We start from the raw sequence: 46,807 nt of genomic DNA, 5'->3' as shown, positions 1-46,807 counted from the left end.
GCGCGCGCGAGCAGCACGGCAAGCGTCCGCACGACGCCCCGCAGGCGCCGAAATCGAACGGTCATACGACGAAACCCGAGCGCGGCCATCGGCCGGAGCGCGGCCAGTTTCGCGATCACGACGATCGGCCCGTAGTCGGCATGGGCGATCACACGCCGAGCTTTCTACTGCGTCCGGTGAAATTGAAGCCGCGGGTCGTCGAAGAGGCGGAGTAAGTCAGCCGGCCGCGTTGGCGCGGCGGGCTTCTTCGATCTGCGCTTCGCTGGCCGGCGCCAGCGCGACGGATTCGCCGCAGCCGCAGGCGCCCGTCTGGTTCGGGTTGTTGAAGGTAAAGCCCGAGCCGATCCTATCCGTCTGGAAATCCATCTCGGTGCCGAAGAGGAACATCAAGGCCTTCGGATCGATGATGATCTTGACGCCCTTGTCTTCGATCACTTCGTCATAGGGGCCGATCTCCGCGGCATAGTCGAGCGTATAGGACATGCCGGCGCAGCCGCCGTTCTTGACACCGATGCGCAGCCCGGCGATCGGCCGGTTGCCGATCAACGTACGGACCCGATCAGCCGCCGCTTCGGTCAAAGTCATAATCGGAAACTTGGCTTTCGCCATCGTCATCTCCTTGGCGCTCCAGCATCATATAGGAATGCGGGTGCCTCTTCGCATCAATAGAAGTCGAGCGCGATCCGTGCCTGGGTCGACATCCGGCTTTGGTCCCAGGGCGGATCGAAGACCATGTTGACTTCGACCGAGGAGACGCCGCCGACCGCGCCGACCGCGCTCTCGACCGATTGGATCAGTTCGCCCGCGACAGGGCAGCCCGGCGCCGTCAGCGTCATGTCGATCAGCACTTTGCGGCTGTCGTCGAAGACGGCGCAGTAGATCAGCCCCAACTCATAGATGTCGCAAGGGATCTCCGGGTCGTAAACGGTCTTGAGCGCGGCGACCGTCTCTTCGGTCAGTCGGGCGCGCTCTTCCTGCGTAATGGCCGGCGCGAAGAACCATTGCGGCTCGTTCGGCGAAGTCGGTTCGATGGCCGCGGTTCCGGCGGGTGCGGGCTGCACGGCCGGGCTCTGCGCTTCGGTAATCATATCCTCAGGCAAAGAGACCCTCCGCCTTCTGTAGCGATTCGATGAACTTATCGACCTCTTCGAATGTATTGTACATGGCGAAGGAGGCGCGGCATGTCGAGGTCACCCCGAAGCGCGTCAGCAGCGGCTGCGCGCAATGCGTCCCGGCTCGGACGGCCACGCCATCGCGGTCGATAATGGTCGCGACATCGTGCGGATGCGCGCCCCGGAGATTGAAGGCAAGAATTGCGCCCTTGCCGTTGGCGCGGCCGAAGACGCGCACCGAATTCAGCCGCGAAATCCGCTCATGCGCATAATGGCTCAGCGCCGTCTCATGGGTATGGATCCGCGCCCGGCCGATGTCGCGCATATAGTCGAGCGCCGCGCCGAGGCCGACCGCCTGGACGATCGGCGGCGTACCGGCCTCGAAGCGATGCGGCGGATCGTTGTAGGTCACGCGATCCTTGGTGACCTCGTTGATCATCTCGCCGCCGCCAAGGAAGGGCGGCAGTTTCTCCAGCCATTCCTTCTTGCCGTAGAGCGCGCCGACGCCGGTCGGCCCATAAAGCTTGTGGCCGGTGATGGCATAGAAATCGACATCGAGGTCGCGCACATCGACATCGAGATGCACGGCGCCCTGGGCGCCGTCGACCAGCACCGGAATGCCGCGGGCGTGCGCGATCGTCACGATCTCCTTGATCGGCGTCACGGTGCCCAGCACGTTCGAAAGATGCGTGATAGCGACGATCTTGGTCTTCGGCGTCAGCGCTTTTTCGAACGCATCGAGCGAGAAATTGCCCTCGTCATCGACATCGACCCATTTCAGCACCGCGCCCTTGCGCTCGCGCAGGAAATGCCAGGGCACGATATTGGCGTGATGCTCCATGATCGAGAGGACGATCTCATCGCCCTCGCCGATGAAACGCTGACCGAACGACGAGGCGACAAGATTGATCGCCTCCGTCGCCGACTTGGTGAAGACGATTTCGTCGATGCTTCCGGCGTTGAGGAAGGCGCGCACGCTCTCGCGCGCCGCCTCATAGGCCTCGGTCGCGGCGTTGGCGAGATAATGCAGGCCGCGGTGGACGTTGGAATATTCGTTATAGGTCGCGTGGACCATGCGATCGACGACCTGCCGCGGCTTTTGCGCCGAGGCAGCATTGTCGAGATAGACGAGCGTCTTGCCGTAGGGCTTGAGATCGAGGATCGGAAAGTCCCGGCGGATCTTGGCGACATCGAGCGGCGCGGCGACATGTTCGTTCATGCCTCGGCCCTCCCGGCAAGCCAGGCGGCAACATCGGTGCGATAATCCGCGATGAGGTCTTCATCACCGATCTCGTCAATGAGCTCGGCGGCGAAAGCTTCCAAGAGCAGCGCCTCGGCCTCTTTCGCCGGCAGGCCGCGCGATTGCAGATAGAAAAGCTGATCTTCGCCGAGACCGCCGATCGTCGCGCCGTGGCCGCAGGCCACATCGTCGGCAAAAATCTCAAGCTCCGGCCGGCTGTTCATCGTCGCCGCGTCGCTGAGCAGCAACGCCTTGGCGAGCATGCGCCCGTCGGTCTTCTGGGCGATGCGGTCGACGACGATCTTGCCCTGGAAGACGCCGGTTGCTTCCTCATCAAGGATATAGCGGAAATTCTGCCGACCTTCGCAACCCGTCGCCGCATGGCGGACGAAGAGCGTGGTGTCGGCGTGTTCGCGCCCGCGCAACAGCGAGACGCCGCGCAGCGAAGCTTTCGCATCGGCGCCTTCGAATCGCTTGTAGATCTGCCGGCGCACAAGCCCAGCCCCCGTAATAAGCGCGAAGCTGTCGAACTGCGCCCTGGCGCCGAGCTTCGCCAGGAACGTTTCGAGACGCAGGCTGTTCGGCTCTGTGCCGGTGAGCGACAGGCTATGCGCGACATGAGCATCATCCCCAACTTCGACGATCAGCACATTATTGGTCTGGCCGGTGCGGCCCCCCTGCCCCAAGCTGATTTCATTGAACCGGAACCTTGCCCCGGCGCCGACGCGCACGAGCGAGCGCGAAAACCGCGCCGCGGGCTCGGACGCTACGGTCGCATAGACGATATGGAAAGGGGCTTCGTGCTTCGTGCCCGGTGCGACGTCGATGACGAGACCGTCCTGCATCAAGGCCGCATTGAGCGAGACCATCGCGTCGTCGGCCTCGGCCCAGGCGGCGGCAAGGCCTTCGATCAGCGCCGGCGTGCCTTGCGCCAGCGCCGCCGCGACCGACATCACTTTGATGCCGGCCGGCAATGGCCCTGACAATTCCGGGACAAAGATGCCATCGACCAGCACCAGCCGCGGCGATGGCAATTTACCGGCCTCGGCGGACAGCTTGGCAATCTGCTGATCCGTCGGGATCGGCGCGAGCGGCAGCGCCCGGCGCATCAGATTGCGCAAGTCGGTATAGTGCCAAGCTTCGATGCGGCGGTTGGGCAGGCCGGCGCGGGCAAAGGCCGCGAAAGCCTGCGCCCGCTGTTCGGCAACGGCCGGATTGCCCGGCAGGTTGGCCTTCGCCTCGCGGAACGCTTCGGCCAGCGCGTTTTCCGCAGCCGTCGGCGTGGGAATGACTGGAATGCTCATGGCCTATGCCACTTCTGCTTCGACGTAGTCGCGGTAGCCGTTCTTCTCGAGTTCGAGCGCCAGCTCCTTGCCGCCGCTGCGCACGATGCGCCCGCCCGCCATCACATGCACTTTGTCCGGCACGATATATTCGAGCAGGCGCTGATAATGGGTGATGACGAGGAAGCTACGCCCCTTGGTTCGCAAAGCGTTGACGCCATCGGCGACGATCCTGAGGGCGTCGATATCGAGGCCCGAATCCGTCTCGTCGAGAATGGCAAAGCGCGGCTCGAGAAACGCCATTTGGAAAATATCCATGCGCTTCTTCTCGCCGCCGGAGAAGCCGACATTGACGGCGCGCTTCAACAGGTCGGACTTGATGTCGAGCTTCGCCGCCGCGGCATTCACCCGCTTCATGAAATCGGGAATCGAAAGCTCGGGCTCGCCGCGCTGCTTGCGAATGGCGTTGAGCGTCGCCTTCAAGAAGGTCATCGTCGTGACGCCGGGAATCTCGACCGGATATTGAAAGGCGAGAAATACGCCCCTGGCAGCGCGCTCGTCGGGCGAGAGGTCGAGGATGTTCTCGCCGTCGAGCAGCACTTCGCCCGAAGTGACTTCATAATCCGGCTTGCCGGCGATGACATAAGAGAGCGTCGACTTGCCAGAGCCGTTCGGCCCCATGATCGCGGCAACTTCGCCGTCGGCGACGGTGAGATTGAAGTCCTTGAGGATTTCGCGGTCGCCGATCGACACGCTCAAATTTCTGACGTCCAACATGATTGTGATCCTTGCAACGAGAGGCGCGGGCTGATCAGCCGACGCTGCCTTCAAGCGAAACCGCGATCAGCTTCTGCGCTTCGACGGCGAATTCCATCGGCAATTGCTGCAGCACGTCGCGGACGAAGCCGTTGACGATCAGCGCCGTCGCCTCTTCGGCGTCGAGCCCGCGCTGCATGCAATAGAAGAGCTGATCTTCGGAGATTTTCGAGGTCGTCGCCTCGTGCTCGAACTGCGTCGAGTGATTATGTGCCTCGATATAGGGCACCGTATGCGCGCCGCAGTCATTGCCGATGAGCAGCGAGTCGCAATTGGTGAAATTGCGCGCGCCCGTCGCCTTGCGGTGCGACGATACCTGACCGCGATAGGTGTTCTGCGAAGCCCCGGCGGCAATGCCCTTCGAGATCACTCGGCTTGTCGTGTTCTTGCCGAGGTGGATCATCTTGGTGCCGGAATCGACCTGCTGATGGCCGTTCGAGATGGCGATCGAATAGAATTCGCCGCGCGAATTGTCGCCGCGCAGGATGCAGGACGGATATTTCCAGGTGATCGCCGAACCGGTCTCGACCTGTGTCCAGGAAATCTTCGAGTTCGCGCCGCGGCAATCGCCGCGCTTGGTGACGAAATTATAGACGCCGCCCTTGCCTGCGGCATCGCCAGGATACCAGTTCTGGACCGTTGAATATTTGATCTCGGCATCATCGAGTGCAATCAGTTCGACGACCGCCGCATGCAACTGGTTCTCGTCGCGCTTCGGCGCCGTGCAGCCTTCCAGATAGGAGACGTACGCGCCCTTGTCGGCGATGATCAGCGTGCGCTCGAACTGGCCGGTGTTCTTCTCGTTGATCCGGAAATAGGTCGAAAGCTCCATCGGGCAGCGCACGCCCGGCGGCACATAGACGAACGACCCGTCGGAGAAGACGGCCGAGTTCAGCGTCGCGAAGAAATTGTCGGTCGGCGGCACGACGGAGCCGAGGTACTTGCGCACCAGCTCCGGATGCGTTCGCACGGCTTCCGAGATCGAGCAGAAGATCACGCCGGCCTTGGCCAGCTCTTCCTTGAAGGTCGTGATGACCGAGACCGAATCGAACACCGCATCGACCGCGACGCGGCTCGACGCCTCGGCTGCGCCTTCGACGCCGGCGAGGATCGCCCGCTCGTTCAGCGGAATACCGAGCTTCTCGTAGACCTTAAGCAGCTCGGGATCGACCTCGTCGAGCGACTTCGGCCCCGCGGCGGTCTTCGGCGCGGCGTAATAATAGAGCTCTTGATAAGGGATCGGCTCGTAAGCGACCCGCGCCCAGCGCGGCTCCTGCATCGTCAGCCAGCGGCGGTAGGCTTCGAGCCGCCACTCGGTCAGCCATTCCGGCTCATTCTTCTTGGCCGAAATGAAACGGACGATGTCTTCGTTGAGCCCCTTCGGCGCCTTTTCCGATTCGATCTCGGAGAAGAAGCCATACTTATATTCACTCACGTCGATCGACTTGACGCGATCGATCGTTTCCTGCACCGCAGCCATTCTTCTCTCCTCACCTCGGCGGTTTCAAGGACCGCTGGTTCAGACTTCAATTACGCGGCGGGCTTCACCCGCTTTGACCGGATCGTTTCGACCGCCTTGGCGAAGGCGATCCGAAACATGTCCACATCGTCCTCCTTGGAACTCCAACCGAAGCTCACCCGGATCGCCCCTTCCGCCAAGGCGGACGGCACGCTCATCGCCTCAAGTACATGCGAGCGCTTGACCTTGCCCGAAGAACAGGCGGACCCGGACGAGACCGCGACGCCTTCGAGATCGAGCGCCATCAGCAAAACCTCCGCCCCCACGCCGGGCACCGCGAAATTCGCGGTATTCGGCAGGCGAGCGACGCCAGCGCCAAAGAACACAACATCGGGCGCACTCACCAGCACATCCCGCTCCAGCCTATCGCGCAGCTTGGCCGATCGGGCAATCTCAATCGCCCCAGCCTCGGCCAGACTCTCCGTCGCAGCGGCAAAACCGGCGATCGCCGCGACATTTTCGGTCCCGGCGCGCAGCCCGCGTTCCTGGCCGCCGCCCCGAACGATCGTATCCGCAATATGATGCCGGCCGGCGGCAAAACAAAGGGCGCCTGCGCCTTGCGGCCCCCCGATTTTGTGGGCCGAAAGCACCAGAATATCCGCGCCGAGCGCAGCGAAGTCACAGGCCGCTTTGCCTGCCGCCTGGACGGCATCGCAGACGAGCGCGCCGCCGGCGGCCTGGACGCGCCCCGCAGCCGCGGCGACCGGCTGCAGCACGCCCGTCTCGTTATTGGCGGCCTGGAGCGCCAGCAGGACCCGACGCCCCGCATGGCGCGCCAAAGCCGTATCGAGCGCGGCGAGATCGAGGACGCCATCGGGCGTCAGCGGCAGTTTTTCGACGGCCGCCGCAGGGAAGCGATGGCCTTGCAGGACGCCGGCATGTTCCCCCGCCGAGACCAGGAGCACATCGAAGGGCGCCTTGTTGCCGTCAAGCTCAAGCCCGGGCGTGAGCGCCAGATTGAGCGCTTCCGTGGCACCCGAGGTAAAATAGACATTCTTGGGCTGGGTTTTGACGAAGCGGGCGAGGCTTTCCCGCGCCGCCTCGATCAGGGCCCGGGCGTGCCGGCCTTCGCGATGCACCGAAGAGGCATTACCGCCCTGCCCCAAGGCGGCCACCATCGCCTCGCGCGCGGCCGGCCGCAACGGAGTCGTAGCATTATGGTCGAGATAGGCGCGTGCCCGCGTCAAAGATCAACCCTTCCGTCTGGCTCGACGCGAATCGAAAAAGCCCGCAGCCAAGTCAAAATATCAAGCCAAAATAATTGCAATCCGTACGGCCGGACGTGTAGATGAAGCCCCTGATTTGCCGACAGGCCCAGATAGCAGGCCCGGCAAGGTGCCGAAACGGTTAGAACAATTCTAACTCCAGACTATGTGGTCGGTGGCTCGTTCGTCAAGCAAACCCACGGAAAGGCTCGATTGTGCCGGCTGCATGCCGCGCCTGAGCCAGTGCCGCCAGAAGCTTTAGGAGACGGAATGCCCGAGGTTATTTTCAACGGCCCTGCGGGGCGTCTTGAGGGTCGCTTTCATCCCTCGACGCAGCGCGGCGCGCCCATTGCGATCATTCTGCATCCGCATCCGCAATTCGGCGGGACGATGAACAACCAGATCGTCTACAATCTCTATTATGCTTTCGCCGAACGCGGCTTCTCTGTGCTGCGCTTCAATTTTCGCGGCGTCGGCCGCAGCCAGGGCGCTTTCGATCACGGCCAGGGCGAACTCTCCGATGCCGCCGCGGCGCTCGACTGGGCGCAGACGATCAATCCGGATGCACGCGCCTGCTGGATCGCCGGCGTCTCCTTCGGCGCCTGGATCGGCATGCAGCTTTTGATGCGCCGGCCGGAGGTGGAAGGCTTCATTTCGGTGGCCCCGCCGGCCAACCGGTTCGATTTTTCGTTTCTCGCGCCCTGCCCGTCGTCGGGCCTCTTCGTCCACGGCGATCAGGACCGCGTCGCGCCGCTCAAGGAAGTCACCGGCCTCATCGAAAAGCTGAAGACGCAGCGCGGCATCACGATCGAACATGCGGTGATCCCGGGCGCCAACCATTTCTTCGAGAATTGCGTCGAACCCTTGATCGAGGAAGTCTCGATCTATCTCGACCGGCGCCTCGGCAATCCGCCGAAACTGCCGACGCCGACGCGGGCGGAACCCGGCGACCGGCCGAGCTAAAGCATCGGACCGCAGCCCCGGGCGCCGTCGCGCTAAGCCTCGAAATTGACGATCAGCGTCGTGCCTTGCTTGGATGGCGATGCCTCAAGCTGGCCGGCGAGCTGGACGGCCATTGCCCGCATGATGACAAAGCCGCTGCTCGCGGCCTCGGCCGGGTCGACAGGATAGGGAAGCCCGCGGCCGTTGTCGGCAATCGTCAGCTGACAGCGTCCGGCGGCCGTGCGGCGCAGATTGACGGCAATGGTGCCAGCCTGGTTCTCACGGAAGCCGTGTCTCAGCGCATTGCCCACAGCCTCGCCGACCAGCACCGACAATGCGAGCAGCTTATCAGGATCCTTGATATCGACGTCGTCCGCTGTCGTGCAGCGAATGTCGTGCGATGCGGCAAGGCCCACCTGGAAGTCGGCGCAGAGCAGACGCAGATATTCCGCCATGCCCTGCCCGCCCAGGGCGTATTCGCTCAGCCGACGGTTGATCTGGCTCAGCTCGACGACCCTCTGGCGCGCATCGTCGATGATCCGCGCAGCGGAACCGGGGTCCGAGCGTAGCTTTATCTTTTGCAAGGTCAGAAGACTCGCGACGGCCTGCATATTCGTCGTCATGCGACGCTGGAGCGAGGCGAGCCGCTCTTTTTCGAGGCTCAATTGCGCGATCGTCTCGGCATATTGCAGCCGCAGGCGCATGCGCTCGCTTCGCGCCGCTTGGACAGCGAAAACGGACGCCGCGGCGACGACGGCATAACTCAAGAAGGGCAGCGCGACCCTCGCATCGAATAGGCCCAAGCAGCTCCCAAGAAAGTGGCTCCCCAGAAGGTGGCGCCCTGGCAAATGCGGCCCGGGCCAGGCGAAATGAAAGACGCACGCCGCTGAAACGACAGCGGCCAAAGCGCCTGGGCCCGCCCCACCATAGAGTGTCGCCAAGACGACCGCCGGCAGATAAAATAACAGCGGAAACGGGTAAAGCACCGGCTGCAAGGCAATCTGTAGCAAGGCCGCAGCGGTCGTTATGATGAGGGCTGCGAGATAGCCGCGGCCAAGCGCTATCCTTTTCTTACTCAGGCCGCCGCTTAAGAGATCGACAATCGGCATTCCAGTCCTCAATTCGCTCGGACCGGCGCGCTTAGGCTTTCGCCGCGTTGCCGTCATTTAACTTTGACATAAGCGCAATCCCTCGGGCGGGAGGGCTTGCTTCCGGCGCGATTTCACCGCTTTTTATGCGGCTTCGTCGCCTCTTCATGCAGCGTTTTGGACGCTGGCGGCGTTGGATCGGGGATATGTGATGAATGCCGTGAGTCAGAGTGCGATGACGATTGCCTGCGCCAAATGTCCTTTGCGGTCGCTGCCGATCTTTGGCGAACGGACTCTGCTCGATGCGAGCACCGTGCAGGCCTTCAAGATCGGCGAACTCACCGTAGCGCCCGGCGGTACGATCCTGCTCGAGCACGCGCGCGCGAGCCATTTGTTCACCGTCCTGTCCGGCTGGGCTTTTCGCTATAAGACCTTCGAGGACGGCCGCCGGCAGATCATCAATTACGCACTGCCGGGAGATTTCCTCGGTCTGCAAGCCTCGATGTCGGAAGTCATGGGGCACGGAATCGAAGCGCTGACCGATTCCGTGCTCTGCGTTTTCCCGCGCGATAAGCTTTGGAGCTTCTTCGCTGCCGACGCGCAGCTTGCCTATGACATCACCTGGCTTGCTGCGAGCCAGGAGCGCACGCTCGATGAGCAGATCGTCTCGCTCGGCCGCCGCACCGCGCTCGAGCGCGTCGCTTACCTTCTGTGGCATCTGTTCGACAAAGCGCGCGAGCTCGGCATGACGAAGCGCAACCGGCTTGATCTGCCGATGCGGCAAAGCCACCTCGCCGACACGCTCGGCCTCTCGGTCGTTCACACCAACAAGACGCTGCAGAAGCTGCGCAAGGAGGGCTCGATCGAGCTCGACGAACGGACCTTGCGCGTCGTCGACGAAGAAGCCTTGAAGAACTTGGCGCGGGTCGATGAAGTTGAAAACATCCCTCGCCCGCTGATCTAGAGCATCGGAGCGAAACGTGCGAACCGGTTCGGATCAATCCAATGCGATTGAAAAGGCGAGGAGCGCAGGACGATTCAATATGACCATCAGCGCTCCAGCGGCGTTCATACTTCTGGCACCGGAATATCGAACGTGTTGAGCGTGATCGAAACGAGCGCATAAAGCCCGACGAGATAGGATAATTCGGCGGCGCCATGCGGGCTGAAGGCTTGCAACGCCGTCCGGTAGGTCAATTCCGGCAACGTGCCGCCATTGACCAAAGCACTGGCGAAATCATAGGCGATTGCTTCCTCGCGCGTGAGATCGACCGGCCGCTCACCGGCGACGATTGTCGCGATTTTCTCGTCCGACAGGCCGCGCATTTCGCCGACGAGCACATGCGCGTAAAGCTCATAGGCCGATTTGAAATGCGCCCCGGTGACGAGAATGGCAATCTCGCGGACATTGCGCGGCAGCGACGGCTTGTCGGCAAGTGCGCGGACAAGGTCCCAGCTCGCTTTGCCGAATCTGGGCTCGGTCAGCCATGCCGTCCACGGCCCGATCAAGGCGCCGTCGTCGCGGATCGCGGTGAAGCCCTTAAAATTCGTCTCGATGCCCTGCTTCATATCCTCATAAAGCGGGCGCTGCTCGGGGGTGAGCTCGGCGGGCGGAATGGGGGTCAAGCGCGGCATGGCAGCTCCTTGCAAATCGCGGCCAAACGGCCGCTCGCACGATGCACACCAATCTTATTGTTTATGTGGCACTCAATCGGCGCCGGCGATGATTCCGCCGGGCATCGGTTCGGCGACGCCGGTCGTTGTCGGAAACGTGATCGGCAGATTTTTCAGCCGGCGAACGGCGAGATAGGCGAAAGCCTGGGCTTCCATGGCATCGGCCGACCAGCCGAGCCTTTCGGCGAGGATCATTCCGCACGGCAGATGCTGCATCAATTGCCAGCGTAAAGTGAGATTATGCGCGCCTCCGCCGCTGAGCACGACGAGCTTCGGCTGCTTCGGCAAATGCTCGATCGCCCGGGCGATACTCGAGGCGGTAAACGCGGTGAGCGTCGCGATCGCATCGGGCAATGGCAAAGCCGCGACGCGCGTGCTCGAGAAGGCATTGCGGTCGAGCGATTTCGGCGGCGGCAGAGCGAAATAATCATGCGCCAGCAGGTCCGCCAAAGCGGCGTGATCGATCTTGCCGGCGGCCGCCAACGCGCCGCCTGCGTCCATCTTTTCTCCGGCACCCGAAAACATCATGTCGTCGATAAGCGCATTCCCCGGCCCCGTGTCGAAGGCAATGGGCGGCCCGTCATCGACATAGGTGAGATTGGCGACGCCGCCGATGTTGAGCACGGCAATGGGGCCGCCAAGTCCCTCGGCGAGAACCAAGGCTTGATGATAGACGGGCACCAGCGGCGCGCCCTGCCCGCCCGCTGCCACGTCCGCGGCGCGAAAGTCATAGGCGACCGGGCGGCCGATCGCGCGCGCGAGGCCGGCGCCGTCGCCGATCTGCACGGTGAAGCGCGCGTCCGGGCGATGGATCACGGTCTGGCCATGAAATCCGATAATGTCGATCGACGCCGCATCGATCGTTTCGGCGGCGAGAAAATCGCGGATCGCTTCGGCATGACGCGCGGTGACGCGCGCCTCGGCTTGCGCCAGGACACCCGGCCGCGCCGCGCGCGCGGCAGGATCGGGGGGCAGCTTTTCCGCCTCCGCCAAAGCGGCGCGCAGAAGCGCGCGATCCTGCTCGTCATAGGCGAAGGAACGCGCCGGCCCGGGCGAGACATGCATCGCACCGTCGGTATCGATGATCGCGACATCGATGCCGTCGAGCGAAGTGCCGCTCATCAATCCCAGCGCGCGCGCCACCGCTCTCTCCCTTCCGCCGATTGAGTCGTCCATTATGGCAATCCACCGCAAAAAAGCGATGGGCCAAGGCCAAAGGCGAAAAATACTTGCGTCGGGCGAGCGATCGCCCAGTATTTCAGTCTGCGGCACACCGCCGGGTCCCGCTCTCATCGAGCAATAAGAAAAAATATTGGGGCGTTGGCATGAAGAAGGATCTCAGTCTCGTTTCCTTTGTCGGGCAGAAAGGCGGCGTCGGCAAAAGCAGCCTGGCGCGGCTTCTCAGCGTCGCGGCGGCGCGGTCGGGCCGCAAGGTTCTGCTCGCCGATTTCGACCTCGAACAATTGACCTGCGTCGAATGGAACGCCGCGCGGCTGCGCCGCAACGTCGAGCCGGAGCTTGACGTGCGGCCCTTCAAGAGCCTGAAAAAGCTCCGCAAAACCGAGGAGAGCTTCGATCTCATCATCGCCGACACGCGCGGCCTCGCCGATGATCTGACGAAAGAGGTCGCGGAGGAAAGCTCGGTCGTCTTCCTGCCGACCGGCACCTCAGTCGACGATCTGCGCCCTACGCTGGGGCTCGCCCGCCGTCTCGCCCGCCAAGGCGCCGATGGCAAGATCGCTTTCATCCTGTCGAAGACCGGCCGCTCCGACCGGCAGATCGCCCAGGCGCAACAAAAGATCGAGACGGAAGGCTTTCCGCTTCTCCCCGCGGCCTGGGGCTTGCGCGATGGCCTGCAATCGGAATTCGACACCGGCGGCACCGGCCTCGAAGCCGCGAACCATTACCTGCGCGAGATCGCCGAAAGTGCCAGCGCCGCCATGCTGAGGCGGGTGTTCGGAGAGACGGCCGGCTCTTGACGCGGCGGCGGTGCGGATTAGGTTCGCCCGCGCTATTCAAACCCGCAGGTCTCCGTGTCCGACGCTTTTCGCCCGACGTCCGAATTTCTCCGCGTGCTCATGCAGCGCGGCTTTCTGCATCAATGCTCCGACCTCGCGGGTCTCGACGAAAAGGCAAGCAGCGGCGATCTCGTCGCTTATATCGGCTTCGACTGCACGGCGCCGTCGCTGCATGTCGGCTCGCTCGTCCAAATCATGATGCTGCGCTGGCTGCAGAAGACCGGCGGCCAGCCAATCGCGCTGATGGGCGGCGGCACGACGCGCGTCGGCGATCCGTCGGGCAAGGATGAAAGCCGCAAGCTTTTGACCGAAGCGGCAATCGAAGCGAACAAGGCCGGGATCAAGCAGATCTTCGCAAAGTTCCTGACCTTCGGCCAAGGCCGGCACGATGCGATCATGGCCGACAATGCCGACTGGCTGCTCGGCCTCAACTATATCGATTTCCTACGCGACGTCGGCCGGCATTTTTCCGTCAATCGCATGCTGGCGATGGATTCGGTCAAGCTGCGGCTCGAACGCGAACACGAGCTCTCCTTTCTCGAATTCAACTACATGTGCCTGCAAGCCTATGATTTCGTCGAGCTCAACCGGCGCTATGGCGTCACGCTGCAGATGGGCGGCTCCGACCAATGGGGCAATATCGTCACCGGCATCGATCTCGGCCGCCGGCTCGGCACGCCGCAGCTCTACGCACTGACCTCGCCGCTGCTTGCGACCGCATCGGGCGCGAAAATGGGCAAGACGGCGCAGGGCGCGGTTTGGCTCGATGCCGCCATGCTGTCCGTCTACGATTATTGGCAATATTGGCGCAATTGCGAGGACGGCGACGTCGCCCGATTCCTGAAGCTTTTCACCGAACTGCCGCTCGATGAGATCGCGCGCCTCGCGGCGCTGCGCGACGCCGAGATCAACGAAGCCAAGAAAGTCCTCGCGACCGAAGCGACCGCCATGGTGCATGGGCGCGAAGCCGCGGAGCAAGCCGCCGAAACCGCACGTCAGACGTTTGAAGACGGACTCGCGGCCGCGAGTCTGCCAAGCGTCCATGTTGCGCGGCTTGAAGACGGGCTTGGCGTGCTCTCCGCCTTTGTCCAGGCCGGCCTCGTCGGCTCGACCGGCGAGGCGCGCCGGCAGATCAAAGGCGGCGGCCTCAAGGTCAACGATGCGACCATCATCGACGAACGCGCGACGCTTGGCCCCGGCGACCTCGTCAACGGCGCGATCAAGCTCTCGCTCGGCAAGAAGAAGCACGTTCTGCTGAAGCCGGCCGAGTGATCTTCGCGAGTGATCTTCGCGAGTGATCTCGATTATTGGCCGCCGTCTTCGCCCGGCGGCGCCGGTGTCTCCGGCGAATTATCCGGATTCGTCAGATCGATCGAGCCGAAAATCTTCCGCAAGATACCCGGCGCAATCGAGAACGGATTGATGTTCAGCGTCGGTTTCCGCGGCGACCCGGTAATGTGATAATTGACCGCGAAAAGGCCTTCGTGCGCGCCGCCGGCAAGCAGGCCGAAGAACGGGATCTTGGTGAAAAAGTTATTCACGTCGTAAGCCGGAACGAACGTGCCTTGCAGATCGACGCGGCTCGCGGCGAAATCGAGCCAGCCATTGGCGGTGACGCCGATCTGCGAGCCGTAGATGATGCCGTCGCTGATGTCGAGGCGGCTTTCGGCACGCTGGAAATTGACCTGCAATTTGCGGAACGGCACCGCGTCCGGGTCGAACTGCGGCGTGCCGCTTTGCTCGCTGTTGCGCGGCACTTCCTCGGTTACGAGGCGCCGCAAGGCGGGTTCGTCGGCGAGAATAAAATCGCGCACGATCAGCGAGCCGGCCATCGCGTCATTGCCGAGGCGCATCGCGACATTGAGCGTGCCGCCCTTCATGTGTTTGTAGAGATCGATGAAGGCAAGCAGACCGCCGGCGTTGTCGGTCGTCAGATCCAATTGCGGCGACGGCGTACCGGCATGGTCGAGATGGCCGACGATCGTCGTCTGATGGCCAAAGCGGCCGGTGAGCGCGAATTGTTTCAGCGCGTCGCCGTTTTTGACGAGATGCAGATCAACATTGCTCATCGACACTTTGTTGAAGCCGACCAGGTTCTGCGCCTTCATCGCGACATCGATGTTGAGGTTGGATGTCGTCTTGGCCAGCATCACATGGGCGACGGGCTTCGTCTTCGCTTTATGCGGGGGGCCTTCTTCGCCGTCGAGTTCCTCGGCGTGGGTCAAAGTCAGCGTCTTCAAGAACGGCCGCCCGTCGAAAGACGCGGCATGGATCGCAACCTTCACCGTATCGCCGGTTTTTGCGAGTTCGACATGCGCGTCGTCGCCCGGCGAGAGCCGCACTTCTGTGAGCCGCGCCGAAAACTGCGTCGCATCGTCCGGCGCACCGATCTTGACCGAGCCTTTGATGACCGCGCCGCCGGCTTCGACGAGGAGCTGATCAAGCGTGGTCGTATGGTCGTCGTTGACCGACAGATTGAAGCTCGACTTGCCCGGCCGCCCGGCCGGCTTGGTGATGCCCAGTCCGTCGATTTCCGCCTTGCTCAGATCGACGTCGATTTGCGCCTTGAGCGGCCCCGTCGCACCGAGCGGCGCGGTGATATGCATGCCGACCGGGCCCGAGAGACCGGGCAAAACCGCAAGACCCTGCTTTGCCCGCGCGGCATCGTCCATCGTTATCCCGATGACGGCCTTGCTGATCGTGGCGCCGACCGGCCGGGTCACGTCGATGTCGGCCAATCCGCCGAGGCAATGGCCTTTGCCCCAGGCGTGCAGCCCATCGTCGTTGACCGTGATCCTGAGTGCGCCGTCGTCGAGGTTCTGATCGCCGAGCAGTTTTTCGGCAGAAAATTGCGTCGCCATGGCATCGACGTTGAGCTTGAAGTCCTTTTTCGGATCCGCGCCCGGGCCGAGCCGCAGCGCGATACCAAGCAGGCCGTCGATGTGACCCTTCAACCGACTGCTATCGACCGGCAGGGAAACGAAAGGCTTCAACGCGTCGTAATTGAGCAAGGCGCCGACCGCGGGCACATCGCCGCTGACATGCGCCGAGAGTTCCGCCGGCGTCGGCCGGATCTCGGCATGTGCGATATGGAAACTGCCTTGCGAAAGGTTGAGCGTGCCCGAGTCGCCGACCCGCATGCTGCCGCTCGTCGCGGTGAAGGTCGAGGTGCGCCCGGTGATATGGCCGACGCCGGCGACATGTTCGAGCGGCGGCACGCCCTTGAGGAAAGTGAGAGAACCTTCAGAAACCGAAAAATCGATGGCGAGCGCCGGATCGGGCGGCGGATATTGATGATGCATATGCTCGATCATCTGCGCATCGACATTCATCCGCAGCGTGCCATGTTCGATCGTGCCGCCCTTCACATGGGCGAGGAACCAGGCGCGAATGTCGGCGGCCATGAAGGACGGCCAGAGCCGCATGACGACGGTCGCCGGCGTCGGCGCCAGCGAAGCGCCGAGGCTCATATGCGGCCCGTTTTTCCAATCGACGACGCCGGCCATGGCGAAGCCATTGTTCGGTCCGCTGAAGGCGAAACGGTCGATATTGAAGACCTTGTCCTCGAGCGCGAGACGGCCCTGGAAATCGATATGGTCGAAGAAAATCTTGTCTTCGCCGGGCCGCTCGGTGCCGAAGACGCCGCGTTGCGAATTGGTGAAATCAATCAGCCAGGGATCGCCCTCTTGGATGGGCGGCGTGATCGCGCCGCGGACCGCGAGATCGGTTTCGCCGGTGCGCACGCGCGTGTTATCGATGATGATCTGCCGCGCCGCACCATCCCAATGAAAGGCCGCGTCGATGGAATCGACCAGACGCGGCTCGTCGTTGGGATCATCGAAGCGCAGATAGCCGGGATCGAAATGGACATTGCCGTCGACATCGGTCAATTGCCCCTTGGCATCGAGTGCAACGGTCAGCCGGCTCGAGACCGGCATGTCGAAATCCGCGCCGATATCGCGGGCGCCGCCGACGAGCGAGATTTCGTCGATCGAAATATTCTTGAAGCCGAAGTCGAGCCGGCGGTCGGCGCCGGGTTTGCCCGCGGCCCGGGCCGAAACCGACCAGGGCCCGTTCGGCCCCTGCGCTGACAGGTCGAAATTGGTGCCGCCGTCGGCCTTGGCGAGCGAAAGCTGCAGGCCCTCGTAAAGCTTGGTCTGTTTGTTAAGCTCGTCTTCGATGACGAAGCGGCCTTGCGAGATCGCCACGCGATCGATCGCCGTCACGGGGCTGTTCGGCCGCGTCGCGATGTCCATGAGAAGCCGCATGGCCGCCGCAATGCGTTTGACCGCCAGCGAGCGCTGGCGGGCCGCGCCCGCAGGCCCCGTGACTGGCCCGGGAAGGAGCGTATCGGCGGGCGTCTTCGCCATGGCGGCGCTGAGCCCGAATAATGGCAGGTTTTGCCTTTGGCCATTGCCGGCGGAAACGGCGAGCGAGCCGTCGGCCAGCAAGACGAGGCGCACTTCGATGCCGAAGACTTCGAGCCGCTTCGGCACGACTTTGCCGTAAAGCAGCGGGACGAGATCGACGGAAATTTCGGCCCGCGGCGCCGAGATGATCGTCGTGCCGGAACGGCTCGTCAGCGTCAGATTGTCGATCGCGAGCGTCGGCCCCAACCCATGTGTCGTCACCGAAACACGGCCGAGCTTGAACGCGTAAGCAGGCCCGATCCGGGCATTGAGCGCTTCTGTGATGCGCGTGCCGAGGCCGGCGATGGCGATCGGCCCCTTGGCCGCATAAAGCGCCACAAATCCGGTAATCAGTGCAACGATCAAGACAAGGCCGGCGGCCGAGCCGACGAGGCGCCGCGTTAGCCAGGTCAGAAGTGTGAATTGCGGCCGCAGCGGCCGGCGCAGGACGGCGGCCGTACGCCGCATGTCCCGCTCGGCCAGAGACTCTCCGGTCCGCCGCAGGTTGCCGCCCCTATCGTCGCTGTGATCGACCAAATCGCAGTGGCCTTTCGGCAACAGGCTAAACTGGAATGCCGACTCGTACCCGAATATACGGGACTTGTCGAAAACCCACGCGGTTTCGACGCGGCCGGCTCGCGCAAGCGTTTGCTGTTTAATGAGACGAAAGGAAGGCGGAGATGGGCAGGAAACCGGGCCCTGGCGATAAAGCGCCTGATTTCGAATTGCCTGATGATTCAGGTGGTTCGAAGAGCCTCCGCGATTTCGCCGGTAAAGCGCTGGTGCTTTACTTCTACCCCAAGGACAATACCGCGGGCTGCACCCAGGAGGCGATCGATTTCAATGGCCTCAGAAAAGCGTTCGCCAAAGCCGGCGCGGCGATCCTTGGCGTTTCGCCCGATTCGACCGCGAGCCACGCCAAATTCAAAAGCAAGCACAAGCTTGCTCTCGACCTCATCTCCGACGAATCCCGGGCCATGCTCGAAGCCTATGGCGTTTGGACGGAGAAGAGCCTCTACGGCCGTAAATATATGGGCGTCGAACGCACGACCTTCCTGATCGCGCCGGACGGCAGGATCGCCGATGTGTGGCACAAGGTCAAAGTTGCCGGACACGCCGCAGCGGTGCTCGCCGCCGTCGAAGCCCTCGCATGAGCCGTCCGCTTTAGGGGATGTTAACCTTAACGGTGTCTTATTGGAGCGTTCTCCCGCTCTGCCCGAGTCCGTTGCATGCATGTCCGTCACGCTCACATTGGCAAGACGCCGCATGGCAATCGGCTGATTCTGAGCTTCGCCTATCGCTCGCATGCACGCACCTTCGCCCTGCCGCACCTTGCTGCGTTGATCGTGTTTGTGCTGGTCCCCATCATCGCCATCATCTACCTCGCGGCGACCTGCTATTTCATTTTTCATGATGACGTCCTCGCCGGCCTGATGCAGCGCCAGGCCGACATGCAATACGCTTATGAGGACCGCATCGCCGCCTTGCGCCGCGATGTCGAGAACGCCAACCAGCGGGCCGATACCGAGACCAGTGATTTCACTGCGCGGCTCCATGCCCTTGCGCAACGCCAGGACCAGGTCGAAAGCCGCACGGCCCTCATCGCGGCCTTCGCCGATCGTGAGCGGCAAATCGGATTGCCGCCTGTCGCCGGCGATGCAGCGCCGGCCAATGCGGAGATCGCGCCTGCGGCAGCCGCGCCGCCGAGTGCCGCCGAAGTCTCTGTGCCGCCCCATGACGGCAAGCCGCATCCGGACGGTTTTGACCTCCGATTGCAGGACGGCCCGCATCCGGCCCTGCCCTTCAGCACCAGCGATGCCGCGCCGGCTGGCGCAACCGATGCGTGGGCGCCAGACGATATCATGCGCGCGCTGTCGGCGCGCTACGACCATGCCGACGCCGCCGATCTCACCTTGCTCAATACGCTCGAAGCCCCGGCTGACCGGCTGACCCATCGCGTACGCGAGACGCTGGCGGCGCTCGGCCTTTCGGCGCATCGTTTCCGCATGCCCGCACGCGGCACCGCGCACGCCGACGAAGATGGCGGCGTCGGCGGCCCGTTCGTACCTCTGCCCGCAGTCGCAGATGGCTCGCCTTTCGCCGCCGCCGCCATGCGGTTGCAGAGCGCGCTCGCAACAGCGGAGGATCTCAAATCTGTTCTGCCGCACGTGCCGCTGAAGGCGCCACTGCCCGGGGCGCTCGCGATTACCTCGCCGTTCGGTCCGCGCATCGATCCCTTTCTCGGCCGCGCCGCCCTTCATACGGGCGTTGACCTGCGCGGCGTCTACGGCGATGCGGTCCATGCGACCGCGCCGGGACGCGTGACTTTCGCGGGCTTTATGGGCGGCTACGGCAATCTCGTCGAAGTCGACAATGGCGACGGGCTTGCGACCCGCTATGCGCATCTTTCAAGCATCGATGTCGTCCAAGGCGAAACCGTCGCAGCGGGAACCGTCGTCGGCCATATCGGCGATACCGGCCGCGCCACGGGTCCGCACCTGCATTACGAAGTACGCATCGACGGCCAGCCGGTCGATCCCGAGCGCTTCCTGCGTGCCGGTGCGGTGCTCCAATCCGCCATGGCGCTTTAGCTGCCAAGCCGCGTCAAAGCTGCGCAGCAATGGCTTTGATTCCCCGACGAAATCGCGACCGAATTTCGAGCGGAACTCCGCGTTCGGTCCGCGATTGACCTCCGCCAATAGCGCTAGGAGGAACGAACGATGAAATACCTTATTCTCGCAGCAGCCTTATCGCTGGTTTCGCCCGGCATCAGCTTGGCGCAAACGAGCGCGCCGAGTTCAAACCCAGCCGCTCATTCGCCCCCCGCGACATCGCCGAATCAGCCGGTGGGCTCAAGCATGACGGAGCAGGGACAAGCCAAGCCTTGTGCGTCGCAAGCGAGCGGCACCAGCGACCGCGGCGGCGGCAGTGAGAAAACCTCGACGGCCTCGGGTGGCTCGGAGAGCAATCCCAACGGTAAGGTCGGCTCGGGGGCGTGCTAGTCGCGATACAATGATCTCCTTGCCGGGCTTCGGCCCGGCAAGGCGGTACAGTTCGCCGAAAAGATTCAATTCACCAAGCTGACGTACTCGCCGCCGCTGCGCGCCAGCCGCCCGGCGAGTTCAAGTTCCAGCAGAATTGCGCGCGTCTCGCGCATCGACAGATTGGCGACACGCGCCAGCTCGTCGATCGACACCGGCGAAGGCCCGAGCAGAGCCATCAGCCGCGCTTGCGGCGTGGCGTGATCTTTCCCTGTCAAGGCGACAACGCGACCGGATTCCGCTGCATCGGCCGCGCCGTTCGGCGCGGGCGCGACGTCAGGCAGATCGAGTTCGTCCCATAAAGGCGCCTCCGGCACGGGAGCCGAATTGTCGGAAAAAAGATTTGTCCGGTCGGCAATCTGCCGTGCCAGGGCTTCGACCACGTCTTCGGCCGACGTGCAGAGGGTTGCTCCGTTGCGGATCAGATCATTGGTGCCCTCGGCGCGCGGATCGAGCGGCGAACCGGGAACGGCAAAAACTTCGCGCCCCTGCTCGGCGGCAAAACGTGCCGTAATGAGTGAGCCGGAGCGCCGCGCCGCCTCGACGATGACGACGCCATTGGCGAGGCCGGAAATAATCCGATTGCGGCGCGGAAAATCGCGCCCGCGCGCCTCCCAGCCGAACGGCATTTCGCTCACCGCCGCACCACACGCCAGCAACGACTCGAGAACCGCTTGATGCTCGGCGGGATAGATGCGGTCATGGCCGCCGGCGAGCACCGCGACCGTGCCGGCCTCGCGACTTGTCTGGTGGGCGCGCAAATCAATGCCTCGCGCCAGACCCGAAACGATGACAAAACCCGCCTCGGCAAGGCCGCGGGTAAGCCGTTCGGCAAAGGCAAGACCGGCGGCCGAGGCATTGCGCGAACCGACGATCGCCACGGCCGGACGCTGCAGCACCGGCACATGTCCACGCAGCGCAATCAGCGGCGGTGCCGTGTCGATACGGCTCAATCGTGCCGGATAATCCGTCTCACCCACGGCGACCAAGACCGCGCCGCATCGCGCCGCAGCCTCCAATTCGCGTTCGATGTCTTCGATCGCGGCAATCTTCACCGGCCGGCCGCGCGGCATGAGCCGAGGCAACGCCGCAAGCGCGGCGCCGGCGCTGCCATAACGATTGATCAGCGCCCAGAACGTGCGAGGGCCGATGTTTTCGCTGCGCCACAGCCGCAGCCAATCAAACCGTTGTGCGTCGGAAAGCTTCGTCCTTGTCGCCCCGCCCGCGGTCATGCCTTGTCGCCGAGCGGCTTGGAGGCGCCGATCTTCGATTCGGTTCCGGCCAGAAGCCGCGCGATATTGGCACGGTGCAGAGACCAGAGCAGGACCGCCAGAAGACCGTACAGAATGGCGACATCGCGGCGTCCATCGATCAACAGCGCCACCGGCGTCGCAGCACTGGCAACGAGCGCGCCCGCCGAGGAATAGCGTGTCGCCGCGGCGACGCCGAGCCACAGCGCAATGAAGATCAGGGCGACGTGCCAATCGAGGCCGATCAAGCAGCCGAGAAAGGTCGCGACGCCTTTGCCGCCCCGGAAACCGAGCCAAACCGGAAAGACATGGCCGAGGAAGGCGCCGGCGGCGGCGAAAAGCGGCGGCAACCCGGGCGCAAACGCCGACACGATGAGGACCGCAGCAAGCCCCTTGAGCGCGTCGAGCAGCAAAGTGGCGGCGGCGAGATCCTTTCGTCCGGTCCGCAGAACGTTGGTCGCGCCGATATTGCCCGAGCCGATGCTGCGCAGATCGGCGGTTCCCGCGAGCCGCGTCAGCAAAAGACCGAAGGGGATCGAGCCGCAGGCATAGCCGACGATAAGCGCAAACACGGAACTCAGCACGACGATCCACCCCAAAGAAAGGCGCCAAATTAGCCGGACCCTGCACTCCCAGCAACTGCGCGAGAAGTCCGGCGCCTAGACGGTCGGACGCTCAAATTGATCGGCGCTCTTAAGTCTTTCTCATCGCATCGGATCTGTCCGAAAACCGCTTCGCACTTTTCGGTCCGATGTCTAGACGTGCTCGACGTTGAGAATGCCGGGGATCGCCTTCAAGGCCGCGGCGACCTGCGCATTCGCCGGATACCGGCCGGGCAATTTCATCTCCACCTCCCCAGCCGCCGTCGTCAGGACGAGCGACACTTCGCCCTCGCCGCGTCCCGCAAGTCCGCGCGCGATCGACGGCAAAGGTGCCGGATCGCGGAGGAAGACGCGAAGGCCCTTCTGGCGCCGGCTTGCCGCCTGGTCCAGCGGCTCGACCGAAATGATCCGCGCCCGCACGTCCTCTCCCTCGACGCTGGCCTGGAGCGCGACGAGAACCGCGGCGCCTTTTTCCAGCAGGTCGCGGTACTGATTGAGCCCCTCCTGGAACAGGATGGCCTCATACTGGCCCGACTGATCCGACAATTGCACGATGCCCATTTTATTGCCGGCCTTCGTGCGCCGTTCCTGCCGGTCGAGCACAACGGCAGCGAGACGGTCGGCCGAGGCGCCCTGTTTCACCGCGCGGGCAAAATCGCTCCAGCGCCGCACGCGCAGCCGCTCTAAAACCGCACTGTAAGCATCAAGCGGATGGCCGGAAAGAAAGAAGCCGACGGATTCGAACTCGCGGCGCAGCCGCTCCGCCAACGACCAGCTTTCGGTTTTGATTCCGACCAGCGGATCGACGCGATCGGTGTCGAAGAGGCCCGATTGCCCCGCCGCCCTTTCATCAGCGCGTCGATGCGCCAAAGCCAAGATCGGCTCGATCGCGGCGGCGACGCGGGCGCGGTCCGGCGCGAGCGCATCGAAAGCACCGGCGGCGGCGAGACATTCCAGCATGCGCTTGTTCAGATCGCGCGCGGAAATCCGCTCGGCGAAATCGGCGAGATCAGCGAAGGATCGGCCGCCGCGCGCCGCGACCAAAGCCGCCGCCTGGCCGTCGCCGACGCCCTTGACGGCGGAGAGCGCATAGAGAATCGACTGGCTGCCGTCCGCCTGGGTCGCCACTTCGAAATCGACGCCGGAGCGATTGACCGAGGGTGGCTCGACTTTGATACCGAGGCGGCGCGCCTCGTTGCAAAATTCCGCCAGCTTGTCGGTCGAGCCCTTGTCGAGCGTCATCGACGCGGCCAGAAACTCAACCGGATAATTGGCTTTCAAATAAGCCGTCTGATAGGTCAAGAGCGCGTAGGGCGCCGAATGCGATTTGTTAAATCCATATTCGGCGAATTTTGCGCAGGCGTCGAAGATCTTATCGGCATCGGCTTTGGAAAGGCCGCGTTCGACCGCGCCGGAGACAAAGCGGCCGCGCTGGGCGTCCATCTCCGCCTTGATCTTCTTGCCCATCGCCCGGCGCAGGATATCGGCCTGGCCGAGGCTATAGCCGGCGAGATCGCGGGCGATCTGCTGGACCTGTTCCTGATAGGTGATGACGCCGAAGGTCTCCCTGAGGATCGGCTCCAGCTTCGGATGGAGATATTCGACCGGCTCGTCGCCGAGCTTGCGGGCGCAATAGACCGGAATATTCGCCATCGGCCCAGGCCGGTAGAGCGCCACGAGGGCGATCAGATCCTCGAACCGGTCGGCGCGCATCTCGACCAGCGCCTTGCGCATGCCGGCGCTTTCAACCTGGAACACGCCGACGACTTCGCCGCGTCCCATCATCTCGTAGGTCTTGCGATCATCGAGCGGAATTTCAGCGAGCTCGACCGCGATGCCGCGCTGCTTGATCAGCCGCACCGTCTTGTCGAGCACGGTCAAAGTCTTGAGGCCGAGAAAGTCGAATTTGACGAGCCCCGCCGGCTCGACCCATTTCATATTGAACTGGGTCGCCGGCATATCCGATTTGGGATCGCGATAAAGCGGCACCAATTCTTCGAGCGGCCGGTCGCCGATAACGATACCGGCCGCATGCGTCGAGGCATTGGAATAGAGACCTTCGAGCGTCTCGGCGATCTTCAAAAGCCGCGCAACGCGCGGCTCCGCCTCGGCCACTTCGCGCAGGCGCGGCTCGGATTCGATCGCCTGTTTCAGGCTGACGGGTGCTGCGGGATTCTGCGGCACCAACTTGGCGAGCTTATCGACTTGGCCGAGCGGCATTTCGAGGACGCGGCCGACGTTGCGCAGCACGCCGCGCGCCAGGAACGAGCCGAAGGTGATGATCTGCGCGACCCTGTCGGCGCCGTAACGCGCCCGCACATAGCGGATGACTTCGTCGCGCCGGTCCTGACAGAAATCGATATCGAAATCCGGCATCGACACGCGCTCGGGATTGAGAAAGCGTTCGAAAAGAAGACCGAAGCGGAGCGGATCGAGATCGGTGATCGTCAAGGCATAGGCGACGAGCGAGCCGGCACCGGAGCCGCGCCCCGGTCCGACCGGAATACCGTTCTTCTTGGCGAATTTGATGAAGTCCGAGACGATCAGGAAATAGCCCGGAAACTGCATCTTGATGATGACGTCGAGCTCGAAGGCGAGGCGGGCGCGGTAATCCGTTTCGCCGAGGCCCGGCGCGAGACCGCGTTTGGCGAGCCGGGCCGCAAGGCCTGCTTCCGCCTGGCGGATGAGCTCGGCGGCCTCGCTTTCGCTGTCGCCCGCAGTACTTGAGAAGCGCGGCAGGATCGGCTTGCGGGTCAGCGGCCGGTAGGCGCAACGCAAGGCGGCCTCGACGCTGTTCGCCAAAGCCTCCGGCAGATCGGCAAAAACAAGCGCCATTTCGGCGCGTGTCTTGAACCGATGTTCGGGAGAAAGCTGGCGCCGCGCCGCCTCACCGATGACCGTGCCCTCGGCGATGCAAAGCAAAGCATCATGCGCCTCATAATCGTCGACCCCGGCAAAATAGGGCTCGTTACTGGCGACGAGCGGCAAGGACCGATGGAAGGCAAGATCGATCAATTGCGGCTCGACCTCGCGCTCCTGGGCGAGGCCATGGCGCTGCAATTCGATATAAAGGCCGCCGCCGAAACATTGCTGCAAAATATCGAGGCGGCGCTCCGCCGCCTCCGGCCGCCCCAAAGCGAAACAACGATCGAGCGGGCCATCCGGGCCGCCCGTCAGCGCCAGCAAGCCATCGGTCCGCGCCGGGAGCGCGGCGATCGGCAAATGCGGCAGATCGCCCGGCTCGGGATTGAGCCAAGCCCGCGATGCAAGATGCATGAGATTGCGATAGCCCGTCTCATCTTTCGCCAGCAGCACGATTCCGGCGCGCCCGGCGCCTGTCTCGTCACCGCGCGGTGAAAGCCGACTGCCGTCACCGAAATCGAGGGTCAGTTCGATGCCGATGATCGGTTGCACGCCCTCTTTGGCCAGCTTTTCGGAAAATTCGAGCGCACCGAACAGATTGTTGCTGTCGGTTATGGCCAGCGCCGGCATGGCATCCGCCACCGCGAGCTTGGCCAGCTTGCCGATCGAGAGCGCCCCCTCGCGAAGCGAAAATGCACTATGGACGTGCAGATGGACGAAGCCGACAGCGGCCGCGACCGAGGCGAGTTCCGGCACCAGAAGCGGTGCAGGCGCCGCGCCGCCGCCTGCGGCTTGATCAGCGAGGGGGAAATCCAAGAATCCGCTCCAGCGTCGGGATAAGTCGGCGCAAAAGCCGGCGGCCGCAGCTTAATCGCTCAGCGCCGCATCCGCGCCGCCCCGTTCGGTCTCTCAACAGATTTCAGGCTGCGCCCAAACTCCGGGCCACAACGGCAATGAACGCAACGAAACAGGTCAGCGAAACGAGTTCTGCCGCATCGACGAGAAAAGGTATCATAAGCATCCCCAAAGAACGTCTTATGTTCCTTTTTTATTCCTATTATGTTCCTTCGTCAAGCGGCCTAAAAAATCTCCCCCCGCAAAGATTGGACAATAGTGCTGCTCAATCATTGGGTTGGCGGAAATGCGTGCTTTGTTCCTGTTCTATCCCGTTGTTAATTCTGGGGAAATCACAAAATCTTTAAGGAACTTTTCGGAAAATGTCACATCGAATTGGCATGGGATTGGGTTGCGTCGGGCGAGCGCCGCCATGGCAGTCGCTTCCGGATGTCATCCAGCGCAACCTTCGCCCTTGCCCCGCAAGCTTCAGCGAAGGATCTGGCTCAAAAAGAGCTTCGTGCGGTTATGCTGCGGGGCGGTGAAGAAGGCTTCAGGCTGATTGATCTCGACGATCTCGCCTTCCGCCATGAAAATCACCCGGTCCGCGACTTGACGCGCGAAGCCCATCTCGTGGGTCACGCAAAGCATGGTCGTCCGCTCCTCGGCCGTGAGCGTCATGATCAGATCGAGCACGTCCTTCACCGCTTCCGGATCGAGCGCCGAGGTCGGCTCGTCGAACAGCATGATCTTCGGGCTCATGCAAAGCGCCCGGGCGATGGCGACGCGCTGCTGTTCGCCGCCTGAGAGCTGCGCCGGATATTTGCCCGCATGGTCGCTCATCTTGACGCGCGCCAGATAATGCCGGGCGAGATCCTGCGCGGCGGGGCGCGGCATTTTGCGCACCTCGACCGGCGCCAAGGTGCAATTCTCCAGCACGGTTAGATGCGAGAACAGGTTGAAGTGCTGGAAGACCATGCCGACATCGCGCCGCACGGCGGCGAGCGACGCGCGTGTGAGCGCCATCCCGTCGACGGCAAGGCGTCCTTGCTGGAAGTCCTCGAGCCCGTTGATGCAGCGGATCAGCGTCGATTTGCCGGACCCCGAGGGGCCGCAGATGACGATGCGCTCGCCCGGCGTGACGCTGACATTGATGTCGCGCAGGACATGGAACCGGCCATACCATTTGTTCAGGTGCTCGATTTCGACGGCGCGGAGAGACGTTTCGGTCATGTTGGCTTCACCCCGTTGGGCGGCCATAGCGCGCCGCGAGCCGCCGTTCGAGGCTCAGCGCGTAGCGCGACATGCCGAAGCAGCAGATGAAATAGACGAGCGCGGCGAAACTATAAGCGGTCGTCGTGATCGTCGGACCGGACCAGTTCGGATCGAGCCGCGCCGAATCGACCGTGCGCAGAAAATCGAAAATACCGACGGTCGCAACCAAGGTCGTATCCTTGAACAGGCCGATGAAGGTGCCGGTGATCGCCGGAAGCGTGAGCCGCAAGACTTGCGGCAACACAATCAGCCGCTCAATCCCCCAATAGCGCAGGCCAAGTGCTTTGCCCGCCTCGCTTTGGCCTTTCGGCAGCGCTTGCAAGCCGCCGCGCACGACCTCGGCCATATAGGCCGAAGCAAACAGCGCGACGCCGACGAGTGGCCGCACCAGCCGGTCTGGCTCGAAACCTTCGGGCAAGAACAGCGGCAGCATCGTATCGGCCATGAAGAGAACGGCAATCATCGGCACGCCGCGCATGAATTCGATAAAGGCCGTGCTTGTGATCCGCACTGCCGGCAAACGCGAGCGCCGGCCGAGCGCCAGCAAAATGCCGAGCGGCAGTGAGACGACGATGCCGAAGATGGCAACGATCAACGTGACGAGCATCCCGCCCCATCGGTCGCTGGTGATACGGGTGAGACCGATCGCTGGCCAACCATAGAGCAAAATGAAGGCAAGGACCGGATAGACGAGAAAAGCGAGCCAAGCGCCGAGCCGCCGCGCCGGCGCCCGCGGTGTGAGCAGCCAGATGACGAGAACGGCGCCAGTCGCGAAGACGAGATTGACCCGCCAGCGCTGATCCGGCGGATAGGCGCCATAGACGAAATACGGCAGTTTCTCGCCGATGAAAGCCCAGCAGGCGCCATGCGCCGCACGGCACGCCGCCGCATCGCCCGCCCAGACGGCATCGATGACGAAATAGCGCAACAACTCCGGCACGAGCCAGACGATCAGGGCGAGCCCGATCGCGGTGAGCAGCAGAGATTGTGGCGCGCCGAAGAGATCGCGCAGCGTCCGCAAGCGCCGACCCGTCGCGGCTGGCGGCGGCAGGATGGGTGCCGGTGCGGCACGGACATAAGCAGCCGGCATCAGTGCGCGCCCCCGGCGATGTGGCGATTATAAAGATTCATCGCGCCCGCGACGATGAGCGAGACAAAGAGATAGACCGCCATGGTCACGGCGATCACCGGCACCGCCGCGCCCGTCTGGTTCAGCACCGTGCCGGCGAAGACCTGCACGAGATCCGGATAGCCGATGAAGACGGCGAGAGAAGAATTCTTGAAAAGGTTCAGATATTGACTGGTGAGCGGCGGCACGATGAGCCGCAGCGCCTGAGGGATGATGACGTATTTTCGTGCTTGCCGCGCATTGAGGCCGAGCGCCGCGGCGGCTTCGCCCTGCCCCTTCGGCACGCCGGCGATACCGGCGCGGACGATCTCGGCGATGAAGGCGGCGGTATAAAGGATCAGCGCCAGAGTCAGGGCGACGAATTCCGGCGAGAGTTTTGCCCCGCCGGTGAAATTGAAACCATGAAAGACCGGCAACGAAACGCCGATCGGCGAGACGCTCGGCGCCGGCACGAACAGGCCGCGGTTGTTGAGAAAGATGTGACCCGGAAAGGCGAGCGATGCGCGCGGCGCCGGCAAAGCCTTGAGCACCGCATTGTACCAAAAGAGGATCTGCAACAGCAGCGGCACGTTGCGCAACGCCTCGACATAGGCGCCGGCGCATTTCGCGACGATGAGATGATGCGACAGCCGCGCGGCGCCGATGGCAAAGCCGATGAGGCTCGCAAAGACGATTCCGACGGCCGCGACGACGAGCGTATTGGTCAGCCCGACGAAAAAGGCACGCCCATAGGTCGAGGTGAAGGAATAGGGGATGAGATGCTGGTCGATATCGAAGCCGGCGCGTTCGTCCCAGAAGCCGAAATCGAATGGAATGTGGTGCGCGCGCATATGGGCCAGCGCCGCCGCCGCGCCCTCATAGGCGATGAACGCGAGTCCCATCACAAAAACGATCTGCACGAGCGCGCTGCGTATTGCGCCGCCGCGCTCGATCGGGCTCGTCAGCATTGCGTTGAAGGCCGCTCAGCGCACCGGCGGCGCATATTGGATGCCGCCGCGCGTCCACAGCGAGTTGATGCCGCGCTTGATCCCGAGCTTCGAGCCTGAGCCGAGGTTACGATCAAAGCTCTCGCCGTAATTGCCGACCTGTTTGATGATGCGATAGGCCCAGTCCTTGGTCAGGCCCAGAGACTGGCCGAAATCGCCCTCGACGCCGAGGAGCCGCCGCGCCGTCGGATCGTCGGAACTCATCTTCTCGTCGACGTTCTTCGAGGTGATGCCGGCTTCCTCCGCATCGAGCATGGCAAAATTGACCCATTTGACGATGTTGAACCATTGGTCGTCGCCCTGGCGGACGGCGGGGCTGAACGGCTCTTTCGAGATGATCTCCGGCAGGATGACGTTCTGATCGGGATTGGCGAGCTTCAGGCGTTCGATGTAAAGCGCCGAGGAATCGGTGGTGAAGGCGTCGCAGCGCCCGGTGTCATAAGCTTTGAGCGCTTCGTCGGAGGTCGCGAAGGTGACCGATTCATATTGCATCTGATGCGAATGAAAGAAATCGGCGAGGTTCAACTCGCTCGTCGTCCCCTGCTGCACACAGATCGACGCGCCGGACAGTTCGAGCGCCGAAGAAATGTTCAGCTTGTTATGAATCATGAATCCTTGGCCGTCGTAATAATTGACGCCGGTGAAGAGCAGTCCCTGCCCCGCTTCGCGCGAAACCGTCCAGGTCGTGTTATGAGCGAGCACGTCGACCTCGCCGGATTGCAGGGCGGTGAAACGATCCTTGGCGGTCAACGGAATGAACTTGACCTTGTTCGGATCGTCGAAAATCGCCGCCGCGACGGCGCGGCAGAAATCGACGTCGAGGCCGGTCCAATTGCCGTTTGAATCCGGCAGGCCGAAACCGGCGAGGCCGGGGTTCGAGCCGCAGTTGAGATAGCCACGCTGCTTGACCTGGTCGAGCGTCGCGCCCGCGGCAGCGGCAGAGGAAACCGCCGCCAAGCCGAACGATAAGCCGAACGACAGGCAAAGGATGAATCTGAGCAGGGGGGCTTTGATCATTTCGGCTCCAAGCTTGGGGGCGCGGGCGGCGCGACTATCAGAACTTTCCGGCAGCGCGGTCAAGCGGCGCGACAAATTGCCAAAAGCGCCAAATTGGAGCGAATCTGAGATTTGCCGTAAAGCCTCGGTCATAGTGTCGGCGCCAGCGAGGGACGATGTCGAAGATGGACGAGCGACGGCCTTTGAAAGATCGCACGAAACTGGTGCATGCCGGCCGCCACCCGTTCGAGCAGCACGGTTTCATCAACACGCCGATCTATCGCGGTTCGACAGTCCTTTACCGCTCCTATGCCGATCTCGTCGCGCGCAATGCCAAATACACCTACGGCACGCATGGCACGCCGACGACCGACGCGCTCGAAACCGCCTGGACGGAGATCGCCGGCGCCGCCGGCACGGTGCTTGCGCCCTCCGGCCTTTCGGCCGTCGCCCTCGCCATCCTCTCGGCGGTGAAGGCCGGGGATCACATCCTCGTCAGCGATTCCGTCTATCAGCCGACGCGCAATTTCTGCGACCGGTTCCTGAAACGGATGGGCGTCGAGACGACCTATTACGATCCCGGCCTCGGCGCCGGCATCGCCGCGCTCATTCGATCCAACACCCGCGTGATTTTTCTCGAAACCCCCGGGTCGCAGACGTTCGAAATCCAGGACGTGCCGGCGATTGCCGGCGTGGCGATCGAGAAGGATCTCTGCACCATTCTCGACAACACCTGGGCGACGCCGCTGTTTTTTCCGCCACACCGGTTCGGCATCGACCTCGCCATCGAGGCCGGGACGAAATATCTCTCCGGCCATGCCGATCTTTTGCTTGGCCTCGTCTCGGCCAATGAACGCTGGCTGCCGCGGTTGCGCGCGAGCTTTGATCTCTTCGCCAATTGCCCCGGCCCGGAGGATGTCTATCTCGCGCTTCGCGGCCTGCGCACGCTCGAACTGCGGCTGCGCGAAGCCGAACGCCAGGGCCTTGCTCTCGCCACTTGGCTCAGCGCACGCCCCGAGGTCGCGCGCGTGCTTCACCCCGCCCTGCCCGACTGCCCCGGTCACGCCATCTGGAGGCGCGATTTCCGCGGCTCGTCGGGGCTTTTTTCGGTCTTCTTGAAACCGGTTTCGCAGCCGGCCTTGGCCGCTTTCCTCGACGGTTTGAGCCTGTTCGGCATGGGCTATTCCTGGGGCGGCTACGAAAGCCTCGTCATTCCCTTCGACTGCAGCACCTATCGCACGGCGACGACCTTCGCGCCGCCAGGGCCAGCTCTGCGCTTCTCCATCGGTCTCGAAGATCCGGAGGACCTGAAGGCCGATCTCGCGGCCGGATTCGAACGGCTTAAGATCGCCAGCCAGTAAAATCTGCTCTGGAGCGCTGGCCTTCGCCGCGCAACTATGCTTCAAATCAACGCCTTAGAAGACCGCATGGCGCCGCCCAAGAAAGCGGTCCAAGAAAATGGTCCAAGAAAACGGTCCTGGAACGCGGCCAAAGAACGTGGCCCGGAAACTTGGCCGAAAAGCGCCGCCGTGCGGCGGGGAGTGTTCTGAGTTGTCCGACGCGTATCACGGCGACGACGGCCCCGTTCTCGTGCGCGGGTTTGAAGGCCAGGACATTCTACGTCTGGCGCTTTTGAGCTTTGCCGCGGTGATCGCTGTCGCGCTTGCGATCGGCTTTTTCATGGACGCCGGCCAGCAAGCCGCAACGCCCCCGGCGCCGCCGCCGAGCACCCCCGCCGCGGCCGGGCCGCCGCCGCCGGAGCCGTTGATGCTCGCGCGGCAATCGATCGAGCGGGAGATCGCCACCAAAGCACCGGACTATGCCGTCTTCTTTGCCCGCCTGCGCGCGACGCTGCCCTCCGAATATGATTCGATCCTTGACGGATTCGCCAAGGAGGCGCTCGACGGCAAGGATCTGACGAATGTCGATGCGCTGCTCTCGGAGGCGGTGCGCGACCTTCGCGTCTCCAATGGCATTCTGGCGGCCAAGGCGGACGGCCCGGCGCTGGCGCATATTTTCGATATTCAGCTGCGGATGATGCAGGCCTTGGCGGCCAGCGACCCGAAACTCTGCGTCGACTTCCTCTATGGCGGCGCAAGCCAAGCCTTTTTCGCCTTTTCCGCCTCGCATCGCCCGCTTGTCGCCGATATGGCGATTGCCGGACTTGAGGCGATCGGCAGCGGCCGCGTCAACGGGGTCGAGCGTGATGCGCCGAGCGATTCCGACTTCAACGCGCTTTCGAGCGCGATGAAGGCGCAAGGCGTCAACGACGCCGAAGTCGCCGCCATCCTCGACGGCAAGACGCCCAATCCGCCGATTCCCGATGCCCGCATGTGCACGGTCGGCCAGATTTATCTGAAAACGCTTGCCGGCCTGCCGGAACAAGCGCGGCTGCGCATCTATGCGCTCGCCGTCTCGCTGATGGCGCGGTCGTAAGCGCTGCGTCTCAGGCTTTCTTTTCCCAGCCGCCGCGCTCGTTCTGCTGCCAATAGGTGAGCGAAAAACCCTTGTCCTTTAACGCCTTCCATTGCGCGCGGGCGCTCGCGAGCTGATCGGCATCGTTGCCATCGAAGAGCAGGATCACGCGCTCATACGCGGCATCAGCGGCAAGACTTGCGGCGACATCGGCGCCATCGACGAAGAGCCGCAACCGCGCCGCATTCGGATTTTCGGCGTCGCAGGTGAGATAGACCGGCTGCATTTCGGCGTCGCCATCGCGCGCCCGGCCGTGCGCCAGGAAGCTCGCATCGGCATAGGTCCAAAGCACTTCGTCGAGCAAATCGAGCCGTTCTTCGCTCGCCGCCTGAACGACGCTGCGCCAGCCATTGGCGAGCGCGCGTTCAAGCAGCGCCGGGAGCGCCCGTTCGAGCCTCTGGCTTTGCAGATGGTAGAACCAGACCTCCATGGCCGGGCGCATCAATCCTTCTGCGAAGAGGCGCGCCCTTCGTAATGGTCGCTGACGAGGCGCTCCAGGAGCCGCACGCCGAAGCCCGAGCCCCAGCTCTGGTTGATGTCGCTTGCCGGCGCATTCATGCCCGTCCCGGCGATGTCGAGATGCGCCCAGGGCGTGCCGTTGACGAAGCGCTGCAGGAATTGCGCCGCGGTGATCGAACCGCCGTGGCGGCCGCCGGTGTTCTTCATATCTGCGAATTTGGAATCGATGAGCTTGTCATAGGCGGGGCCAAGCGGCAGTCGCCAAAGCTTCTCGCCGGTCTCTTTGCCGGCCTCGGTCAGGCGCTCGCTCAATTTGTCGTCGTTCGAGAACAGCCCGGCATATTCCTGGCCGAGCGCGACCATCACCGCGCCGGTGAGCGTCGCGAGATCGACCATGAATTGCGGCTTGTATTTGTCCTGCACGTACCAGAGCACATCGGCGAGCACGAGGCGGCCCTCGGCGTCGGTATTGATCACCTCGATCGTCTGGCCGGACAAGGACTTGACGATGTCGCCCGGCCGCTGCGCATTCGATCCGGGCATGTTCTCGACGAGGCCGATGGCGCCGATCGCGTCGACCTTTGCCTTGCGCGCCGCCAAAGCGTGGATGAGGCCGACGACGCAGGCCGCGCCGGCCATGTCGCCCTTCATGTCCTCCATCCCGGCGGCCCCCTTGATCGAAATGCCGCCGGTGTCGAAGGTGACGCCCTTGCCGACAAAGGCAACGGGCTTCGACTTTCCGTCTTTGCCTTTGTCGCCGCGCCAGCGCATGATCACGACCCGGCTTTCGCGCGCCGAGCCTTGTCCGACGCCGAGCAGCGCGCCCATCCCGAGCTTCGTCAGGGCCGCTTTATCGAGGACATCGACCTCGACGCCGAGCTTTTCGAGCGCCGCCGCGCGTTTGGCAAACTCCTCCGGATAGAGCACGTTGGCCGGCTCGTTGACGAGCTCGCGGGCGAGGAGGACGCCTTCGGCGACCGCGGCGCGGCTTTTGGCCTCGCGCTTGGCGGCAGCCGGGTCTTCGACGGCGATTGCGACGCTGGCCGGCTCGCTCGTGTCCTCATCTTTTTTCTTGGTCTTATAAAGATCGAACTTGTAATGGCGCAGCACGACGCCTTCGGCGAATTCCGCCGCCGCCGCCGCCGCGTCCTTGGGGCCGTGGGGCAGATCGAAAACCACCGTTGCCGCGGCCGCGTGGCCGAGCTTGCCCAGCACGAATCCGCCGAGACCGAGGAAATCGTGCGGCTTGGCTTTGTCCGCCTCTTTGCCTTTGGGCTTTGCCGCGTCCTCGTCGGCGCCGACGCCGATGACGATAAGCCGCTCGGCGGCCAATCCGGCTGGCGCCAAAATATCGAGCGCCGAGGCTTTCTTGCCCTTGAATTTGGCGGCGCCGGCAGCCCTTTTGACGAGCGCCACGCCGTCATCACCAATCAGGGCGCGTGTGGCGTTGCCCAAATTCAAATCTTCGCCAGCAAAGATGACCAGCGCCGGCGTGCCCTTGGCTTTGGCGCCGGCCTTGGCCGAAGGCGCCGCTGACACGGAATTGAGGGAAACAAAATCGATTTTCGCGGCGTGTGACATCTCGCTCTCTTCTGATTGCCCGTCATCGCGCCGCACATCCACGCCGGCCCAGGCCGCCGAAGGCGTCACGAAACAGAAACTTAAAGCCTCCCGGCGCAGCCCACGCGTCCGGGCCTGCGCAGACCGCAAGCCCTAGCACCGGTCGGCATTTGCGTGCCAGTTTTTTCGCTATAATGCGGCTTCGGGCAGCCGTGGCCGCGGCGCAACGCGCCCCCGGCATCGCTGCAAGATCGCCCTGAAAAAGCCCCGAGCCGCTTGCACCAATAGCGCCAACTCGGTAGCCAAAATGGAGTAAAATTTCAGGGACCTATTTGCGATTCCGGCAGGCCGGAAAAAGCCGGTTTTCGCGACCAGGTCCCCAATCGCTGACGGGAGACGCTTGCACGAAGGTACGGCCCGAAGGTTTGGCCTTTCGAGGCCGCGTGTCTGACGACGCCATCTTGCAGCCCGGACCTGCTCGGTGGCAGCCCATTCTTCACGGAAGCGCCCGCGTTATGTTGTTCGTCGCCAGCCTTATCAGCTCCGTTCGGCCGGGCGGCCTTGCCGCGCCGGCGGCGCCGTGGCGTGCGCCCATCGCCGGCGCACCGGTAAGGTCCGCGCCATGAGCATTCTCGTCTCGACGCTCGGACGTTACCTCACCTGGCGGTTTTTCAAGACGATCGCGGCGGTCTTCGCGGCCATCGTCGGGACGATCTATGTCTTCGATTTCGTCGAATTGCTGCGCCGATCCAATTCCTTGCACGGGGTGACGCCGGGCTATATCGCCTATCTGACGCTGCTGCGGACGCCGACCGTCGCCGAGCAGATCCTGCCGTTCTGCGTGCTCTTCGGGACCATGGCGGCCTTCATCGACCTGACCCGCAAGCTGGAGCTGATCGTCGCCCGCTCGGCCGGCGTCTCGGTCTGGCAGTTTCTGCTGCCGCCGGTGGCGATCGCCGTCGTGGTCGGGACGTTCTCCGTTGTCGCCTTCAATCCACTGTCGGCGATGATGAAACAGCGCGCCGATATCATCGAGGCGCAGCTTTTCGGCCGAGCCGGTACGGTCCAGGGCGACGGCACGCTCTGGATTCGCCAGAGCGGCATCGACGGCGAGGCGATCCTGCGCGCCGCCAACGCCCTCGATCAAGGCACGAAATTGCAGTCGGTGATCGCCTATGTCTATGAGCCGGACGGCAAGTTCGGGGAACGCGTCGAGGCGGCGACCGCAACGCTCGAGCCCGGCGTCTGGGCTCTGCAAAATGCCGTGATTTCGGCACCTGGACAGGACCCGCGCAAGGTTGGCGTCTACCTTCTCGCCACGAATGCGTCGCCGACCGACCTTGCGGAAAGCTTCTTGACGCCCGATTCCGTGCCCTTCTGGGCGCTGCCGCGAATGCGCGACGAAAGCGCCTTGGCTGGCCTCGATCCCAACGGGCTTAACCTGCAATTTCAAACACTTCTGGCGCGCCCGCTGATGCTGGTCGCGATGGTCCTGATCGCCGGCGCCTTTTCGTTAAGATTTTTCAGGTTTGGTGGCATCGGTAAGATGGTCGGAGGTGGCGTCGCTGCGGGCTTCGTGCTTTATCTCGTGACCAAAGTGGTGTCCGATTTCGGCGAAGCTGGCATTCTGAGCGCGTCGGTTGCGGCATGGTCGCCGGCTATCGTCGGCAGCATGCTCGGCGGCTTGGCTCTCCTCAACCAGGAGGACGGTTGATGGGGCGGCGTATGAGCCCCACGGGCTTTGCCGGTGCGCTGCGGCCACGATGGCGCGCGGGCGCGCGCCTTGCGTTGCTGGCCCTCTGCGCGCTCGTCTGCGCCTGGCTCGGTCTCGATCCGTTGGCGCAAGCCGTCGCGCAAGCCAGCGGCGGCGCGGCGCAGGCGCAAAAACAACCCGACAAAATGTTCGTCGAGGCCGATCAGCTCGTCTACGACAAGGACAAGAACACGGTTTCCGCGGTCGGCAACGCGCGGATTTATTACCAGGGCCGGACGCTGCAGGCCGACCGGGTCATCTACGATCGCAACACCCAACGGCTCTATGCCGAGGGCCATGCCAAGATGATCAATAAGGATGGCAACGTCATCTACGGCGACCGCTTCGACATGACCAAGGATTTCCGCGAAGGGTTTGTCGAAAGCCTGCGCTCGACCACGACGCAGAAGACCTATTTCAGCGCCCCGCATGCCGAAATCACCCAGGGCGCGATCTCGGTCTATAACAAGGGCACCTATACGGCCTGCGCCGCCTGCGCCGATAATCCGCTGAAGCCGCCGCTGTGGCGGGTGCGCGCCAAGCGCATCATCCACAACAACGACGAGCATATGATCTATTACACGGACGCCTGGCTGGAGTTCCTAGGGCTGCCGATCGCCTATGTCCCGGTGTTCTCCTCCCCCGATCCGACCGTCAAGCGCAAGTCCGGCATCCTGATGCCTGAGACGATCAGCAGTTCGGAGCTTGGTTTCGGCGTCGAGGTGCCGGTCTTCTGGGCTATGGCGCCGAACTACGATCTGACCTGGACCCCGACCTATTTCGTCAACGAAGGCTTCTACAACGATTTCGAATGGCGCCACCGGCTGGCGAACGGCAATTATTTCATTCGCGCCAACGGGATTTATGAGACCAATCCAAGTCTCTTCCCCGCGTCGCCCTATGGCTCGGGCAACAACAGGTTCCGCGGCTCGATTTCGAGCCAAGGCGAGTTCCAGCTCGACAAATACTGGAAATACGGCTGGAACCTCACCGCGCTGACCGACAAGTGGTACTTCTGGGATTATCCCTTCGCCAACCCGCTCGGCTCCTCATACTATTACAGCGAAGCTGTTTCCGACGCCTATCTGACCGGACAAGGCGACAACAGCTATTTCGACTTGCGCGGCTTCCATTTCGAAGGTCTCGATCCGCGCGACATCCAGGAGACGCAGCCCAACGTCCTGGTGTTGGACTACAATCGCCTCTTTGACCTCGACCCGGCCAAGACGCATGGCATCGGCGGCGATGTGCAGGCCGACTTCAATCTCACCTCGCTGTCGGAACAGCTGGCGAGCTATTCTCCCGTCGCGGGACCGGGCTTTAACCCGCAGACACAATTGTTCGATCCCGCCGTCGGACTTTATGAATATTGCCAGAACTATAGGCCGGGAACGAATGCCGGCGACTGCCTGCTACGGGGCATCGGCGGCGAGCAGACGCGCACGACGGCCGACGTTTCCTGGCAGCGTAAGTTTGTCGACCCGATCGGCGGCGCTTGGACGCCTTTTGCCTTCGCCCGGCTGAATGGCGAATGGCTTGATCTCAACACGAGCAACAGTTTCACGGCCACCAATCCGAATGATGCCGCCAGCTACACGTTCTTCAATTCCAACCAGACGAATTTCGTCGGTCAGGCGAGCGGTGTGCAAGGGTATGTCATGCCGGGCATCGGCCTTGAATATCGCTACCCGATCCTCGTCAACACCAAGCTCGGCTCGCTGGTCGTCGAACCGATCGGCCAGATTATCGCCCGGCCGAACAATCTCATCGGCTCGAATTCGCTCGTAAACATGGATTCGCAAAGCCTCGTGTTCGACGAGAGCAATCTGTTCGCCTGGAACAAATATTCCGGCTATGACCAGTTCGAGACCGGCACCCGCGCCAATTACGGCGGCCAAGCCACGTTCAATTTGAACAATGGCGGCTATGTGAACGTGATCGCCGGCCAATCGCGGCAAGTCGCCGGCCCGAACGGCTTCGATCAGCCGAGCGCCGTCAACAATGGCCTCGCCTCGGGGCTCCAGACGACCGCCTCGGATTATGTCGGCGCCGTCACGGTCGCTCCGATCCCGTGGCTGGACTTCACTGCCAAGGGGCTGTTCAACACGCAAAATTTCGAGCCCGACCGGCTCGACATCGCCTCGGATTTCAACCTCGGAGCGTGGACCGGCGGCGTCGATTTCGCCAATTACCAGGCCCAGCCGATCCTCGGCTATTATGTGCCCCGCGAGGGCCTAAGCCTTAACTCGCGCTACCAGCTCACGCCGCATTATTTCCTGCAGGGCAGCGTTACGTTCGACATGAGCCGGCAATATTATCCGCCCTCCTTGACCGGCTTCACGAATGCCGGGCCATGGGCCATAGCGTCGGAAAGTCTCGGCGCCGGCTATACCGACGATTGCACATCCTTGCTCGTCAATTACAGTTCGGTCTACGAAGACATCGGAACCGGCACCTTGGTGCATAATCAGATCTTCATGGTCCAGCTTCAGTTGCGCTCTCTGGGCGATGCCAAATATCAGCAGACGACCTACGCCAACGGCGCGCAGCCGATCGACCGCTGATGGCGCGGCCGGTCGGGCAGACAATTGCCACTTTGCGGTGATCAGATGGTATTGCGTGAATCGAAAATTTTGACGGTGTATCGAATTTGATGGTCTATCGAAAAAGAGGGAGAAAGGCCCCCATGTTTGGTCGCATCAGCTTGGATCGGCGCGTGCTCATCCGGCCCTCGATTTGGGCGGCGGCCTTATTGATCGCCGGCGGTTTCTTTTCCTTTGCCCCGCGCGCACAGGCGCAGACGATTGTTGCCACCGTGAACGGCGCCCCGATCACGAGTTGGGACGTGAGCGAACGCGAAAAGCTGCTGCGCGTGATGCATAAGCCATCTTCCTATGACGATGCGCTGAACAGCATGATCGACGATCAGCTCAAGCTCGGGGAAACCGATAAATTCAAGATCACCGCCACCAACAGCGAGATCGGTCAGCAAATTTCGCTCGAAGCCGGCTGGCTGCATATGGCGCCGGCGGCATTCATGAGCGCCATGCAGCAGGCCGGCATTTCCGAGCAGCATATCAAGGATCATTTCACCGCGGATTTCGAGTTCAATCTGCTGGTGCAGGCCTATAACAAGGGCGTCGATCCGAGCGAGGGCGCCATCCGCGCCGAACTGGCCAAGGACGGCGGCCGGTCCGCTGCCGGCATCGATTACAAATTGCATCAGGTGATCTTCACGCTGCATGGCAACAACGTGTTTGCTGAGATCCAGGAGCGTATCAAGGCCGCCGACCAATTGCGGTTGCGCTTCACCAATTGCGCCGATGGCTTGCCGCTGGCGCGCGCGATGGACAATGTTGCGGTGAAGGATGAGATCATTCGCAATTCGCTGACGATCAGCGATCAGCTCAAGGATGTGCTGGATAAGACCCCGGTTGGGCATTTGACGCCACCGGAGCGGACCGCCGACGGCGTCGAAATGATTGCCGTCTGCAGCAAGGGCGTCTCGAACGACGACACCGCCGTGCGCAAGGCGATCTCCGAGCGGCTGCTCAGCGCCGAAATGCGCGCCGACGCCGAACGTCGGCTTGCCGAGCTGCGGTCTTATGCCGTCATCGTCAAGCGCTGATGGCGCGCGGCCTTGTCGCGCTGACACGCGGTGATCCATCGGGGATAGGCCCGGAACTGGCGTTGAAGGCGTGGGCCGCGACCCATGCCGATGCGACAGCCCCCGCCTTTTTCGTCATCGCCGACGCCGATCATCTGTCCGGGCTCGCGCGGCATTTCGGTCTGAACGTGCCGGTCGAGCCGGCTGAGCCGCGCGAAGCGGCAGCCATATTTGCGCGCGCTTTGCCGGTCGTGGGGCCGGCGCATGCCGTTGTCGGCGCGCTTGGCTCGCCCGACCTTGCCGATGCCGCCGCGACGATCGCATCGATCGAGGCGGGTGTGCGCTTCGTTCACGCCGGAATGGCCGATGCGCTCGTCACCAACCCGATCGCCAAAGAAGTCTTGCAGCGCGCCGGATTCGCCCATCCCGGCCACACCGAATTCCTCGGCGAATTGGCGGCCCGCCTCTATGGCGGAAAGGTGCGGCCCGTCATGCTGCTGTGGTCGCCTTGGCTCGCCGTCGTCCCGGCGACGATCCATGTGCCGCTGGCCAAAGTCCCGATGCTTGTCACCCAGGATCTCTTGGTCGAGACGGGTGCAATCGTCGATGCCGATTTCAAGCGGCGATTCGGCCTTGCTACGCCGCGCCTCGTCTTCACAGGGCTCAACCCGCATGCCGGCGAGGCGGGCCATATCGGCCTTGAGGAAATCGAGATTATCGCGCCGGCGGTCGCAGCACTGCGCAAAGCCGGGATCGACGCACGCGGCCCCTATCCGGCCGACACTTTGTTCCACGCCGCGGCGCGCGAAAAATACGATGTCGCGATCTGCATGTATCACGACCAGGCGCTGATCCCGATCAAGACGCTCGCCTTCGACAGTGCCGTCAATACGACGCTTGGCCTGCCCTTCGTGCGGACGTCGCCGGATCACGGCACCGCCTTCGATATTGCCGCCGGGGGCAAGGCGGATCCCGCAAGCCTCATCGCCGCTCTGCGGCTGGCAGCCAAACTGGCAAAGCCGAAAACGTGAAAGACGCCCTGCCGCCGTTGCGCGAGATCGTCGCCGCGCATGGCCTCGCCGCGAAGAAAAATCTCGGCCAGAACTTTCTCTTCGATCTCAATCTCACGGCCCGCATTGCCCGCGCCGCGGGGCCGCTGCCTGAAGCGACCATCGTCGAGATCGGCCCAGGACCTGGCGGACTGACCCGCGCCCTGCTTGCCGAAGGCGCCGAGCACGTCATCGCGATCGAGCGCGACGCACGCTGCCTGGCGGCCCTGGCCGAAATCGGCGCGCATTATCCCGGCCGGCTCGAAGTGATCGAAGGCGATGCGCTGCAGACGGATCTTGCCGGCCTCGCCGGCGATCGGCGGCCGGCGCGGATTTGCGCCAACCTGCCCTACAATATCGCCACCGCGCTGCTGACCGGCTGGCTTGAAACGAAGCACTGGCCTCCCGTCTTCGATCGCTTCGTGCTGATGTTTCAGAAGGAGGTCGCCCAGCGCATCGTCGCGACACCGCGCGAGCGCGCCGATTATGGCCGGCTGGCGGTGCTCGCCAATTGGCGCTGCACGACGCGGATTCTTTTCGATGTACCGGCCGCGGCCTTCACCCCGCCGCCGAAGGTCACCTCGGCCGTCGTCGAACTGGTGCCGCGCGCGACGCCTTTGCCATGCGATGCCGGCCTTCTCGCCGCCGTCACGCAGGCAGCCTTCGGCCAGCGGCGCAAAATGCTGCGGCAGAGTCTCAAGGGCCTCGGCATTGATCCGCTCGTCCTGCTGACCCGCGCCGGGATCGAGCCGACCAAGCGCGCCGAGGAAATCGACGTCGCCGGATTCGTGGCTCTGGCGAATACACTGGCGCCCATGCGGCGGACGTGATGCTCACATCTCCTTGAGCAATCCTTCGACGAAGGCCTCGATGCCCGGCTTCTGCCGCACGGCGCGGCGACGCTCCGCCGTGAGGATCGCGACAAGATCCTCAAAGGTCTTCTGCAGATCGTCGTTGATCAGCACATAATCATAGAGGGTCCAGCGACGGATTTCGTTCGCCGCATTGGCGAGCCGCGCCGCGATCGCCTCGCCCGTGTCCTCGGCGCGGCGTTCGAGCCGCGCCTTCAATTCGCGCATCGACGGCGGCAGGATGAAAATGGTGACGACATCCTCGCCGGCCTTGGCCTTTACCTGCTGCGTGCCCTGATAATCGATGTCGAAGAGGACGTCGCGACCCTGCGCCAGCGTGCGCTCCACCGGCTCGCGCGGCGTGCCGTAGAAATTGCCATGCACCTCCGCCCATTCGAGCAATTCGCCCTCGTCGCGGAGCTGTTCGAAACGCTTGCGGGGGATGAACCGGTAATGGATGCCCTCGACCTCGCTCGACCGGCGCGGCCGGGTCGTCACCGAAATCGAGAGCGTCAGATCGAGCTCGGGCTTTTGCAACAGCATGCGCGTCAAGCTGGTCTTGCCGGCACCCGAGGGCGACGAAAGGATCAGCATGAGGCCGCGCCGTTTCAGGCCGGCGCCGTGATCGTCTGCAAGGGCCAAGGGACTCTCTATTCGATATTCTGAACTTGCTCGCGGAATTGCTCGATCTCGACGCGCAATTCAAGTCCGATCGCCGTCAGGCTGGCATCATTCGACTTGGCGCAGAGCGTGTTGGCCTCGCGGCCCAGCTCCTGCGCCAGAAAATCGAGCCGCCGGCCAACCGGACCGCCCTTTTGCAAAAGCTCGTCGCAGGCGCCGATATGGGCCGCGAGCCGGTCGAGCTCTTCGCGCACGTCGGCCTTGGCGGCGAGCAGTAGCGCCTCCTGATAGAGCCGGGTTTCGTCGAATTTGCCCTGCCCTTCCAATTGCGCGATCGATTCAGCGAGCTTGGCGCGGACTGCATCGGGCTTGCGAGCAGGGCAATCGTCCGCCGCCTGCCGCAGCGCCGCCAGCCTTTTCAGGCGCTGGCCAAGAATTTGGGCAAGCGCGGCACCCTCGCCACGGCGCATCGCGACGAGCGCGGCAAGCGCCTCGGCAAGACCGGTCAAAGCGGCTTTCTGGACGTCCAGCAGATCCCTTTCGTCGTCGCCCGCATCGCGGATTTCGACGACCCCGCGGATGGCGAGCAGACCATCGATCGAGGCCGGCCGCAATGCGCCATCGTGCGGAATGTGCGACACCGCCTCGACGAGCCGGCGCAAGAGCGTTTCGTTGAGACGCACCTCGGGCATGCCCGCCTCGCGCTGCGCCGACAAGGTCGCATAGCAAGTGCCGCGGGCAAGTTTTTCGGCGAGAACGGCGCGCGCCTCGATCTCGATCGCATCGAAGCCTGGCGGCAATCGCAGGCGCAGGTCGAGGCCCTTGGCATTGACCGACTTCAGTTCCCACGCCCAGCGGTAATTTGCGGTGGCGCTCGAGACCCGGGCGAAGCCGGTCATGCTGGCGATAGACAATGGACCCCGGTGGTTTTTCTGCGATCACTTAAGCGCGGAAGGCGGCGGCACCGTCTTCGCGTAATTCAGATCGTAAGTCGTGTTGCGCAATGGATCGAGCGGCGTGCCTTCGGACGCATCGTAAATATGCGGATGCGCCGGCGGCTGGCGTCCGTTCGCAGGACCCGCGACCGCCGCATCCGGAAAGGCCTTCGGGTCGGCCGGCGCGACGGAGGCGGAACTGTCGACCGGGCCGTCGAGCAGTTTTTTCGCCGAGGCTGGCTGATCCATGCCACGCACGGTGATGCCGAGGTCGTCGAGGCTCGGGCCGTAATTGGCGGCCGTTTTCTGCGCCGCGGGCTGTGGGGCGATGGAATCGGCAACGACAGGATCCGCCGCTGCGGCCGGAGCCGCGCGAGGCATCGCCGGAGCGATCTGCGAGATTGCCGCGGCGGCAGCGCCGACTCCGAGGCTCGGCGCATAGGCGTTCATATTGGCCGGGCTTGCGCTATCGGGGGCGGTGAAGCTCGATGGCAAAGCGCCGTAGACGGACGAGCCGGAAGCATCGCTATGCTGATCGTGGCCTGTCGCGGGCACATATTTGTCGATGTCGGATCCGGCTTTGTCTTTCGCGTCCTTCTCGATCTGCCGCCAGCGCGCAACATTGCGCTGGTGCTCCTCAAGCGTCGCGGCAAAGACATGGCCGCCGGTCCCGTCGGCGACGAAATAAAGATCGGCGGTGCGCGACGGATTGGCGACGGCCTCGAGCGCCGCGCGGCCCGGATTGGCGATCGGCCCCGGCGGCAGGCCTTCGATCACATAGGTGTTGTAGGGCGAGGCTTGCTCGACATCGGCACGCGTCAGCGGACGCCCGAGCGAACCGCGGCCGCCCATGATGCCATAGACGATGGTCGGGTCGGACTGCAGCCGCATATGCTTGCGCAAGCGGTTCAGAAACACCGAGGCCACATGCGGCCGCTCGTCGGCCTTGCCGGTCTCTCTTTCCACGATCGAGGCCAGCGTCACCATTTCATAAGGCGAGCTCAGCAAGAGGTCGGGCGAGCGCTGCGCCCAGATCTGCGCCACGAGCTTCCTCTCGTCCTCCTCCATGAGGCGGATCAGGTCGGCGCGCGGCATGCCGCGGGCAATCCGATAAGTTTCCGGTAAAAGGCTGCCTTCCGGCGGGATTTCGCGGATATCGCCCATCAGAAGATCGTTGTGGCGCAGCCGGTCGACCACCTCTTGGCTCGTCAGCCCTTCGGGAATCGTCACCGAATGCAGGATCTGCCGGCCGGATACGAGCGTATCCATGACTTCGCGCATGCTGGCGCGTTCATGAATCAAATATTCACCCGCCTTCACCTTCGAACGGTCGCCTTCGAGGAGAAGCGCGATGTTGAAGATCAGGGGGCTGTCGATCATCCCCTCCTCGTCGAGCTGGGCGACGATATCGGCGACCTCAGTGCCCGGCTGGATGTAAAGCACTTTATCGGCCGGCAACGGACCCGGCTGTTGCAGCCGATGCGCGCCCCAGACGACGGCAAAAAGACCGGCAAAGGCGAGCAGCAAAAGAAAGGACAGAAACCCCGACAAGGCCGAAAGGGTCGGCCGGCGCCGGTGCGGCGACGGGGGCGGCGGCGGCAATTCGGGCTGCAAGGCCTCGTTCGGGCTTTGCAGCTTCGGGCGGCGGCCGAAAAACCGCGCCGGCGGCTCGGCGCCATCAGCTTCCTGGCGCATCAAAGCGCCTCTGTCATTTTGGGGCGAGCCTGCCATCCAACATCGTCCATCCGCACCGCATTGTTTTACACGAAATCGAGCGGGTGCAGCAAACCGGCGCCGTCAAATGCGCGCTTCACCACAATGTTACAATCGCACCGATTTGCGGAGGAAATGGGGCTTTGCGCGTCGGCCGCAGCACCCGGGCCGGTTGGCGGAACCGGCCCGATGCGCGCAAAAAAGCCCCCGACAGGAGACGAGCCTGCCCGGCTCAAGCGACCGCCTTGAGGATCAGGCTGGCATTGGTGCCGCCGAAACCGAAGGAATTCGACAGCGCGAATTCGACTTCGCGCTTGCGGGCCTTGTGCGGCACGAGATCGATCGAGGTCGTGACCGACGGATTGTCGAGATTGAGCGTCGGCGGCACGATCTGATCGCGGATCGCCAAAGTGCAGAAAATCGCCTCGACCGCGCCGGCTGCGCCGAGCAGATGGCCGATCGCCGATTTGGTTGAAGACATCGACAGGGCATTGGTGCCCTGGGTGCTGCCGAGCAGTTTGTGCACCGCGATCAATTCCGCCTCGTCGCCCAGCGGCGTCGAGGTGCCATGGGCATTGACGTAATCAATGTCCTGCGGCGTGATTCCGGCGCGTTTCACCGCCGCCTGCATGGCGCGCAACGCGCCGTCCCCGGTCGGATCGGGCGCGGTGATGTGATAGGCGTCGCCAGAAAGGCCATAGCCCACGACCTCGGCATAGATTTTCGCGCCGCGCGCCCTGGCACCTTCATAGGATTCGAGCACGACGCAGCCCGCGCCATCACCCATGACGAAGCCGTCGCGGTCGCGATCATAGGGACGCGAGGCCTGTTTCGGACGGTCGTTGAAATTGGTCGAGAGCGCCTTGCAGGCGGAGAATCCGGCAATGCCGATGCGGTTGATGGCCGATTCCGCCCCACCCGCGACCATCACGTCGGCGTCTTCGAAGGCGATGAGCCGCGCCGCGTCTCCGATGGCATGGGCGCCGGTCGAACAGGCGGTAACGACCGCATGATTCGGCCCCTTCAGGCCGTGCATGATCGAGACATAGCCGCTGACGAGATTGATCAGCCGGCCGGAAATGAAGAACGGCGAAACGCGACGTGGGCCCTTTTCGTGCAGCGTGATGGCCGTTTCGGCAATGCCGCCGAGGCCGCCGATGCCCGAGCCGATGAGGACGCCGGTGCGTGCGCGATCCGCTTCGGTCTGCGGCTTCCACCCGGCGTCGGCCAGAGCCTGCGTCGCGGCCGCAACGCCATAGATGATGTAATCGTCGACCTTACGCTGGTCCTTCGGATCCATCCATTGATCGGGATTGAAGGTGATGCCGCTGCCGTCGCCGCGCGGCACCTGCATGGCGATCTTGCAGGCCAGATCCGCAGTCTCGAAACCGTGAATCGGGCCGGCGCCGCTCTCACTGGCAAGAAGGCGTCCCCAGCTCGCTTCGACGCCGCAGGCGAGCGGCGAGACCATGCCGAGACCTGTTATCACCACCCTGCGCATAA

37 protein-coding genes and 1 pseudogene are annotated in these 46,807 nt (G+C 63.3%); 14 read left to right on the top strand and 24 right to left on the bottom strand.

Translation table 11 applies throughout. The features are described from left to right. Positions 1-215: pseudogene (locus Q0025_RS02780) on the top strand (DEAD/DEAH box helicase); the annotation flags it as partial. Position 216: 1 nt separating this feature from the next. Here Q0025_RS02780 and Q0025_RS02775 read toward each other — a convergent pair. Genes Q0025_RS02775 through Q0025_RS02745 form a run of 7 tightly spaced genes read right to left on the bottom strand, consistent with a single transcriptional unit; the run spans position 217 to position 7,157 of the window. Further along, a complete protein-coding gene (locus tag Q0025_RS02775) occupies positions 217-609 on the bottom strand; it encodes an iron-sulfur cluster assembly accessory protein (protein WP_297295783.1) in 393 nt (130 codons plus the stop codon). 53 nt (positions 610-662) lie between these two features. Further along, positions 663-1,100, bottom strand: a complete 438-nt coding sequence (locus tag Q0025_RS02770) for a DUF59 domain-containing protein (RefSeq protein WP_297295781.1) — start codon at positions 1,098-1,100, stop codon at positions 663-665. Beyond that, entirely contained in the window at positions 1,093-2,331 is a 1,239-nt protein-coding gene (locus tag Q0025_RS02765) for a cysteine desulfurase (protein ID WP_297295779.1), read from the bottom strand. Before Q0025_RS02765 ends, Q0025_RS02770 begins: the two co-directional genes overlap by 8 nt. Further along, on the bottom strand, positions 2,328-3,656 hold the full coding sequence (gene sufD, locus Q0025_RS02760; protein WP_297295777.1) for a Fe-S cluster assembly protein SufD: 1,329 nt from the start codon (positions 3,654-3,656) through the stop codon (positions 2,328-2,330). The genes Q0025_RS02765 and sufD overlap by 4 nt, the downstream gene beginning before the upstream one ends. A gap of 3 nt (positions 3,657-3,659) precedes the next feature. Continuing rightward, complete coding sequence (gene sufC / locus Q0025_RS02755; protein ID WP_297295775.1) at positions 3,660-4,412, bottom strand: Fe-S cluster assembly ATPase SufC; 753 nt, start codon at positions 4,410-4,412, stop codon at positions 3,660-3,662. Positions 4,413-4,446: 34 nt separating this feature from the next. After that, on the bottom strand, positions 4,447-5,931 hold the full coding sequence (gene sufB / locus Q0025_RS02750) for a Fe-S cluster assembly protein SufB (RefSeq protein ID WP_297295773.1): 1,485 nt from the start codon (positions 5,929-5,931) through the stop codon (positions 4,447-4,449). 50 nt (positions 5,932-5,981) lie between these two features. Further along, positions 5,982-7,157 carry a cysteine desulfurase family protein gene (locus Q0025_RS02745; protein ID WP_297295771.1) on the bottom strand — a complete coding sequence of 392 codons (1,176 nt, stop codon included), beginning with the start codon at positions 7,155-7,157 and terminating at the stop codon, positions 5,982-5,984. A 288-nt stretch (positions 7,158-7,445) separates the two neighbouring features. Here Q0025_RS02745 and Q0025_RS02740 point away from each other — a divergent pair, with 288 nt between their 5' ends. Then, positions 7,446-8,138 (top strand): alpha/beta hydrolase, encoded by a 693-nt coding sequence (locus Q0025_RS02740; RefSeq protein ID WP_297295769.1) that lies wholly within the window; start codon positions 7,446-7,448, stop codon positions 8,136-8,138. A 32-nt stretch (positions 8,139-8,170) separates the two neighbouring features. Here the strand turns inward: Q0025_RS02740 and Q0025_RS02735 are convergent, their stop codons facing one another. After that, on the bottom strand, positions 8,171-9,226 hold the full coding sequence (locus Q0025_RS02735; RefSeq protein ID WP_297295767.1) for a sensor histidine kinase: 1,056 nt from the start codon (positions 9,224-9,226) through the stop codon (positions 8,171-8,173). A 190-nt stretch (positions 9,227-9,416) separates the two neighbouring features. Between Q0025_RS02735 and Q0025_RS02730 the strand changes: the two genes are divergently transcribed. Next, positions 9,417-10,169: a Crp/Fnr family transcriptional regulator gene (locus tag Q0025_RS02730; protein WP_297295765.1), complete on the top strand. Its 753-nt coding sequence runs from the start codon at positions 9,417-9,419 to the stop codon at positions 10,167-10,169. A gap of 104 nt (positions 10,170-10,273) precedes the next feature. On the opposite strand, the gene Q0025_RS02725 is transcribed toward Q0025_RS02730, so the two are convergent. Both Q0025_RS02725 and Q0025_RS02720 read right to left on the bottom strand, forming a co-directional pair. Next, on the bottom strand, positions 10,274-10,840 hold the full coding sequence (locus tag Q0025_RS02725; RefSeq protein WP_297295763.1) for a carboxymuconolactone decarboxylase family protein: 567 nt from the start codon (positions 10,838-10,840) through the stop codon (positions 10,274-10,276). 72 nt (positions 10,841-10,912) lie between these two features. After that, the gene (locus Q0025_RS02720; protein WP_366939379.1) at positions 10,913-12,022 is read right to left on the bottom strand and encodes an anhydro-N-acetylmuramic acid kinase; all 1,110 of its coding nucleotides are present in this window, start codon (positions 12,020-12,022) and stop codon (positions 10,913-10,915) included. A 182-nt stretch (positions 12,023-12,204) separates the two neighbouring features. On the opposite strand from Q0025_RS02720, the gene Q0025_RS02715 reads away from it, so the two are divergent. Together Q0025_RS02715 and tyrS are read left to right on the top strand one after the other, a co-directional pair. Further along, on the top strand, positions 12,205-12,858 hold the full coding sequence (locus Q0025_RS02715) for a ParA family protein (RefSeq protein WP_297295759.1): 654 nt from the start codon (positions 12,205-12,207) through the stop codon (positions 12,856-12,858). A 54-nt stretch (positions 12,859-12,912) separates the two neighbouring features. Beyond that, the gene (gene tyrS, locus Q0025_RS02710; protein WP_297295757.1) at positions 12,913-14,169 is read left to right on the top strand and encodes a tyrosine--tRNA ligase; all 1,257 of its coding nucleotides are present in this window, start codon (positions 12,913-12,915) and stop codon (positions 14,167-14,169) included. Between the two features lie 32 nt (positions 14,170-14,201). Here tyrS and Q0025_RS02705 read toward each other — a convergent pair whose 3' ends face one another. After that, positions 14,202-17,774: an AsmA-like C-terminal domain-containing protein gene (locus Q0025_RS02705; RefSeq protein WP_297295755.1), complete on the bottom strand. Its 3,573-nt coding sequence runs from the start codon at positions 17,772-17,774 to the stop codon at positions 14,202-14,204. Positions 17,775-17,986: 212 nt separating this feature from the next. Between Q0025_RS02705 and Q0025_RS02700 the strand changes: the two genes are divergently transcribed. Beyond that, positions 17,987-18,460, top strand: a complete 474-nt coding sequence (locus Q0025_RS02700; RefSeq protein WP_297295753.1) for a peroxiredoxin — start codon at positions 17,987-17,989, stop codon at positions 18,458-18,460. 75 nt (positions 18,461-18,535) lie between these two features. After that, the gene (locus Q0025_RS02695) at positions 18,536-19,897 is read left to right on the top strand and encodes a M23 family metallopeptidase (protein WP_297295752.1); all 1,362 of its coding nucleotides are present in this window, start codon (positions 18,536-18,538) and stop codon (positions 19,895-19,897) included. Between the two features lie 476 nt (positions 19,898-20,373). Here Q0025_RS02695 and dprA read toward each other — a convergent pair whose 3' ends face one another. The 7 genes from dprA to Q0025_RS02660 form a co-directional block, all read right to left on the bottom strand. Continuing rightward, positions 20,374-21,579: a DNA-processing protein DprA gene (gene dprA / locus Q0025_RS02690; RefSeq protein ID WP_297295750.1), complete on the bottom strand. Its 1,206-nt coding sequence runs from the start codon at positions 21,577-21,579 to the stop codon at positions 20,374-20,376. Next, positions 21,576-22,187 carry a glycerol-3-phosphate 1-O-acyltransferase PlsY gene (plsY, locus tag Q0025_RS02685; protein WP_297295799.1) on the bottom strand — a complete coding sequence of 204 codons (612 nt, stop codon included), beginning with the start codon at positions 22,185-22,187 and terminating at the stop codon, positions 21,576-21,578. The genes dprA and plsY overlap by 4 nt, the downstream gene beginning before the upstream one ends. Before the next feature lie 165 nt (positions 22,188-22,352). Continuing rightward, complete coding sequence (dnaE, locus tag Q0025_RS02680; protein ID WP_297295797.1) at positions 22,353-25,817, bottom strand: DNA polymerase III subunit alpha; 3,465 nt, start codon at positions 25,815-25,817, stop codon at positions 22,353-22,355. Positions 25,818-26,384: 567 nt separating this feature from the next. Next, positions 26,385-27,155: an amino acid ABC transporter ATP-binding protein gene (locus Q0025_RS02675; protein WP_297295749.1), complete on the bottom strand. Its 771-nt coding sequence runs from the start codon at positions 27,153-27,155 to the stop codon at positions 26,385-26,387. After that, positions 27,136-28,260: an amino acid ABC transporter permease gene (locus Q0025_RS02670; RefSeq protein WP_297295748.1), complete on the bottom strand. Its 1,125-nt coding sequence runs from the start codon at positions 28,258-28,260 to the stop codon at positions 27,136-27,138. The genes Q0025_RS02675 and Q0025_RS02670 overlap by 20 nt, the downstream gene beginning before the upstream one ends. Beyond that, positions 28,260-29,246, bottom strand: a complete 987-nt coding sequence (locus tag Q0025_RS02665; protein ID WP_297295747.1) for an ABC transporter permease subunit — start codon at positions 29,244-29,246, stop codon at positions 28,260-28,262. The genes Q0025_RS02670 and Q0025_RS02665 overlap by 1 nt, the downstream gene beginning before the upstream one ends. 15 nt (positions 29,247-29,261) lie before the next feature. Next, on the bottom strand, positions 29,262-30,287 hold the full coding sequence (locus tag Q0025_RS02660) for an amino acid ABC transporter substrate-binding protein (RefSeq protein WP_297295795.1): 1,026 nt from the start codon (positions 30,285-30,287) through the stop codon (positions 29,262-29,264). A gap of 170 nt (positions 30,288-30,457) precedes the next feature. Between Q0025_RS02660 and metC the strand changes: the two genes are divergently transcribed. Both metC and Q0025_RS02650 read left to right on the top strand, forming a co-directional pair. Then, positions 30,458-31,642 (top strand): cystathionine beta-lyase, encoded by a 1,185-nt coding sequence (metC, locus tag Q0025_RS02655; protein WP_297295746.1) that lies wholly within the window; start codon positions 30,458-30,460, stop codon positions 31,640-31,642. Positions 31,643-31,832: 190 nt separating this feature from the next. Then, on the top strand, positions 31,833-32,717 hold the full coding sequence (locus Q0025_RS02650) for a hypothetical protein (protein WP_297295745.1): 885 nt from the start codon (positions 31,833-31,835) through the stop codon (positions 32,715-32,717). Between the two features lie 10 nt (positions 32,718-32,727). On the opposite strand, the gene Q0025_RS02645 is transcribed toward Q0025_RS02650, so the two are convergent. Further along, positions 32,728-33,198, bottom strand: a complete 471-nt coding sequence (locus tag Q0025_RS02645; RefSeq protein ID WP_297295744.1) for a DNA polymerase III subunit chi — start codon at positions 33,196-33,198, stop codon at positions 32,728-32,730. Next, on the bottom strand, positions 33,198-34,796 hold the full coding sequence (locus Q0025_RS02640) for a leucyl aminopeptidase (RefSeq protein WP_297295743.1): 1,599 nt from the start codon (positions 34,794-34,796) through the stop codon (positions 33,198-33,200). The genes Q0025_RS02645 and Q0025_RS02640 overlap by 1 nt, the downstream gene beginning before the upstream one ends. A 601-nt stretch (positions 34,797-35,397) precedes the next feature. Between Q0025_RS02640 and lptG the strand changes: the two genes are divergently transcribed. The 5 genes from lptG to rsmA all read left to right on the top strand — a co-directional run bounded on the left by lptG (position 35,398) and on the right by rsmA (position 42,014). Continuing rightward, positions 35,398-36,489: an LPS export ABC transporter permease LptG gene (gene lptG, locus Q0025_RS02635; protein WP_366939378.1), complete on the top strand. Its 1,092-nt coding sequence runs from the start codon at positions 35,398-35,400 to the stop codon at positions 36,487-36,489. Between the two features lie 11 nt (positions 36,490-36,500). Beyond that, a complete protein-coding gene (lptD, locus tag Q0025_RS02630) occupies positions 36,501-39,092 on the top strand; it encodes an LPS assembly protein LptD (protein ID WP_297295742.1) in 2,592 nt (863 codons plus the stop codon). Between the two features lie 152 nt (positions 39,093-39,244). After that, entirely contained in the window at positions 39,245-40,156 is a 912-nt protein-coding gene (locus tag Q0025_RS02625; RefSeq protein ID WP_297295740.1) for a hypothetical protein, read from the top strand. Further along, positions 40,156-41,166: a 4-hydroxythreonine-4-phosphate dehydrogenase PdxA gene (pdxA, locus tag Q0025_RS02620; protein ID WP_297295738.1), complete on the top strand. Its 1,011-nt coding sequence runs from the start codon at positions 40,156-40,158 to the stop codon at positions 41,164-41,166. Before Q0025_RS02625 ends, pdxA begins: the two co-directional genes overlap by 1 nt. Continuing rightward, a complete protein-coding gene (gene rsmA / locus Q0025_RS02615; protein WP_297295737.1) occupies positions 41,163-42,014 on the top strand; it encodes a 16S rRNA (adenine(1518)-N(6)/adenine(1519)-N(6))-dimethyltransferase RsmA in 852 nt (283 codons plus the stop codon). The genes pdxA and rsmA overlap by 4 nt, the downstream gene beginning before the upstream one ends. Positions 42,015-42,017: 3 nt before the next feature. Here rsmA and gmk read toward each other — a convergent pair whose 3' ends face one another. The 4 genes from gmk to fabF form a co-directional block, all read right to left on the bottom strand. Then, the gene (gmk, locus tag Q0025_RS02610; protein WP_297295792.1) at positions 42,018-42,629 is read right to left on the bottom strand and encodes a guanylate kinase; all 612 of its coding nucleotides are present in this window, start codon (positions 42,627-42,629) and stop codon (positions 42,018-42,020) included. Between the two features lie 56 nt (positions 42,630-42,685). Further along, a complete protein-coding gene (locus Q0025_RS02605) occupies positions 42,686-43,570 on the bottom strand; it encodes a YicC/YloC family endoribonuclease (protein WP_297295735.1) in 885 nt (294 codons plus the stop codon). Positions 43,571-43,594: 24 nt separating this feature from the next. Then, positions 43,595-45,286, bottom strand: coding sequence for an endolytic transglycosylase MltG (mltG, locus tag Q0025_RS02600; protein ID WP_297295732.1), 1,692 nt, complete (start codon positions 45,284-45,286; stop codon positions 43,595-43,597). Positions 45,287-45,536: 250 nt separating this feature from the next. Beyond that, positions 45,537-46,805 (bottom strand): beta-ketoacyl-ACP synthase II, encoded by a 1,269-nt coding sequence (gene fabF, locus Q0025_RS02595; RefSeq protein ID WP_297295730.1) that lies wholly within the window; start codon positions 46,803-46,805, stop codon positions 45,537-45,539. Positions 46,806-46,807 lie beyond the last annotated feature (2 nt).

Source organism: uncultured Methylovirgula sp. (assembly GCF_947646745.1).
Lineage (GTDB): Bacteria > Pseudomonadota > Alphaproteobacteria > Rhizobiales > Beijerinckiaceae > Methylovirgula.
This window is presented reverse-complemented; position numbering and strand designations above follow the sequence as displayed.

What these genes read in the sequence shown, in the direction of transcription:
- Q0025_RS02775 (WP_297295783.1), bottom strand. Translation starts at nt 609, where the DNA reads ATGGCGAAAGCCAAGTTTCCGATTATGACTTTGACCGAAGCGGCGGCT.
- Q0025_RS02765 (WP_297295779.1), bottom strand. Translation starts at nt 2,331, where the DNA reads ATGAACGAACATGTCGCCGCGCCGCTCGATGTCGCCAAGATCCGCCGG.
- sufD (WP_297295777.1), bottom strand. Translation starts at nt 3,656, where the DNA reads ATGAGCATTCCAGTCATTCCCACGCCGACGGCTGCGGAAAACGCGCTG.
- sufC (WP_297295775.1), bottom strand. Translation starts at nt 4,412, where the DNA reads ATGTTGGACGTCAGAAATTTGAGCGTGTCGATCGGCGACCGCGAAATC.
- sufB (WP_297295773.1), bottom strand. Translation starts at nt 5,931, where the DNA reads ATGGCTGCGGTGCAGGAAACGATCGATCGCGTCAAGTCGATCGACGTG.
- Q0025_RS02740 (WP_297295769.1), top strand. Translation starts at nt 7,446, where the DNA reads ATGCCCGAGGTTATTTTCAACGGCCCTGCGGGGCGTCTTGAGGGTCGC.
- Q0025_RS02735 (WP_297295767.1), bottom strand. Translation starts at nt 9,226, where the DNA reads ATGCCGATTGTCGATCTCTTAAGCGGCGGCCTGAGTAAGAAAAGGATA.
- Q0025_RS02730 (WP_297295765.1), top strand. Translation starts at nt 9,417, where the DNA reads ATGAATGCCGTGAGTCAGAGTGCGATGACGATTGCCTGCGCCAAATGT.
- Q0025_RS02725 (WP_297295763.1), bottom strand. Translation starts at nt 10,840, where the DNA reads ATGCCGCGCTTGACCCCCATTCCGCCCGCCGAGCTCACCCCCGAGCAG.
- Q0025_RS02715 (WP_297295759.1), top strand. Translation starts at nt 12,205, where the DNA reads ATGAAGAAGGATCTCAGTCTCGTTTCCTTTGTCGGGCAGAAAGGCGGC.
- Q0025_RS02705 (WP_297295755.1), bottom strand. Translation starts at nt 17,774, where the DNA reads ATGCGGCGTACGGCCGCCGTCCTGCGCCGGCCGCTGCGGCCGCAATTC.
- Q0025_RS02700 (WP_297295753.1), top strand. Translation starts at nt 17,987, where the DNA reads ATGGGCAGGAAACCGGGCCCTGGCGATAAAGCGCCTGATTTCGAATTG.
- Q0025_RS02695 (WP_297295752.1), top strand. Translation starts at nt 18,536, where the DNA reads ATGCATGTCCGTCACGCTCACATTGGCAAGACGCCGCATGGCAATCGG.
- dprA (WP_297295750.1), bottom strand. Translation starts at nt 21,579, where the DNA reads ATGACCGCGGGCGGGGCGACAAGGACGAAGCTTTCCGACGCACAACGG.
- Q0025_RS02675 (WP_297295749.1), bottom strand. Translation starts at nt 27,155, where the DNA reads ATGGCCGCCCAACGGGGTGAAGCCAACATGACCGAAACGTCTCTCCGC.
- Q0025_RS02670 (WP_297295748.1), bottom strand. Translation starts at nt 28,260, where the DNA reads ATGCCGGCTGCTTATGTCCGTGCCGCACCGGCACCCATCCTGCCGCCG.
- Q0025_RS02665 (WP_297295747.1), bottom strand. Translation starts at nt 29,246, where the DNA reads ATGCTGACGAGCCCGATCGAGCGCGGCGGCGCAATACGCAGCGCGCTC.
- metC (WP_297295746.1), top strand. Translation starts at nt 30,458, where the DNA reads ATGTCGAAGATGGACGAGCGACGGCCTTTGAAAGATCGCACGAAACTG.
- Q0025_RS02645 (WP_297295744.1), bottom strand. Translation starts at nt 33,198, where the DNA reads ATGCGCCCGGCCATGGAGGTCTGGTTCTACCATCTGCAAAGCCAGAGG.
- Q0025_RS02640 (WP_297295743.1), bottom strand. Translation starts at nt 34,796, where the DNA reads ATGTCACACGCCGCGAAAATCGATTTTGTTTCCCTCAATTCCGTGTCA.
- lptG (WP_366939378.1), top strand. Translation starts at nt 35,398, where the DNA reads ATGAGCATTCTCGTCTCGACGCTCGGACGTTACCTCACCTGGCGGTTT.
- lptD (WP_297295742.1), top strand. Translation starts at nt 36,501, where the DNA reads ATGAGCCCCACGGGCTTTGCCGGTGCGCTGCGGCCACGATGGCGCGCG.
- pdxA (WP_297295738.1), top strand. Translation starts at nt 40,156, where the DNA reads ATGGCGCGCGGCCTTGTCGCGCTGACACGCGGTGATCCATCGGGGATA.
- gmk (WP_297295792.1), bottom strand. Translation starts at nt 42,629, where the DNA reads ATGCTGATCCTTTCGTCGCCCTCGGGTGCCGGCAAGACCAGCTTGACG.
- mltG (WP_297295732.1), bottom strand. Translation starts at nt 45,286, where the DNA reads ATGCGCCAGGAAGCTGATGGCGCCGAGCCGCCGGCGCGGTTTTTCGGC.
- fabF (WP_297295730.1), bottom strand. Translation starts at nt 46,805, where the DNA reads ATGCGCAGGGTGGTGATAACAGGTCTCGGCATGGTCTCGCCGCTCGCC.